This is a genomic window from Bacterioplanoides pacificum, assembly GCF_042648445.1.
GTDB classification, from domain to species: Bacteria; Pseudomonadota; Gammaproteobacteria; order Pseudomonadales; family Oceanobacteraceae; genus Bacterioplanoides; species Bacterioplanoides pacificum.
This window is the reverse complement of the sequence record NZ_JBHRYB010000025.1, coordinates 1-57,671: the sequence shown is the minus strand read 5'-3', so window position 1 is coordinate 57,671 and position 57,671 is coordinate 1. Positions and strand designations below refer to the sequence as shown.

Here is a 57,671-nt window from a genome sequence, read left to right as displayed (position 1 = left end):
GTTTGACCTGCAGGCTGATACTACCCGGGCCGGGCTGTTTGTTGCGTCGGCGCTGGCATTAATACTGGGTTATTTAATCAGTCGCTTTATTGTCGATTCGAAACTCGGCCGGGTGCTGGTAGCTGTGCGTGATGCCGAAGCCCGTACGCGTTTTATTGGCTATCGGGTTGAGCACTACAAGCTGTTCGTTTTTGTTGTTTCGGCCATGCTGGCGGGCGTTGCAGGTGCACTTTATGTTCCCCAGGTTGGCATTATTAACCCGGGCGAATTTGCGCCTATTTTTTCCATCGAAATGATTATCTGGGTGGCTGTGGGTGGTCGTGGCACTCTCTACGGTGCGGTGATTGGTGCTTTTCTGGTGAACTATGCAAAAACCTATTTTACCGGCGCTTTTGCAGAGTTATGGCTGTTCCTGTTGGGTGGTTTGTTTGTATTAACCACCCTGTATCTGCCAAAAGGTGTGGTGGGCTTATGGAACCAGGTTAAGGAAAAGCGTGCAGCAAAAGCGATGAGCGACGCAGGTGATGATGGTGTGACGGAATTAGCCAACGGAGGAAAAGCATGAGCATTGCATCCCAGCATATCGAAAATCCATCGGTGTTATATCTGGATGGTGTCAGTGTCAGCTTTGATGGCTTTAAAGCGTTAAATTCTTTATCGCTGTGCATTGAGCCAGGCGAGATGCGCGCCATTATTGGTCCGAATGGTGCCGGTAAAACCACCATGATGGATGTGATAACCGGAAAAACCAAAGCCGACAGCGGAACCTTGTTATTTAAAGATGAATTTGATTTAAGCCAATACGATGAAGCTGCTGTGGCTAATATCGGCATTGGCCGAAAATTCCAGAAGCCCAGTGTGATTGAAAGCCTGACGATATTTGAAAATCTGGAAATGTCGCTGAAAGGTGGTCGTTCGGTCTGGCAGGCATTGCGCCACAAACTATCGGCGAGTCAACAGGACAAGCTGGATGAAATCCTGACTATGATTGATTTGCAGGATCATCAAAATAATCTGGCAGGCAATCTTTCTCATGGTCAGAAGCAGTGGCTGGAAATTGGCATGTTGTTGGGGCAGGAACCTGAATTATTGTTAATTGATGAACCCGCCGCCGGTATGACGGATGAAGAAACCATGAAGACCGCAGAGCTATTTAAACAGTTGGCGAAAAGCCATTCGTTAATGGTAGTGGAGCATGATATGGACTTTATTGAGGCGCTCGATTGTCGCGTCACGGTATTGTGCGAGGGCAGTGTACTGGCAGAAGGGTCGCTGGCGACCGTGAAAGCGAATGAAGACGTGATCGAAAAATACTTAGGCCGGTAGCAATAAAGCGATTTGCATTGCTGATACAGCGTTAAAAATTGAGAAATAAAGCTATGTTACGAGTAAATAAACTAAACGTCGCCTACGGTGCCAGTCAGGCGTTATACGATGTTTGCATGCAGGCCGAAATTGGTAAGGTAACCTGTGTGTTAGGCCGTAATGGCGTGGGTAAAACCACATTGATGAAAGCGTTGTCGGGGCAGCTGGCCGAGCTGAATGGTCAGGTTCGCTGGCTGGATTCGACACTGAGTGGATTGTCGCCGGCTGACCGGGCGCGCCAGGGCATTGCTTATGTGCCTCAGGGACGTGATATTTTTCCTCAGCTGACGGTGGAGGAGAATCTGCAGACAGCGTTTTCGGCGCTGCCGCGTAATTTGCGTTTTATCGATCCGGAGATTTACGCGTTATTCCCGGTATTACAGCAGATGTTAAAACGCCGTGGTGGTGATTTATCCGGAGGGCAGCAGCAACAGCTGGCGATTGCCCGGGCATTGTTGTTACGTCCGAAATTACTGATTCTGGATGAACCTACCGAAGGCATTCAGCCATCCATTATTAAAGACATTCAGCGGGTGATTGAGCTGTTGCGCGATCGTGGCGAAATGGCCATTGTGCTGGTAGAACAGTATCTGGATTTTGCGGCCGAGCTGGCGGATGACTTTATCATTCTGGAGCGCGGGCGGGTGGTGGCCAGTGGCGCCGGCCATGAGCTGAAAACCTCAGAGCAGGCGCGTGAGCTGTTAGCTATTTAAATAAGCTGAATGATTCGTTCGGTGGTAGGAGGGAGCTTGTCCCCGACTCCGGTTTTACCGTTCAGGTTTGCTATTAATGTCGCGGACAAGGTCCGCTGCTACTCTTGCTCTAACTTTTCTAAGCGTTGCTCCAGCTCAGCCAGCTGAGCCTGGGTGCGACGTAACACTTCCAGCTGGACTTCAAACTCTTCCCGGGTAACCAGATTGGCGCTGGTCAGCAATGCCTGTAGCTGGCCCTGCAGTGCCAGACGGATGTCGGATGATAAGGCCGCAAACGGACTTTGTTGCAACAGGCTTTCAACCCGGCTTTTGATGTGTTCTGCGTTCATAACGGTTCACTTAGCGATGTCTGTATGCCGGTCATGATACCACGCCCTGTCTTTGTACGTGATTGAATGCCGTGCTTTAAAGTGGTGCATTCTGTTGCCACTCAGTGCAATAAATCGGTGCCCTTCCATGCTGATTGCACCAGCGTGAAATCAATTTTATGTCTCCTGTCGTTTGTTTTCCTGCTAAGTGGCTGAAATCACGGGGTTTTAAAAAGTTGGCACACCGGCTGCTAAGACTTAATCACAGAATTAAAACGGTGCGTCAGGCACTGAGAGAAAGAAAGTTCCTATTTAACTGTGAAGGAAATGAACCATGAAAAAACTGTCTCAAGCGATTGCTCTGGCTGGTGTGATGACTGCGGTGGCTGTACCTGCGGTACAGGCAGAAGTTGAAGTATCGGCATCGGCGGCGGTAGCCAATATGTATCTGTGGCGTGGCCAGGATCTGGGTCAGGGCGTACCGGCTGTATCCGGTGATCTGAAGGTTTCTGCCGGCGGTGCGTACGGTGGAGTCTGGACTTCAAGTGGTGATACCACTGCGGGACAGGAGTATGACCTGTTCGTTGGTTATGGCGGTGAGTCTGGTGACTTCAGCTACGACGTCAGTGCCTGGACGTATGTTTATTCCGGCGATGATGAGGAAAATGGCCGTGGCAATACCTTTGGCCTGACAGACCTGATCGTATCTGCTGGCTATGGCCCTGTGTCGGCTTCCTATTATTACGTATTGGCCGGTGATGAAGACTATAGCTATGTGACCTTAACCGGAGAATACGACAAATTCTCTGCCACTCTGGGTATGGCCAGCGGTATCGAGAACATTGGTGAAACAACCAAAACCGTTTATGACGATAGCGATTACACCCATCTGGATGTGTCTTACGCCTATAACGACAACATCTCTTTCACGCTGAGTAAAGTGATTGCACAGAGCCTGAAGGCTGAGGATGCAGCAACCAGTGAAGAAGACGAAAGTTATGTTGATGAAGATCTGAAAGTGGTTGTTTCTTACAGCCTGCCTATCGAGCTGTAAAAAGCATACAATAGCCCGTGCCCCCGCACGGGCTGTTAACAAACTGAATATTTTCAAGCCTTAAATAAGGAGTTTTCTATGAAACTCATTACTGCTGTTGTAAAGCCGTTCAAGCTCGACGATGTGCGCGAAGCACTGTCTGAGATCGGTGTTCAGGGCATCACCGTAACTGAAGTCAAAGGTTTTGGCCGTCAGAAAGGTCATACCGAACTGTACCGTGGTGCTGAATACGTGGTGGATTTCCTGCCCAAAGTAAAAATTGAAGTCGCGGTCGATGAAGACCTGGCTGAAAAAGTCATTGAAGCCATCACAAAAGCAGCAAACACCGGCAAGATCGGTGACGGCAAAATTTTTGTGACTTCTCTGGAACAAGTGATTCGTATCCGTACCGGTGAAACCGGCGCAGACGCTATCTGATTTTTGGTCTTGGCATCGGTCAATAAAACCGGTGACGGTAAAGACATCGAATAACATTAAAGCCTAATGCGGGGGGCTTGTTATGGAAAATAACGTATTTGAACTTCAATACGCCATGGACACCTTTTATTTTCTGGTGTGTGGCGCTTTAGTTATGTGGATGGCGGCTGGTTTCGCCATGTTGGAAGCGGGCCTGGTCCGCTCTAAAAACACCACTGAAATTCTGACCAAAAACGTCGCACTGTTTGCGATCTCATGCACCATGTACCTGGTCTGTGGTTACGCCATTATGTACGACGGTGGTTATTTCTTATCCGGTATTACCGAGGTGGATTCGGCTGCAGTGTTATCTGACTTCGCTGCGCGTGAAGACGGCTTCCAGGGTGGTTCTATCTATTCCGGCGCATCGGATTTCTTCTTCCAGGTGGTATTCGTAGCAACGGCAATGTCGATTGTATCCGGTGCTGTGGCTGAACGTATGAAACTGTGGGCTTTCCTGGCATTTGCTGTGGTGATGACAGCTGTTATTTATCCGATGGAAGGTGGCTGGACCTGGGGTGGTAACGATGTCTTTGGTCTGTACAACCTGGGTGACTTAGGTTTCTCTGACTTCGCCGGTTCCGGTATTGTTCACATGGCGGGTGCTGCGGCAGCTCTGGCGGGTGTATTACTGCTGGGAGCACGTAAAGGTAAATACGGTCCTAACGGTGAAGTGCGTGCGATTCCTGGCGCCAACCTGCCGCTGGCGACACTGGGTACCTTCATCCTGTGGATGGGTTGGTTCGGCTTTAACGGTGGTTCGGTACTGAAACTGGGCGATATCGCTAATGCACATTCTGTAGCCGTGGTATTTACCAACACCAACGCGGCAGCAGCCGGTGGTCTGATTGGTGCTCTGTTACTGGCCTTTATCCTGTTCCGTAAAGCGGATCTGACCATGGCGCTGAACGGTGCTCTGGCGGGTCTGGTAGCGATCACAGCGGAACCTTCTACGCCAACGCCATTCGAAGCAACTCTGATTGGAGCTGTGGGTGGTCTGATCGTTGTGATGTCTATCCTGACTCTGGATAAACTGAAGATTGATGATCCGGTGGGTGCGATCTCAGTACACGGTGTTGTTGGTCTGTTTGGTCTGCTGGTCGTACCTCTGACTAACAGTGATGTGAGCTTCTCTGGTCAGCTGATCGGTGCTGTAACCATCTTCACCTGGGTGTTCGTTGCCTCTCTGGTTGTGTGGAGCATCATCAAGGTAGTGATGGGTCTGCGGGTGACCGAAGAAGAAGAATACGAAGGTGTGGATCTGTCTGAATGTGGGATGGAAGCGTACCCGGAATTCACAGCCTCTAAGTGATATATCAATAAGCTGTTAATATAAAGCACTATTGACAAGCCGCCCTTTAGAAAGGGCGGCTTTTTTTATATTTTTAATTATTGTGATTGGCTGCACAAACTGGTTCTAATTCACTAAATCAAACTCAGGATATGTTCGTATTTTTAGTGTTTTTGGTCGCCGCCGGTTTTGTTCATTTGCGATTATTCGGCCGCTTAAAGTGCACAGGGACGTGCTGGCATTCCACCTTATTCGTCCTCTGTGTCTTTCAATGGATTAACTTTTTTTAAGTTGGACGGACATATGGCTCTTCAAAAAGCAAAACTGGCCCTGGCAATTGCTACGGTATCCAGTTCTCTGGCAATGACTGGTTGTCTGGTTGATGGTGACAAGGCGAACTCGACCAGCACCACTATTTCAAATGCGGAAACCGGCAATAACTCGGATCGTGTATCTACTCCGGTTGGTACCGTTATGGGTACCGTGATCGACACTAACGGCAACCCGGTAGCGGGTGCCCGCGTTTATGTTGGCGGTCGTTCAGTGACTACCGGTCAGGGTGGTAGCTACGAGATTAACAATGTACCGGTTAGCAATTTGGTCGTCACTGACGATAACAACTATGTTGGCGGCGATATCCGTCTGAGCATTGTTCCGCCAGAAGGTTTCCTGGGCGCAATCGTAACGGTTGAACCTACCGCTGTTATTGACGATGGCCGTAGCGATCAGGGGACATCAGAAGAAACCGGTTCCGGCAGCACTAACCGCTTTATCGATGGATTTACTGCGGTAGCAGGCGATGCGGTACTGCCAGCAATCGGCGCAAATGGCGCAACGGTTACTGGTGTATTGCGGGATACGGTAACTAAAGAGCCGATTGGCAATCAGACCATTAATCTGGAACTGCAAGACGTCAATGGTGGTGATCACACTGCACTAAGCGGCGCTATTTCCTACACGACTGTATCTTATCCGGCAGTAACTGCAGCAGACGGCTCTTTCACCATTGAAGGTGTGGCGAATGACGCCGACCTGAACTTTATTATTGCTGGCCACTCCGTCACTGGTGTACAGGACAACAGTTCAGGTTCTCAGGGTGTAACTACAAACGATGAAGTAGAAACCATCCACGTTGGTAATGTTTATGCGACTGCTATTCCAAATATTGACGATGCGCGTCCGTTCGTAACGGCTATTGAAGAAGTCGCAATGAATGGTGGTCGTGGTAAGTTGCATGACGATACCACCAACGTTCTGACGGTTCACTTCAGTGAGCAGCTGGCCCTTACGGATTCCAACGGTGATCCTATGGTTGATACCAACTCTGTTATCGTACGTGACCTGGATAGCAATGCGTATCTGACAGTAACTGCTGCTATGGCTGCGGATGGTCGTTCTCTGACTTTGACCGCTGATACCGATTTTGTGGCCGGCCACGAGATTGATATCTACCTGCTGAAAGTGGATTTCCGTGATACGTCTGCCAATATGCTGGATGAAGACAGCAATGTTACTACCGACAATATCTTATACGATGAGGATGACGTAAATGGTAAAGACGATTACGTTAATCTGAAGGTTGAAGTATATCGTGAGCTGAATACCAATGCGGCTGTGGTTACTAACCTGACCCAGGCTACGGTTGATGACAGCCCACTGCGTATGCCAAATTTGCTGGATAACGCCAGTTCTGCTTTTGCCGATGTTGATATGGAAGTCTACAACGGGGGAAGTACTCCTGCGTTGGGTGTTCAACAATTAAACAGTGCTGATGACGATAATGGCAACAGCGCCAGTGATGTGGCCGGACGTCTGGCGAGCTTAGTTGGAGCGTTGGATCAGGCAGGAATCGTTGATGGTTCTTCTGTTATTCAGTTGAATGACGATGGTACACCGATTCTGACCGACCTGGACTTTACTGCTAATTTTGCGGTTGATGTTGCACGGTTAAGCTTTACCCCAAGTAATGCAGCAACCTATCGCTACTGGATTCAAAGCAACGGTACTGCAGTGTCTACGAATATTTCGATTGACCCGCAAAGCAGCCCGGATGCAAAAACCACCAACACTGCTTCGGACTTTACGACTGTTGCCAACAACCAGGGTTACGGCACAATTGAGCCAGAGGCTGGCAGCTCTTATGCTGACTTCGCTGGTACCGATATCGCCTTCCTGGTTTCTGGTGTTCAACCTGGTGACGTAATTTACATCCAGTCTATGGATGATTTTGGTAATACCGGTTCTGTTACTTCTATTACACTGGTTGATAATGTACCGGTGACTACCGGTCTGCAGGATTCTTACCAGGAGCAGGATCTGACATCCAGTACTACTGTATTTGGTGAAGAATACGGTAACGGTGGTGAGTTGGCGAACCCGGATGCTCAGGCACTGATCGGCTCTCCGCTGCTGAACATCAACTCCGGCATGCTGGCAGATCAGGATATCGTGACTGATAACACGCCATCTCTGGATAACCTGTACGAAGGTAACCGCGTTGATACTGCGGGTTCAGGCGATCCGTTCATCGATCCAGCTCTGGAAATCTACGATGCCACGGCATACGCTGCGTGGAGCACAGATATGAGCCGTACCATTGCGGTTTCATTTACTGAAGATCTGGCCTGGGTTGCTCCACAAGCTGGTGACCAACGCAAACCAGACACAAATAGTGTACCTGATACTAGTGTTGCTATTACGACGGGGCTGACTGACTGGACCATTATGAACGATGTTACAGTCACTTCAGATGATCAGAGCATTAATGCAGATCTGGTTGCCTTCAGTGTGAATAACATCTTCACTCTGGCAAATACCGATGGTCAGAATGCTGGTGTGATTGATTTCTCCGACCGCATTCAGGATCAGGCTGGCAATGTCGCAACGGCGGCAGCGAATGCCAAAGTGGTTATTAATGATGCAATGCCTCCGATGGTTAGCAAAGCCGTTTATTCGGGTAAGGAGTTAACACTGACCTTCAACGAGCCGGTTAAGGTAAGTGAAGATACAAGTATTGCGGTTGTGACTCTGGGTGGTGTTGATATCTTCCTGAACGAAGACACAATTGCACTTCATAACGCTCAGCCAGCTGCCAGCCGTACCGAACTGGTGATTCCATTCACCACTAACGGTGCTGATGACATGCTGCCGGTTGATCGTGTGACTGCTTTCGGTCTGGGTAAATACGATGAGCCAGCTACTAATGTGAATCTGTCTTCTGCAGCAGCAGATGCGGAAGGTCACGCGGCTCTGAGTTTTGTTAATGTTCAGGATGACTTCGGTAATACCTGGGCTGATGACGATACCAACCTGACGGCTCCTACATTTGCAGCGTTCGATAACCTGGGTGATATGCAGGTAACCGCGCCAAATGCACTGGCTACCGGTGTAACGACTCAGAACCTGACTTATACCTTCACTCACGCTGTGGATATCGACGCTCTGCTGGGTGCTCAGTCTGCTGGTGTTGTTAACCTGGATGGTGCCGATGTGGCTACTCTGTTGACTTACACAGGTGGTACAAGCATCAATACTAACTCTACAGGTACAGTGTCTGCTGACCGTCGTACTATCAGCTTCACTCTGAACACAGTTGCAGCGACTGCCTCCGGTGATACGGTGGACTTCAATGCAAACGTTGAGAGCTTATGGGACTTAGTGGATGACGTGAACGTTCCTGTGATTACTGCACCTTAATTTTAAGGTCTGGTATTAAGGGAGGGGGTCTCCCCTCCCTTTTTTCTCAGAGCTATTTTGAATGCTGGCAAGCATTCACAATAGCTTTGCCCTCTTTAATAAGGACATAACACTCATGAAACGATTTTTAATGGGGTTTGCGCTGGCAGCAGCCGTTCTGAATGCCTATGCATTTCAGAGTGCCATCGATGACGGTGGTTATTATTATCTGGATTCCGATGAAGCCGGGTTCGATTACGACTTTGAAGATATCAGCGGTGATGTCAGTAGTACACGGGTTCCGCTAGGAGGGGATGATAGTGAAGAAATAACTATCGGTTTCCCTTTTGAATTTTATGGAACAACTTACAATAAGTTCTACTTGTCTTCTAAGACTGTTATTTCCTTTACTAAGGATAATTATAACTACAACCCAGAATCAATTCCTTCGCCAAGCGCATTTAATAAACTTGGCTCTTCTGTTCTGGGTTGGTGGGGTGACCTTAATCCAAATCTCACAGGTGGCGAAGTTCATTATCAAATAAAAGGAAGCGCACCTGATCGCAGGTTAATTGTCCAGTTTACTAATACTCAGGTTTGGGGTGGTGGAGGAAATATCACGCTGCAGTTTAAACTGTTTGAATCTACCAATATTATCGAGGTTCACTATAAAAGGATATATGGAGAAAGTGGCGAACCTTATGTAGTTGGTATTATGAAAGATGCGACAGTAGGTCTTCAGCAATTCTTCGGCACAGGAAACAGTGTTCAGGATAGCCCTCCTGCATTTAATACGCCGTTCGCTATTCGCTACCAGCGCACAGCTGTGGGTTACAAATACCAGGGAGGAGAACCTGTCGAGTTAGTTGAGCCCGGTACGCAGCGCATTATGGATATTGATTTAACCAGCTTGATCAATAACGAGGTTAATCTCAGTTTCAGTTATCAGGGCAGTGCCGGGGTATCGGTTAGCGGCCCTGCGTCCATGCAGTTGGCAGCTGGTGGAACACAAGCGTTAGCGCTTGAACTGTCCGCTTTAACGTCTGCTGAAGGTTTTTATGATATTCAGGTGCTGGTAAGCAGTGATGATCCGCGAGTAAAGAGTTTTGTTATCCCGGTTCGTCTGCATACTTATCAGTTAGAGCAGATCACTCCGGCAACTAACCAGGCGGCCCGCAGGGTAAGCCTGTCTTCGGATGGCCAATATGCTGCGCTGATCTCTAACTCTGATCTTGCCGGCACCGGCAAGACAGGTTCAATTTTTGATGTATTCCGTTACAACACGGAAGATGACAGTTATCAGCAATTAACCGTTAACCCTGTCTCTCGTCGCTGCGATCTGGCGGTTATATCCGGCAATGGCAACGTGACGGCGATGATCTGTAACAGTAACCTTGTACCCGCTGAGCCTAACTTCGGTACTTTTGAAGTGTATATCCATGATGCAGAAGAGGGCTTGATCAGCCGTATTCCGGCTACTGTTAATGCTTATTCAGTCCAGGGCATGCTGGATATCAGTTATGACGGTACTAAGGTCGCGTTTGTATCGAGCTTTAATCCGGTTGGAAAAAACAGTGATGGCAGCCGGGAAGTGTTTTTATACGACCTGAATGCAAAAGAGATGCACCAGCTGACGCGTCTGGACAACAATAATATTGGCAATATCGATCTTGATTATAATGGTGAGCGCTTTGTGGTGGTTTCCAAGGGTAATACCTTTGGTCAAAATCCATTATCTCGCTGGCAGGTATTTTCCGGAACACTGAAAAACGGATTAGAACGTCAGATTACCCTTGATAATAACGATCATAGCTGGATGGCCGCGATTGCTGCCGATGGCGAAACCATCACCTTCGCCAGCATGGCACAGCTGGCAGGAGCGAATAATCGCTATAATATCTTTACCGCAACATTCCGTGGCGACGATATAAAACAAGTGACTCGTTCTGCCAGTTATGATTCCTCATGGCCAAAATTATCTTCTGATGGTTCTCGTGTTGCCTTTTTATCCGAAGGCAGTTTTGATAGCCGCGGGCTGGTTAATAATGCGGCCAATTTTGAACCTTATATTCATGACCTTCAGCGCAACCGAACTTATATGTTAGCTGATATTAACTCCGGTGCTGATGCCGTTGAGTTAGCCATAGCGGATGATAGTAACAGCTTATTATTCCGTGGTAACGGCGACTGGCAGTTTGGTAATAACCTGGCGGGAAATTCTCAGGTTTTCCGGATCTGGGGAATGGGTGACAACAAGGTTGAAGGATATTCTGAAGAGAAAGCGGGCTTGCCTGTGATTACTCTGCCAGGGGACAAAGACCATAAACGCATTACTAAGAAGTACGAAGACGGCGGTGCTTTATGGTGGTTGCTGATGGCCATTTCACTGGCAGCGGTCACAGGCCGACGCCGGTTTAAGCAATAATAAAAAAGCGGCCAATGGCCGCTTCAGCTTGATGAAAAACCCTATTATTTAAATCCTGCTAATTTCCCCACCCGAAGGGGGGGAAATAGCTCCTAAACTTACACCTCCACCCCTCTGGGGTGGAGATACCAAGGTAAAACTCTGCTTATTTTGAGTTGTTAGTGGGGATTTCATCTGCAATGAAAGAGGCTGCTGGACTTTGTCAGCAGTCTGAAGCGGCCATTGGCCGCTTTTTTATTGCCTGGCATTAAGTCATGTTATTCGGCGGCCAGTACGTGTGAAAACTGGTTGAGTATCGTCTTGCGGGCTTTGGAATAGCTGTAAAGCTGGTCGTTGCGGGTGACGGATTCCAGTGTTAACAAGCGTGACTCCCCGGTTGCGGTAACGTACAGCCACTGGTCGTGATTAACGGGCAGCAGGAAGCTGCCCTCCAGGCTTTTGTAAACACCGCCCTGAGCGCTGTTATTCCTGTCCAGGCTGAGGTATTCGGTCTGGCAGTGGTAGTCACAGGCGGAGAGTGCCACGGATTTATTAAAACCACGATAGCTGATCGATATATGTGTTGAGGTGTAGCCATTGGCGCCGGTAAAGCTATGGCTGCTGTTATAAGTACCGGTTACCGGTTGAGCAGATACCGGCAGTGCGACCGCAAGCAGTCCTGCCAGAACATAAGGTTTGGTGATAGATTTCACTACATCGTCCCTGATCAAAAAGATTGCGGGCGCGATAGTAGGGAATGTGGTGTCAATTATCCAGCACTATCTGGCCAGAATACGACATCCGGACGAGTTAGCTTATCCTGCCTTTCGCCTGGCGGTGAAAGGCAGGGAGGTTATTACATCTCTTCGAAGTAATAATCCTCAAGTTCTGATTCCAGGCGCTTACGCTCACGGTGTGCTTCAATGGCGCGACGGGCCATCAGTTTCTTCGACATGTGGGATTCCTTATTGACCACGACATTACCTTCCTGATCGAAAGAGACAACTTCCTCGTGGGCTTCGAACTTGATTGCTGCTTCCATCGTTCTATTCCTTTTATGATCACAGTCTGTGAGGTTTGCTAACCAGGAGCCATGATTTTTCTTTTTATTGGTTGCAATAGAATGACAGCAAAAAAAAACGGTGCCAATTCAGGAAAAAGCTGATTGAATGGTCATATAGGTCTGGAGGTCAATAAATACCGGGGGTTGGTATTGTGATGGCTTAAAATGACAGATTGACTATTGTTTGTACTGATAAAAAAGACAGCGGCAAAATAAAGATGTGTCGCATTCTGTCTTATTTTGTGGGTTAATTATCCAGCCGCAGTGATTTAATACTGCGCTTAATCGCATTGAGGTGTTCGGCAAACTGTGGTCCCCGGCGTTGAGTAACCGCCACGGCGAGCATATCGATCACCATCAGGTGAGCAATGCGTGAGGTCATAGGAGTGAACTGCTCGGTGTCTTCTTCGATATTAATGTGGATTGGCAGGTCTGCTGCCAGGCTGAGGGCGGTATTCGCCGGCGCCAGGCTGACAACCTGGGCACCATGCTGCTGTGCCAGCTGGACACTGTGCAGCAGGTCTTTGGTGCGGCCACTTTGTGAAATAGCGACCACCACATCTTCTTCACCCAGAGTCACAGCAGACATAGATTGCATATGTGGATCGCTGTAAGCCGCGGTAGCCACCTGTAAGCGGAAAAATTTATGCTGGGCATCGGTTGCCACGGCACCCGACGCCCCGAAACCATAAAACTCTACACGTCGGGCGGCACTGATGGCATTCGCTGCCTGGGCTACCTGGCGAGTGTGGAGCTGGGCTTTAACCTGATGCAGGCGCTGAATGGTGGTGTCGGCGATTTTATCGCAGATGTCTTCAATGCTGTCATCTTCGACAATGGCAAACTGACCAATGTTATTGGCGACCGCCATTTCCTGGGCGATGCGGACTTTAAATTCCTGAAAGCCGTTACAACCGATACCCCGGCAAAAGCGCACAATGGTGGGTTCACTGACCTGAGCTTCCTGAGCCAGGTCGACAATGCGCATATGCATCACCTGCTCCGGCGCTTTGAGAACATACTCTGCCACCTTCACTTCTGATTTCCTCAGCTTCGGGATTGCAGCAGCAATCTCGCTCAGTATCGGGCTTTGTCTCAAATCGGTTTCTCGCAGCCAGTTTCTCTGTGATCAGGGCAGCAGCCACTGATGTCGGTAACGTCAGTATAGTGCAGGCTGACAGCGCGGATTATAAGCGAATCTGAAGTGAGCGCCAGTGACCGGACGCAACGACAACTGGCTGCAGCAGGTGGGGATATATACAGTAAAATGATCGCCCTGCGGCCCGAATCTGATAAACTGCGGCGCTATGGATATTTCATTATTGCTCGATAATCTGAATGACGGCCAGCGTAATGCGGTGGCTGCTTCGTCAAAACATCAGTTGGTACTGGCCGGCGCCGGCTCGGGTAAAACCCGGGTGCTGGTGCAACGTATTGCCTGGCTGCTGAATGTAGAGAACGTCTCGCCGTTTGCGGTGATGGCGGTTACCTTTACCAATAAGGCAGCGAAAGAAATGCGCGCGCGGCTGGAGGAGGTGCTGAATGTACCGGCTAACGGTTTGTGGGTGGGCACCTTCCATGGTCTGGCGCATCGCTTGCTGAAACAGCACTGGCGCGAAGCACGCTTGCCACAACATTTTCAGATTCTCGACAGTGATGATCAGTTACGGCTGATTAAACGGCTGATGAAAGCGCACAATATTGACGACAGCCGTTACCCGCCGAAGCAGATTCAGTGGTTTATTAATGGCCAGAAAGACGAAGGGCGACGCGCGGCGCATGTGATTCCATCGGCCGACCCGTTCCAGGAAACCCTGCGTACTGTTTATGCCCTCTATGAAGAAAACTGCCAGCAGAATGGCCTGGTGGACTTTGGTGAAATCCTGCTGCGCTCTCATGAGTTGTGGCTGGAAAACCCGGACCTGCTGCAGCATTATCAGCAGCGTTTCCGCCACATATTGGTCGACGAATTCCAGGATACCAACAACATTCAGTACGCCTGGATCCGTATCCTGGCCGGCCAGAATATTTCGGTGATGGCGGTTGGTGATGACGATCAGTCTATTTACGGCTGGCGTGGTGCCAATATCGATAATATCCGCAATTTTCAGCATGACTTCCCCGGAGCAGAACTGATCAAGCTGGAGCAGAACTACCGTTCCACTGCCAATATTCTTGCGGCGGCGAATGCGGTGATTGAAAACAATCAGGGGCGGTTGGGCAAAAACCTGATGACTCAGGGGGAAGAGGGCGAGCCCATCAGCCTGTACAGCGCCTTTAATGAGCAGGACGAAGCCCGTTACATCGCCGACCTGGTGGATGAATGGTCACGGGGTGGACGCTTGCGTGCCGAAATGGCGGTGTTGTACCGCTCTAATGCGCAATCACGCACCCTGGAAGAGGCGTTTTTACGTTCCGGTATTCCGTATCGTATTTATGGCGGGCAACGTTTCTATGAGCGGCTGGAAATTAAAAACGCCTTATCTTATTTACGCTTGTTGCTGAATCGTCAGGACGATGCTGCGATGGAGCGGGTAATTAATGTTCCTGCCCGGGCGATCGGTGAAAAAACGGTGGAGATATTACGCAGCCATGCCCGCGAGCAGGGGTGTTCGTTGTGGCAATCGGCTCATGAGGCGTTATCGCTCGGGCTGTTACCTAAACGTGCCGGGACTGCGGTTCAGGGTTTTATCGATTTAATCGATGAAATGAGTGTGGGTATTCACGAGCTCAAACTGCATGAAATTGTTGATAACAGCATTACCCAAAGTGGTCTGATCGAACACCATAAAAAAGAAAAAGGTGAAAAAGGCCAGGCGCGGCTCGATAACCTGGAAGAACTGATTAATGCCGCCCGGCAGTTTGAAAGTGGTGATTACCTGCCGGCTGATGAAGTTGATGACGAGACTGAAGAAAACAGTGGTCAGACGGATCTGGCAATATTTCTCGACAATGCAGCACTGGATGCCGGTGAAGGTCAGGCGGATGAATACGAAGATGCCGTTCAGCTGATGACGCTGCACTCCGCTAAAGGTCTGGAATTTCCACAGGTGGTTCTGGCTGGCCTGGAGGAAGGTTTATTCCCGCATAAAATGTCGATGGATGAAGCGGAAGGGCTGGAAGAAGAACGCCGCCTGGCGTACGTCGGTATTACCCGGGCGATGGAAAAACTGATTATCACCCATGCTGAAAGCCGTCGCTTACACGGCCAGGAAAATTTCAGCACGCCCTCTCGTTTTATTCGTGAAATTCCCGATGAGCTGATTCAGGAAGTACGACTGAAAAATACCGTCAGCCGGCCTCTGATGGCGAAACACAATCGTGGAGGTTACGACACACCAGCGCAGCCGGATTTTGTTAAGCAAGAGCAAAGTGCTGGAGTGCCCTATGACCTGGGCAACCGGGTTTATCATGAAATGTTTGGTGAAGGCACGGTGTTGCAGTTTGAAGGCCAGGGACCAGGGCTGCGTGTACAGGTATTTTTTGATGATGCCGGGCAGAAATGGCTGGTGGCGAATTTTGCCAAGCTGGAAAAGATTTAGGCTGGTTTATCAAAAGAGCCACATTGTTTTTCTTTCGTCGCCCCGAAGGGCCATCCATGGCCCTGCCGGGCGATCGCAACATCCTGTTGCTGCTTTCGAAAAACAACATGGCTCTTTATGCCGCGACATTGTTCATTGATATGGCGGCTTGTCGCCGTTTCTGGTTCGGTTGAGAACGGGAAAGATATTATAAAAAACTGACACAGAGGAATATCGTGTGAAAATTAAAACCCTTATTCAATCATTGGGTCTGGCAGTGATGGCCAGTGCGGCCTTATTGCTCAGTGGCTGCAATACGGAATGTGAAAAAGAGAACGTTGCTCAGACAGCTGCTGAACAGCAAAATTTTAAATGGAAACTGGTCACTTCCTGGCCCAAAAACTTCCCCGGTTTAGGCACGGCACCAGAACGCTTTGCCGAGATAGTGAAAACAATGTCTGGCGGGCGGTTAACGATCAAAGTATATGGGGCCGGTGAATTGGTTCCGGCATTGCAGGTGTTTGATGCGGTATCTCAGGGAACCGCGGAGATGGGTCACAGCGGTGCCTATTACTGGAAAGGAAAAACACCGGCGTCACAGTTTTTCACCTCTGTGCCTTTTGGTTTAACCGCACAGGAAATGCATGGCTGGATCCAGTATGGCGGCGGTCAGCAGTTGTGGGAGGAAGTGTACGCTCCATTTAATATTCTGCCGATGGCCGGTGGTAATACCGGTGTACAAATGGGTGGTTGGTTCAATAAGGAAATCAACAGCGTTGATGATCTGAAAGGTCTGAAAATGCGTATTCCGGGAATTGGCGGCGAAGTATTAAAACGTGCGGGTGGTACACCGGTAACGCTGCCGGGTGGGGAAATCTTTACCTCCTTACAAACCGGTGCTATCGACGCAACTGAGTGGGTTGGCCCTTATAACGATCTGGCATTTGGTTTATATAAAGTGGCGAAACATTATTATTATCCGGGCTGGCACGAGCCGGGTTCTATGATGGAATTTACCATTAATAAATCTGCTTTTGAGAAACTGCCGGAGGATTTACAAACCATTGTGCGGGTGGCTGCCCAGGCGATTAATCAGGATATGCTGAACGAATACACCAGCCGTAATCAGGCCGCACTGATTGAACTGAAAGAAAAGCATGGTGTTGATGTACGTCCGTTCCCACAGGACGTGTTAACCAAACTGAAAGCCTTGTCGGATGATGTGGTGGCAGAAGTTGCTGCCAGCGATGAACTGAGTCAGAAGGTTTACCAGTCTTTTAAAACCTATCGTGACCAGGTTAAGGCCTATCACGCCGTCAGTGAGCAGGCTTATATAAACGCCCGCTGATTTGTCCGGCGGCCTGCTATGGCCGTCGGCTGTATCTGTTGCCAGAGTGGGCTGCGCGGCACAGTCGACAACAGATCCCCGATTGCGCATCCAGGATATCAATATCACCCGTCGAGTTCATGACAAATACCCAGGGATATCTTTGGAAAGTGTTGCTGCCGGGTGGTAGGCACAGATTGTTGCAGTGGTTCTCCCCACTCTGTTGGTGGGGAGCTAGTGATTTAATTATCTTTAGTTTTGGTTAGTTATACCGCGCTGGCCAGGTTTTCCAGCAGAATCGCCTGAGCTTTGATGGCTTCTTCGCCTTCAGCAGGCTGGCTGCGCACATAGCTGCCATCACTTTGCAGGACCCAGGCCTGGCAGTTATCTTCCATGTACACTTCCAGCTCGCGTTTCATGCGGTCTTTCAGTTTATTACTTTCGATCGGAAAACAGGTTTCAACCCGGTTCAGCAGATTGCGTTCCATCAGATCTGCGCTGGCGGCGTAGATTTCATCTTTACCGCCGTTTTGGAAGTAATACACCCGGGTATGTTCAAGGAAGCGTCCGATAATGGAGCGCACTTCAATATTTTCTGATACTCCGGTGATGCCCGGACGTAAACAACACATACCACGAATAATCAGTTCAACTTTCACTCCGGCCTGTGATGCTTTATATAACGCCCGGATGATTTTAGGTTCGGTCAGGCCGTTAGCTTTCATACGGATAAGCGCTGGTTTACCCGCTTCTGCATGTGCGCGTTCCCGGTCGATCAGTTCAATGATTTTTTTATGTAGCGTAAAGGGAGCGTGGAATAATTTTTTAATCCGTAAGGCTTCGCCCATCCCCGTGAGTTGCATAAACACTTTATGAACATCTTCACCGATGGAGTCATCGCAGGTCATAAAGCTGTAGTCGGTATAAACACGGGCGTTACCTGCGTGATAATTACCGGTCCCCATGTGCACGTAACGCTTAAAGTTTTCCCCTTCTTTGCGTACAACCAGCATCAGCTTAGCGTGGGTTTTATAACCAACAACACCATAAACCACCACGGCACCGGCTTCCTGCAGGCGGTTTGCCAGGTAGAGGTTGTCTTCTTCGTCAAAGCGGGCGCGTAATTCGATCACCACCGTGACTTCTTTACCGTTACGGGCAGCATCGACCAGCGCATTCACAATTTCGGATTTAGCGCCGGTACGATACAGGGTTTGTTTGATCGCCCGGACCGACGGATCTTTTGCGGCTTCGCGCAGCATATCAACCACCGGTGTAAAGGACTCAAACGGATGTAACATCAGCGCATCTTTTGCCTGAATGCTTTCAAAAATACTTTTCTTAAAATTAATATTTTTCGGCAGGCCGGGCGTAAAAGGTGCGTATTGCAGATCCGGGCGGTTAATCTGACCAATCGCTTCCATCAGCCGGGATAAGTTGACCGGGCCATTGACGCGAAACAGGTCGTTTTCATCCAGGCTGAATTTAGTCAGCAGAAAATTCACCAGCGAATCCGGGCAGTTATCCGCTACTTCGAGGCGCATTTCTTCGCCGAAATTACGCGAGTGTAATTCGTCTTCCAGTGCTGATGCCAGATCGGCGGTGTCGTCGTGGTCGATCTCCAGGTCCGCATTCCGGGTAACCCGGAACTGGTAACAACCTTTAATCGTCATTCCCGGGAATAACTCATCGGCGTATTCATGAATCACAGACGACAGAAAAATAAAGTTATCACCTTTGGCTGAACCATTCGGGCACAGTTCGTCGGGGATGCGGATGATGCGGGGTAACGAGCGCGGAGCCGGGATAATCGCCAGACCGGTCTCCCGGCCAAACGCATCTTTTCCTTCCAGGGCAACAATAAAGTTCAGACTTTTGTTAACCAGTCGCGGGAAAGGGTGAGAAGGGTCCAGTCCGATCGGGCTGATCAGTGGCTGGACACTTTTTTCGAAATAATCACGAATCCAGTCGCGCTGTAAATCGTTCCAGTCACCACGACGAAGAAAGCGGATATTTTCTTTTTCCAGCGCCGGGAGCAGAGTATCGTTAAGAATGCTGTACTGACGCTCAACAGTATGACTGCAGATTTCGTGGATCTCATCCAGCACCTGCTGAGGGTGTAAACCATCAGCACCGGCCTGCTCCCGGCTGAAGGCTAATTGCTGGGTCAGGTTAGCAACCCGGACTTCATAAAACTCATCCAGATTTTTACTGAAAATACACAGGAAAAAAAGCCGGTCGAGTAACGGATGACTTTCGTCGAGCGCCTGCTCCAGAACGCGGATATTAAACTGCAAATGGCTCAGCTCACGATTAAGATAATATTCGCTGCTTTGCAGATCGATGGGGGTTTCCGTTACGACTGTTTCGCTCATCTTCTATTTCCTTACGATCAAATAAAACACCGCATTAACTTTAAGCCGCCGGATCGGACAGTACGCACTCAGTACATCCATGTACTTCGCCCTTCAGGCAGCTGCGCTGTGCAAAATTTGCTTCCTGCAATTTTTCCCTGTACTGGCGATCCTAACGCAACATCCTGTTGCTGCTATTTAAAGTTAACCCGGCATTTTATTCTTGTATTCGAACTTGTATCCCTACTACAGAATGCTCGATTGCCTGGTATGTTTTTCTTAGCAGGGGCAGGATGCCCCGGTAGCATCAAGCGACAGGGATGTTGCACTGATGCGGCGGCTGAAAAATATCCAGGTGAGCGAGCATGGTGGAGTGGAGGACTACTTATTAAGCCATTCCGCATACTGCTTAGCGTAATACGTCAGGATGCCATCAGCGCCTGCGCGCTTCATACACAGCAGCGATTCATGCATCACCGCATCATCATCCAGCCAGCCATTCTGAGCGGCGGCTTTATGCATGGCGTATTCGCCACTGACCTGATACACAAAGGTTGGCGCTTTTAATTCATCTTTAATACGGCGCACGATATCCAGATAAGGCATACCCGGTTTGACCATCACCATGTCGGCACCTTCTGCCAGATCAAGCGCGACTTCGTGCAGCGCTTCATCACTGTTGGCCGGATCCATCTGGTAGGTTTTTTTATCGGCTTTGCCAAGGTTGGCTGCGGAACCAACGGCATCGCGGAACGGTCCGTAATAGGCCGAAGCGTATTTGGCCGAGTACGCCATAATGCGGGTATTCACAAAGGCTTCTTCTTCCAGCGCATCGCGGATATCACCTATGCGCCCATCCATCATGTCTGACGGGGCGACAATATCGGCACCGGCATCAGCGTGCGACAGCGCCTGCTGCACCAGCGTATCGACGGTGCGGTCGTTTAATACATAACCATCGGCATCAATAATGCCGTCCTGTCCGTGGGTGGTGAACGGGTCCAGAGCGACATCGGTCATCACGCCCATCTCCGGCACGGCATCTTTGATCGCACGTACCGCCCGCTGTGCCAGACCGTTAGGGTTGAATGCCTCTTCCGCCAGCTCCGATTTTGCTTCCAGCGGTGTCACCGGGAACAGGGCTACCGCCGGAATACCCAGTTTGTATAAATGGCGAACCTCATCAACCAGCAGATCGATGGATAATCGCTCGACACCGGGCATGGAGACGATGGCTTCGCGTTCCTGATGACCTTCCAGCACAAACATCGGGTAAATCAGGCTATCCACGGTCAGCTGGTTTTCGCGCATTAAGCGGCGCGAAAAGTCGTCGCGGCGCATGCGGCGCAGACGGGTTTCGGGAAACATGCGTTGAGCATCGCTAAAAGCCATGGGGATCTCCAGTATAAGCAGGGCCGCAGAAAGCGGGCCCGGATGAGTCTTCGTTCAGTATGCCGATTGTAGCCTGCTTTGTAGCTGATTTATCGCAAAGTTTCGTCGAGGCGGCACTTTATGGGGCAATTGTTACGGTTTTATGCCAAAGCCGGCGATCGGCCTGAGCACAATGATCAGGGCCGGGCGTCGGATCGGCAATTTACTCACACGGTGGTAAGCCGCAGAATGAAGCCGCCAGCGGCTCTGGCGGTAATGATTAACCGGGTCGCTGTGACAATAATGATAAGAGAAATCAACATGACACAAGAGACACACAACCCGGAGCTGGTTGCCGAAGGTTTCAGCAAAACCGAACTGAATCTGACGATGAATTTTCTCGATCAGATTCCGTTTAACAAGTTATTAGGGTTAAAGCCCAGGCTGCTGAGCGATAACCGCTGTGAATTTACCATGAGCATGCGCGACGACCTGGTGGGTAACTGGCTGCAGGGTATTCTTCATGGTGGCGCGATTTCCACAGCGCTGGATGTCACCGGTGGTGCCATGGCGCTGATTGCGGCCTGGCAACGGATGCACAAAAAAGACGTGCCGAAGGAAGAACGACCGAAGCAGTTGTCGAAGCTGGGCACCATCGATATGCGGGTCGACTTTTTACATCCGGGTAAAGGCAAAGAGTTTGTTGCCAGTGCCAGCCTGTTGCGTATCGGCAATAAAGTGGCGGTGACGCGGATGGAATTTCACAACGAAGAGGGCACGTTAATCGCCGTCGGCACCGGCACCTATTTATGCGGTTAATGCAAACGGCCCACCTCGATCCAGCGTGAACGGCTGCGGCCATGATCATCACTGACGGTCAGCTGATAACGGCCACTCTGTTTTGGCGTCCAGTAGAGAATTTCTCCCGGCCGGGAATGCCCTAATAAACGGTTTTCGATCAGCCAGTATAAGCGTTTAACCCCGGCTGCTGCATCGGCCTGCAGCGGCAGCTGGGCTGATACCCCGGTGCCTTCGGCATCCAGCATAAAACGCATTCCTTCATACGGTGAGCGGATACGCGGGCCGTTACTTTCGCTGATGTGCATATCCTGGCTGCAATCCGCCTCCGGTGGTTTACGCCGCGCCAGCCCGGCACGGGCAAACAACTGCGCCATTTCGGTCGACCAGAATTCATACAGACGTTGTTCGTGTTGTGCCGTATAGGGCGGACAAACCGCCTGGCCAGTGTTTTTATCGACCCACACCCAGCGGTGTAAATCGCTTACCCGGATTGGTGATACGCCGGGAATAAACCAGCTTTGCAGGCGTTGCGGACAGGCGCTATTGGGCAGATCACCGGAGGCGGCACAAATTTCGACTTTACGCACGCCTGAGGGTTGTGGCCGCTGGCGCTGACTGTGCTCCGGCTGCTTGCCGACGACATTGGGCAGGGCTTCGGCAATACGCCACCACAGCGGCGCGGCGGTTTTAATGCCCACCAGTGCCGGGTTGGCAGAGCCATCAAAATTACCATTCCAGACCACTAAAACGTAAGGGCCCACTACTCCTGCTGTCCAGGCATCACGGAAGCTCCAGCTGGTGCCGGTTTTCCAGGCAGTAAACCAGGGATGGGGCCGGGCCTGGCTGGAAACGCCGGGGCGCGGTTTTTGCGCCAGCATTTCCAGCGCCAGCCAGCTGGCCTGTGGCGATAGCAGTGCCCGGGGCTGTTCGCTGGTGTTGTGCTGCAGTGTCAGTGGTGCATCAAGGCCGTTATTGGCCAGTGCGCTATACAGCCGTGCCAGCTCCTGCATCGTCACTTCACCGGCTCCCAGCACCAGTGCCAGACCATAATATTCGCGGCTCTGTAAGCGGCTCACTCCGGCACGTTTTAATAAGTCGTGCAGGTCATGGCCGGGAGGCATTTTGGATGCCAGCGCCACGGCCGGAATATTGCGGCTGCGGTTTAAGGCAGCGGTGGCATTGATGGGCCCGGCAAAGCGGCGGTCGTAATTTTCCGGGGTATAAGGGCCAAACGCCTGGGGAGCGTCTTTTAACATGGAGCGCGGATGAATCATGCCCTGTTCCAGCGCCAGCGCAAATAACAGCGGTTTCAGGGTGGAGCCGGGGGAGCGTTTGGCCTGGCTGCCGTTTACCTGGCCGGCGATATTGGCATCAAAATAATCCGCTGAACCCACCATGGCGACTATCTCCCGGCTGGGCCAGTGCACCAGCATGGCGCTGGCGTTTTCGACCCCGCGGGCCTGCAGTTGTGGATAACCGAGGCGAATCTGACGTTCCAGTGCGCGTTGCAGCACCGGATTAATGCTGCTGTGAATCGCTCCCCGGGTTGTTCCCAGTTTGCCCTGGCGCTGTTGTTGCAGTAACAGGTCGGTTGCGTGGGGCGCGCGGAACGGCGCTACCGGACGATAGCTGATGGCTGCCACACTGGCGTTCAGCCCCAGTCGTTGTGGCTGTTGTTCGCGCCAGCGCAGCAGCAAACGTTCCACCGCAGCGCGGGTGTCTTCTGCCGCGCGCGGCCGGCGTGCCGGTTGTTGTGGCACTACCGCCAGGGTAGCGGCTTCCAGCGCACTCAGCTGCGCCGCAGGTTTATTAAAATACAGCCAGGATGCCGCGCCGACGCCCTGAATATTGCCGCCATAAGGGGCAAAATTCAGGTAGGCCTCAAGGATTTCCCGTTTGCTGTAACGCGCCTCCAGCCACAGGGCCTGGCCAATCTGCTGCAGCTTGGCCAGCGGTGTGCGGGTTGATTCACGTTGCAGCAGGCGCGCCAGCTGCATGGTAATGGTGGAGCCGCCCTGACGATTGCCGCCACTGTAGGTACGCAGCGCGCCGCGGATCAGGCTGAACGGGTTCACCCCCGGGTGTTGCCAGAACCACTGATCTTCCTGCATCAGCATGGCTTCCTGCATCAGTTCTCCGGTCTGCTCCAGCGGCAACCAATAGCGGTATTGCTGATCGGCGGCGGTGGTCAGCCGTAACAGGCTGCCGTCGCTGGCAAACACGGCACTGGAATGCGGAAACTGATCCCGCAGTGGTGCATGCGGCCACAGACGGATCAGTGGCAGACTGAAGAGCAGAATAAAAAGCAGGCCGAAGCCTGCTTTGATCAGTTGCTGACGTGGCATCATTTACGGTTGACTGGCCGGGTTGCCGGATTTATCAGAGTTGCCGGGCTTACCTGAGTTGCCGGGCTTACCTGAGTTGTTGGATTTGTCGATCTGCAGCTCACCCGCTGCGGTAATCGAGAACACCTCCGGCTGATACAGTGCCCGGGTAAAGGCGACCGGTACGGTGAAACGTCCGGCGCTGACGGCGCGCACTTTATAGCTCAGCGTGACCGTCCCGTCGCCGTACAGGCTGCCGTATAACATCAGCCGGTCGTCACGCAGGTTGTCGTAATCAAGCGACCAGGGGCCGTCGATATCGGTTAATACCCGTGAGCTGTGTTCGCTGTCTTCCTGTTGCACCGGATTGATCACCGGCACCGGTTCGATACCACCCGGTAACAGGTCAACAATTGCCAACTGCTGGTAATGGTTATCGTCCAGTGTCCGTAACCGCAGCCGTACCAGGAACTCATCCCCCACGCTGAACTGGTTTTTTAACTTGCCGTCTAGGTCGGTGAAATCGCGCTGAATTTCCACTCCGTGGCTGCTGGCCGGGCTGGCTGTGCGGTCGTAACCCGTGTGGCGCAGGGCGTAGAACAGCGGCAGGTCATTGGCGTTATCCAGTCGCAGGGTGCGGCTGTTGAGCGGTAACCCGGCGTGTTGACCAAAGCTATTGCGGCTTAACGCCAGCGGGCTTGGTTCACCGGTGTTGGTCTGGCTGATAAAGGCCAGGGCATCGCTGTCACGCTGGCTGGCGCGCTGGTGGTAAGCATCCAGTGCCAGCATCATCCAGGCTGCTGAATGGCTGTGGTAGCGTTGTTGCGAGATGGCGTCGGCCATATCCAGCAGTACCGTTTGTGGCAGGGTGTCAAACAACTGCGGGAAGTGGCGCATCAGCAGGTACAGATGGATCGCGTTTTCGCTTAACTCATCCTGGAATAAGATCACCCGCGACGCCTTGCCCGGCTTGCCGGTGTGCCAGTTTAACCGCCGCATCATGGCCGATGCCTGAGCCTCCTGACGCTGCAGCTGTAAGGCTGCGGCCAGGTATGCAGCGGCCAGATCCTGCTGCCATTGTTGCGGGAAATATTTCTCCAGATCCGACTGCACCGCCGTTAACCGGTTGCCCGGCGTCTGACCGCTGCGGGCAATCAGGTACACGCCGTAGGCGGCCATCCGCAACTCACGCAGATCACTGTGTGGCCGGCTGACAAAGTCCTGCACAAAACTCAGCGACTGGTTCAGCATATCATCGGGTACGGCCTGATTACGGTCTTTGGCTTCCAGCATAAAGTTCAGCGCAAACAGGGTGTAATACGGATTGGCGTTTAACGTGGCGCGCCACATACCAAACCCGCCTTCGTCGTTCTGACGGCCCCGCAACATGCTCAGCGCCGCCGGAACATCGAAGGTTTTGTTGTTGTCGGTCAGCGCCGGATAAGCCTGTAATAACAGCGCCGGTACCGCCCGGCTGGTGAGCTGTTCGGTACACATATGGCTGTAGTTATTCAGGTAAGACGCCAGACCGCGGGCCCACAATAACGGTGAGGCACCAACATCCACTTCCGCTTCTGCAAAGGCGTTGTGTAACTGGCGCAGGTCGTTAAACGCTTGTTGTTCTCCGCCTTCAATGACCCCGGCCTGCAACACGGTACGGTATGGCGAGGCCGGACGTACTGACACACTTTCGCGGTAACGGGCCTGGTAATCGCCACTGCTGGCGCGGAACTGCAGGGTTTTTTCGCCCGGTTCATCGCCCAGCCGGACACGGAATTCAACCAGCTGATCCTGGCCCTGGTTGAGTGTCAGCTGACGCTTGGCATCACCGATCACGCGGGCGCCGGCGGGCAGTTGCAGCTCAACATCGATGGTATTGCTGCTGGCCGCCGAGGCCTGTTGTGGTTTGATGTTGTTATACACCGCCAGCGACAGATTGACTTCGTCGCCCGGTGATACCGCTACCGGTACGTTCGGTGTCAGAATCAGATCGCCCTGAACCAAGCTGCTTTGTTCCAGCACCTGCATGCGGTTTTCGTTGGCTAATACCGCATAGATGCGTACCCGGCCGTTAAAATAATCCGGCGCGCGGAAGTTGAATTCATGCTCACCGGCCTGAATATCCCGCACTCCGGACCACCATACCACCGGTGGATTACGTTTTTTCTTAAACGGGTTGAGGTTCTGCGCCAGTGCTACTTCTTCGGCCATACCACCGCCCGGCGCCGATGCCATAATCTGCGAATATTCCGGCAGAATCAGATCCAGCATCTGCCGGGTGCTGACCTGTAAGCGGCGTTTTTGCAGGAAGTGCGACAGTGGATCCGGGGTACGGAACTTCGCCACCTGCAGAATACCTTCGTCGACCGCCACCAGAATCAGCCGCGACGATTCCGGAGTGTTGACCGTCATGCGGATATCATCACCCGGACGCACCCGTTCGCTGCTGTTCATTTTGGCGTCGATAATGCGCGCTGAGCGGTTGATATTAAACGGCACCACCGCTACTGACAGCGGGCTCATATAAATCTCCGGCGAATCAGCTTCGCGGATAAACTGCACATTGATATAGGCGTTGCCTTCCAGTTCACGCGGTACCCGAATGGTTTGTACCGAGCTGGTGGTGGACGTTTTAAACCACTGGCTGGCGTACACTTTGTCGCGTTCGATGGTGATTAAACCGGTGCCGGTATAAGGCGCAATAATGCTGATTTCGATACTGTCGCCATTGCGGTATTCGTCGTTATCCAGGCTGACCTGTAACTCGGCATTACGTTCCAGCGAGCGGGTCAGGTTGGCGGTACCCGCCACCTGATAATTCAGGGTGGCGAGAATTTCGTCGTTATCGTTGCGTAACCGCAGCCGGTATTCTCCCGGTGAGCTGGTATCCAGCCTTTGTTGCAGGCCGTTTTTGCCGATGCTGACCGCTTCGCTGTTAAGGGTGAATTCACGCTGGCGTGAGACGTAGCGATAACTGCCGTTTGGCTGACGTGCCAGCACGGAGACGTAGCGGATTTCACTTTTCTCCAGTCGTAAAGTGTTGGCTTCAACCTGCTGTAACTGCGAATCGACGGCGATAAACTGCACGTTACGTTCGCTGTTATGTTTCACGTTTAAACGGCCATCGGCTTTAAAACCAATCATATAAGGTGCGTCGGATACCAGCAGGCTGGTGTTGGCATTAACGCCGCGGCCGGAGCCTTTTTCGTACGACGTGGTATTAAAATGCAGCCGGTAAGTGGCCCGTTCGAAGCGCGATAAATCCAGTTCGAACAGGGTATCGCCCTGGTCGTCGGTAAATTGTTCGCCGAGGTATTCATAGCTGTCGGACAAGCGGCCATCGGCACTGCTGCGGTCGAAGAAGCGGTAATCCGGATACTGAGCAAACTGTGGCCAGGCCTGACGGATGTTCATTTCACCCACTACCCGGGCGCCGGCAGCCGGTGTGCCAAACAGGTGTTGCACGTTTACCCGGCCTGCGACCTCGTTCGGACGTAACCAGCCGCGTACGGTGTCGTCGCTTAAACGGGCTTTGACTTTCAGCCGGTCGGGCTCAAATTCACGCACGTTAAACCGCACCGATCCCAGTTCACGTACGTATTCATAACGGCCGTTATGTACGCGGCTGACCTTGAAGCGGTAATCACCGGTTAATGCGGCGGCGGATAAATCGAATTCCAGTGCATCAAAACCACTGCGGTGTAAACGGCGGCGTTGTTTATAGATGCTCATGCCACGCGGATCATAAATTTCCAGTTGTACCGGCATTCCTTCGTAAGCCGGACGCCAGTCGCCGGCGCGGACAATGTACATCAGCCGGGCACTTTCACCGGGGCGATACAGTTCGCGGTCGGAGAAGGCAAAAGCACTCAGTTCATCACCATCACTGTCGTTCACGCCACCGATATCAAAGCGCGAATAATTAATTTCGCGGTTGCCGCCGCTGTAAGGGATAAACGCGCTGTCGCCGTTTTTGCTGACCACAAACGCCAGTGGCCGTTTTTCGCTGCCGCGGTAACGCGGCGCACGGAAGTGGGCGCGGCCCTGGTAATCCGTGGTGACGGTTTGCAGGCTCTGGCCATTCAGTGAGATCAGTTTTGCCTGGGCATTGGCCACCGGCCGCCCGCTGCTGAGCGACACCACAAACACATCGTGTTCGCCGTCTTTATTGCGTTTAACCATCAGCCCCATATCGGTGATGGCAATTAACCGCCGGGTGTGTGGCAGGGCACCGAACTCGTAATCGGGTGCTTCTTCGCGGGGAGATAAGTTCACCACAAATAAGCCGCGCGACAAGCCTTTGTTATTCAGATAACGGCCCAGGTTCAGCGAGCTGGTACTGGAGGTTTTCGGATTCTTGTTGCGGACCCGCTGCTGACCGGTAAACCGTTCGATAATTTTACTCATATCGAAATTCGAGACAGTCGGGGACGAAGGATCACTGCCGTTATCGGCAATAAAGTGGTGTAACTGATCGGGCAGAATACGTTGCACTTCGTAGCTGAAGTGTTGATGGCCACGACTGACCACCGCCACTTTTTTCTCGCCGTGTAACGACAATAAATTGCCCTGCGACATAAATTTCAGAATTTTCGGATAGGATGGTACCTGAACCACCTGGCTGTACCGTTTTACCAGCTCATAACCGCCGACGGCGGTCAGTCCGGGTTCCATTTTGAGCAGCAGATAACGGTCTTGTGGCACGTCCAGTTTCAGCTGGTGCAGCTGGCTGTTTTCAAATTCGCCCTGAATGTATTGCGCATGAATGCGTTCGGCACGGGCCAGCACAGCGCTGGTGACATTGTCGTTATGCCAGTAGTGCAGATACTCTTTGTCTTTCTGATCGGCGGCGTATTTCGGTAATAACCATAGTTGTAGTTGTTCGGCGAAGTGTTTTTCCGCTACTGGTGCACTGGTGTGTACCATCAGCACCTGTTCCGGAGTGCTGCCGTTTTCAACAATTTCAATGCCAGGATTACGCAGTGCCAGTTTGCCGCGGCCGGGAATTTTCTGCTTCCAGTGCAGGCTGTTGTCACTGCTGTCGCCACCGGCCAGTGGTTCGATACCACTATCGATTTCAATAGTCAGCTGCCGGTCGAGGCGTGGTACCGCCAGTGCCGCAGTGTGAATATGGGCACTCAGTTTGTCGTCGCTGTAAATCACGCTGAAGTTTTTATCTTCGCTGCGGATAAACTCCAGCCCGGATTCCGGCTTAATACGAATATTGCGTTCCAGTGTTACGGCATCCACCGGGTGGGAAAAGCGCAGACTGGCGATGACTTTTTTCTGGTTCGGATCAACCGGGTCCTGATAAAACTCAACGTCGCGTTTGTACACCTCAAATCCGGCGGTGGTAAAACTGTCTTCGGTTTTTTCCAGCAGGATCTGTTCGGCTACCAGACCTTGTTCGGCGATGGTGACGGTATAGCGGCTGTTAATTTTCCAGTCCTGTTGTGGCTCGAAGATTAACGTGTAGTCGTCCTGCCAGCGCCATTCCCCGGCGGTTTGTGGCGATAAACGTACGCCGTCAGTCAGCGCTTCTTCGCTGCGCTTGAGTGGCGCCGCGGATTTGGTGAAGCGTACATACAGCGGCTGAATATTGGGCTGGTCACCGTCCCAGGTGGTTTTTGCCGGTGCCCGGGCGGTAAAGCTGGTGGTTACCGGCTGAGGCAAAGACTGGTACCAGACATACCCCAGTACACTGCCAACCAATAACAGTGGCGGTAATATCACGTGTAACACGGCTAACCAGCGATGACGGCCAAGAAAACGGAAATAACGGCCAACCTGATCGATGATCAGCTGTAACCAGGGGGGTGGTGTCCACTGGCCAAACACAAAGCCAAATACCCAGGCAATAATGGACCACAGCAGCTTAAACACGCTGGCGATGGCAGAAAAAACAAAGCGGAAAGGGGCAAATAACATGCGCATTCCTTGTGCTGGTTGGGGAACGGACGGTAATAGACACCGCACCAGAAACAGAACCGCAGATAATAACGGATGCACCAGAGTGAAGAAAGTTATTGAGAGGCCGCTTAGTTGAACTGTGTCCCGCTTTCGCCTAAATGGCCGGCTTTCACCAACAGCAGGGTATCCTGCTCGACGTAAGGGCAATGCTGACTCATATGAGGGCTGCGAATCCAGCTGCCCGCCGGGTAGCGGCCATGCTTATCCATCAGCTCGCCGGAAATCACCAGAATTTCTTCACCCGCAAAATGTGTGTGTGGCTGGCCGCGTTCTCCTGCCGGCCAGAATACCAGCGTGGTGGATTCTCCCTGATAGTCGTGCAGCGGTAATACGCTTAAGCCTCCGGGACCGGGGCGTAATCCGGCGTTACTGGTATTGACCCGAATGTGTTGCTGGTCGCCGGGCTGAAACTGATGCAGCTTAACAAACAGCACACAGCCTTCGTTACTGAACGGCGCGTGTTCAAAACCTTCCGGGTTGCGGATATAACTGCCCGCCGGGTAATCGCCACTTTCGTCAGAAAATACCCCTTCCAGCACAAATATCTCTTCCCCTTGCGGGTGTGGATGAGAACGGAAACGCGAGCCGGGCAGGTATTTAACGATGCTGGTGGCGTGGCCACGTTCGGCGTCTTCACGGGCCAGGCGTTTGCGTAACACACCCGGCATCGGGCTTTGTGACCATTGCAGATCGTTGCTGTTGATGACCACCCGCTGGCTGAAGTCGAGATTAAGCATGTTGTTCGCTCTATGGTTCTGTAGTGACATTGGGCCAGCCTGGAGGAGGAATGTTCCAGCCCGATGAGCGGATCACATCGTTGCTCTGATTAAACAATCCACCGGGTGTCTGGTGAGCGTAAAAAGCCGCGTGATGCGGCTTACACCCGAAAGCGCGACAGGTTGCCGGCGATGGTGGTGCTCAGGCTGTGCAACTGACCGGACTGATTCATAGCCTCAGCGACGTTGCCGGCCAGATCATCGGAAGCCGACTGAATGGCGGTGGCAATACGGCTGATTTCTTCAGTTGCGGCGTGTTGCTCGCGCGAGGCATTGGCAATGTTTTGTGAACGTTCGGAAATATCCCCCAGCGCTCCGGCAATCACCGCCAGGCTCTGGCTGACTTCGGCAGCACTGTCGGCGGTTTCATCGGTCAGGTTTTTACTGGTCTGCATGATATTCACCGCACTCTGGCTGTGTTGCTTCAGGTTGTCGATCATCTCCTGAATCTCGCCGGTCGCTTCGTGAGTGCGTTGCGACAGGGTGCGGACCTCATCGGCAACCACCGCAAACCCACGGCCCTGTTCACCGGCGCGGGCGGCTTCGATGGCGGCATTCAGTGCCAGCAGGTTGGTTTGTTCAGCAATGCCCTGAATGGTGGCTAAAATGCCGGTGATTTGTTGTGCCTGTTCATCCAGCTGGGTGATGACGCCGGTGGCATCATCAATCTGGCTGGTGAGGCGGCCCATACGGCGTTTATTTTCTTCGGCATTGGTAATGCCCGACTGACCTTCTTCGGTGGCGTTCTGGGCGGCACCCGCGGTATCGGAAGCGTTGGAAGCCACTTCTGATGAGGTGGATGATAATTCGTTGACGGCCACGGCCACCTGGCTGATTTCGCTCTGTTGCAATTGTACCGCCTGATTATTTTCTTCGGCATTATTACGCGCCGAGCTGGATAACGTATCCAGTTCCCGTGATGAATCCATACTCTGCGATACCAGCTCATGAATGGAGCCCACAAAGACGTTAAACGAATGGCTCAGAGCGCCAATTTCATCGTTTTGTTCCACTTCCAGCCGTTTGGTCAGATCGGCTTCACCCTGGGCGATATCTGACATCACCACGCCGAGGTTAGCCAGCGGTTTCAGTAAGCGGGAAATAATCACACCACTGATCAGGGTGACAATCACAATGGTCAGGATACCGGTGACCCAGCTGGACCAGCGCAATGCCGCCAGGCTGGCATAGGCTTCTTTTTCCGGCGTTACTAATAAAACCTGCCAGTCGCTGCCGGCGATCGGATACAGGCCGAGCAGGCTGTGGTGCTGATTAAAATCGGCGGTCACGATAGCACCGGGCTGCAGCTGGGCAGCGGACAAAAACTGGCTGATGGGTTTGCCGATCAGCGCTTTATCCGGGTGCACCATAAATTGTTGTTTGGCATCGAGCAGGGCGGCATAACCGTGTTCGCCGAGGTCGATATCCAGTACCTGATTGACTACCGCCGTCAATGCCACATCGCCGGCTAACACACCGTTATCGGTGGGCTGGGCAAAGGTAATCACCAGTTCACCAGTGCTGGCGTCAACATACGGCGCGGTCACAATCTGTTTGCCCTGTTGGCGTGCCTGTTTATACCAGGGCCGGATGCGCGGGTCATAATCGGCGGGCAGTTCCTCGTCCGGGCGCATGGTCATCTCGCCTTGCTGGGTACCCAGGTACAGGAATAAAAAATTACCGCCGCGCTGACCCTGAGTAACGATATCACCCGCCGACAGATTGGTGTTCAGCGAGTTGACAGCGGCGGCAACCACAGTGCTTTTGGTTTTCAGCCAGTGGCTGACAAAGGTAGCGGTTTTTTCACCGGTGACGCGGATACGTTCACTGATTTCGCCCGCCAGGCTGGCGCGCGCCTGCTGATAACTGAAAGCACTGCTGAGTGCTAATAAAACAAGAATGGTGCCGCCAACTGCCAGCATCAGCTTTTTGCGAATACTCAGATTTTTCATACATTTTCTCACAACATTTCCGGCCGTTTTTTCAGCTTAGTCTGTTTTTAACGACACGAAGTGTTAATACGTGAATACACGATAGTGGGAAGAGGAAAGGGAAAGCAGAGTCTGAAATAACAGAGCTTTAAATCTAAACATTCAGTTATAAAAAAACCGCCATGGCATGGCTGGCCTGGCGGTTTTTTTACACAGGTTACATAACCTGTGGGTCAGTCTGTTAACAAAGAGTAACGATTAAACTTTGGTTAACCAGCCGAATTTATCTTCCGCTTTGCCCCACTGAATATCGTTCAGCATCTGGCGCAGCTTCTGGGTGGTTTCACCGGCTTCACCAGAACCGACGGTAAATTCCTGACCCTGGTGAATCAGAGTGCCAACCGACGTTAATACCGCTGCGGTACCCGACAGTGCCGCTTCAGTACCCGGCTTTTTAGCCCGTTCGATCAGTTCATCAACGCTGAAATCACGTTCGCTGACGGTCATGCCGGCATCGCGGGCGATGGTTAAAATCGAATCGCGGGTAACGCCGTGCAGGAACGTGCTGTCTAACGCTTTGGTGATGATTTCGTTACCGTCGATCAGGATAAAGTTTGCGGCACCGGTTTCCTGGACGTCGCCGTTCGGGCAGAACAGAATCTGGTCGGCGTCGTGTTCTTTACGGGCCTGCAGAATCGGGCCCAGAGCACTGGCGTAATTGCCCCCGCTTTTAATCATGCCCATGTGTGGGGCACAACGCATGCCGTCTTCTTCCAGCAGCAGGCGTAACGGCTTGGCTCCGCTGGCAAAATAATCACCCACTGGCGACAACAATACATATAACAACGATGATTCGGTCGGCGCCGCGGCTTTACCGATCGCCGGCTCAGTGCCGATATGAGTCGGGCGGATATACATAGAGCCGGGTGGCAGCGGCACATCGTCGGCGTACAGCGCGACCACGTCTTTAATCATCTGACCCAGCTGATCTTTATCGATGGCGGGCAGATTTAATAATTCACTGCTCTGCGCCATGCGATTAATGTTGGCATCCATACGGAAAACATTGACGCTGCCATCGGCGTGTTTAAACGCTTTTAAGCCTTCAAAACAGGTGCTTGAGTAATGTAAGACATGAGCACCCGGATGGAATTCTAACTTATCGGACGGGACGATACCTGAAGCTGTCCAGGAGTTGTTTTCAAAAGTTGCCAGTGCCATTTTCGGCATGAAAACTGTTCCAAATGCGGCCATTGCTATTCCTAACCTTTGGTATGGAAGCCTGAGCCCGGCTTCCGACTCACTGATAGTTCTCAGCGTTATACTGTTGCTCGTTCCGCAGGCGGGTGACGTACATGTGTGAAAAATCTGAGCCGGATCAAACCTGCCGGTTTGGCGACGGCTGTTATTTTATAGTGCGCGCCGGTGGTTGCAGCGCTGACAGGCCAGGTCGGTTTCCTGGAGGGCTGTTGGTCTTGTGAACGGATCAGCCCGGCTTGAGTGATGGCTCCCGGCAACCTGAGTGGCGGCTGCCTGAGTCTGCTCATCAGACGGCTGTGGCGAAAGCAACAGCTCGTCGTGCACCATAAATTCGATATCTACACGGTCACCGGCGTCTGTCGAGACGGAAACGCTGGTTGTCTGAATTTCTGGAGCCGGGATTATCGCTCATTTTTTGCCGCTTGGCTTGTACTTCTTTAGGCGCAGGCCGGATTTTGTACTTTTCGGTCAGATTCCGACAGCACCGGGCCGGTATTTGGTAAGCGTTTTGGCCGGATTATTCCAGCCACTGTTGCCATAACCGTACTACCTCGGCTTTTTGCCGGTCGATATCCAGTTGTTGCCGGGCCTCGCTGTTGAGCACCAGTTTTTCTTTCTGTAACGCCCGGCGATGCGATTCAGCACGGTAATTCAGATAGGTTGTCTGTAGCTGTTCCACATCCGCCTGCGACATCAGGCCGCTGGTGGCAAAGCTGTCGAGAATGCGCATGTTATCGGTATAGGTCAGCAGCTCCGGTCGTTGTCTGGCATTGGCCAGCACACCGTACTGCACCAGAAATTCAATATCGACGATGCCACCCTGATCCTGTTTGAGGTGGTAACTGCCGGCATTTTTATGATCTTCACCCAGGTGTTCACGCATTTTCTGGCGCATATCCCGCACCTCTTGTTGCAGCGTTTGCTGCTCGCGCGGGCGGGCGAGAATATCGGCGCGGATATGACTGAATTCATCGATGGTATGGGCGGCACCACAAATTGCGCGGGCCCGCACCAGTGCCTGATGTTCCCAGGTCCAGGCGTGTTTTTGCTGGTATTCGGCAAAGGCTTTCATCGACGCGACAATCATGCCGGAGTTGCCTGAAGGCCGCAGCCGCATATCCACTTCGTATAAATCGCCAGAGCGGGTCTGGGTGGTCATGATGTGAATCATGCGTTGTCCCATGCGGGTATAAAATACGCCGTTGTCCTGGCTGCGTTCGCCGTTGGTGTAACGATTACTGCAGGCGTTATGTAAAAACACCAGGTCGAGGTCTGAGCTGTAACTCAGTTCCAGGCCACCGACTTTGCCATAACCAATGACGGCAAATTCCGGCTCAGTAACGGCTTCTTTTTCGGCGTTCGTCGGGTAACCGTATTTGGCCACCATTTGTTGCCAGGATAACCACATCACTTTATTCACCACCACTTCGGCCAGGTAGGTGAGGTAATCGCTGACCTTCATCAGCGGCAAGGCTTCCATTACTTCGCAGGCCGCTGCGCGTAATTTATGCGCCCGGGCAAACTGGCGCAGCTGCTCCATTTGTTGTTCCAGATCGTCTTCGTCGATGCGTAACAAACGTAAATCGAGTTCTTCGGCCAGTTCACTTTTTTGTGGCAAACGGTAGAGGCTTTCCGGGACTAATAATTCGTCCAGTAATAATGGCGTCTGGGTAATATATTCTGCTACCCAAACCGAGGCGCCACACAATTTAATCAGCTGGGTTAACGCCTGAGGGTTTTCTTTTAATAACACCAGGTAGGCGGTACGGCGTAACACCGCTTCCAGCAGCGGAATAATACGCTCCAGGGTGTCGACCGGATTATTATGTTGCCATAATTCTTTCAGTAATAACGGCATTAAGGCGTCGAGCCGTTCGCGGCCAATCTGTTGCATCATGGCCACGGCTTTGGAGTCGCGGAATTTTTCCAGCCGCTGCTGTACCGCATCCGAGCGGCTGCAGGGGTATTGATTTAAAAATTCCTGTTCTGCCTGGCCGTGTAATTCGCCGTGCCATAAATCGATCCAGGCGTGTTCTTCCTGTTCGTTGCCGGGTTCATCGTCATCGCCGGCGACTATCTGGGCAAAGTGGTATTTTACGTTGTCGCGGTGTTGTTCCAGTAAGGTCAGATACTCATGCCAGTGATCACAGCCCATGGCCCAGGCGATGCGTGCCTGATCCACCGCATCGTCCGGCAGTTGCTGGGTTTGTTCGTCATTGAGTGCCTGGATGGCGTGTTCGCTGTTACGCAGAAATAAATACGCCTGTTTTAATTCATCGCAGGCGCCGGCCGGTAAATAACCGTCGCCGGCGAGAATATCCAGCACTTTTACCAGTTCGCGGGTTTGTAATTGTTCGTCCTGGCCACCACGGATTAACTGGAACGCCTGCACGATAAACTCGACTTCGCGGATACCGCCCTGACCGAGTTTAACGTTCATTTCCAGCCCGCGGCGACGCACCTCGGCATTGATCATGGCTTTCATGGAGCGTAACGATTCAAAGGCGCTAAAGTCGATATAGGCGCGATAGGTAAAGGGCCGTAATATTTTTAACAGTTCCTGTGCCGCCGGATTGTCTTCGCCGGTCATCACCCGCGCTTTGACCATGGCGTAACGTTCCCAGTCGCGGCCCTGGTCCTGATAATATTCTTCCAGCGAGGCAAAATTCATTACCAGCGGGCCACTCTGGCCGTAAGGGCGCAACCGCATATCGGTGCGGAAAACAAAACCGTCAATGGTGGTTTTATCCAGCGCCAGAATCAGCTTCTGGCCAAGCTTAATAAAATATTCCTGATTACTGATCACTTTCGGGCCGCTGGTGTCGCCACTTTCCGGGTAGCTGAAAATCAGGTCGATATCGGAGCTGAGGTTCAGTTCGTAAGCGCCCAGTTTGCCCATGCCTAATACATGCAGCTGTTGTTCCTGTTGCGACTGACGGCCGATAGGGCGGCCATGACGCTGCTGCAGCACGGTGCTGAGAAAGGTAATGGAGCGCGCTACACATTCGTCGGCCAGATCGGATAACGCCCGGGTGGTTTCCAGCGTCGACGCCAGGCGTAACAGATCACGCCAGATAATATGCACCATGGCACGGCGGCGCAGTTTACGTAATGCCGCGTGCCAGTCGTCTTCGCTGCTGGCCTGCTGGCTCAACTCATCCAGCCAGGCGCTGATGGTGCTGCGTGGCAGTGGCTGGCAAATGGCGTCGCTGCTCAGGTGGTGCTGAAAAAACGTCGCCTCTTTTGGCAGGGCGTCGACCACAAACGAACTTAACGTCAGTACTTTTTGTGCCTGTTGTTGTTGTGTCGGCGACAGCTGTTGCCATAACGCCGGCCAGTCGAGGCCAAAGCGCTCACCGATATCGGTCAGCTGGGATTGCTGGTTTTGCCATAAATCAGATAACACAGAAGGCAACATAACGCAGGGTCACTCGGTTGGAAATTTGCCTTCTATTTAAACGGTTAGCCGCGCTTTTGCATAGATGCGGATCAGGGATGGGGCGATTGTCGCTGGCGGCGGTACAACAACAGCCCGGTGATCAGTACGGCCAACGCTACCAGCAGAATAATAATGCTGGCCAGGGCGTTGATCTGTGGGCTGATGCCTAACCGCACGCTGGAATAGATCACCATCGGCAAGGTGGTGGCACCGGGGCCGGAAACAAAACTGGCGACCACCAGATCGTCCATCGACAGGGTAAAGGCCAGCAACCAGCCGGCTGCCAGTGCCGGGGCAATCATCGGCAGGGTGATGGTGAAAAACACCGTTACCGGCCGGGCTCCGAGGTCGAGGGCGGCTTCTTCCAGTGAGCGGTCCATATGGTTTAAACGGCTTTGTACAATCACGGTGACATAGGCCATGGAAAAGGTGACATGGGCCAGCAATATGGTCAGCTGGCCACGGCCGGCGGGCCAGCCGATTAACCGTTCCATGCTGACGAATAACAATAACAGCGACAGGCCGATCATAATTTCCGGAATCACCAGCGGTGCGGCCGACATGATAGCCAGTGATTTGTGCCCGCGGCGGCCGCTGAAACGTACCAGCGCCAGTGCCGCCAGGGTGCCCAGCAGCACCGCCAGGCAGGCGTTAAGCGCGGCGATTTTAATACTCAGCCAGGCGGCGCTGAGCAGTGGTTTGTTATCCAGCAGGGCGCTGTACCATTTGCTGCTGAAGCCACCCCAGACGGTCACCAGCCGGCTTTCGTTAAAGGAATACACCACCAGGCTGATAATCGGCAGGTATAAAAAAGCCAGTCCCAACAGCAGGCCGGTGGTGGCAAACGGATGACGTTTAAACATGTTACGACTCCTGCGCCTGGCGGCTGGCTTTTTGTTCGTAATGGCGCATCAGCACAAACGGCAGAATCAGCACCAGCAATAACACCGATGCCAGCGCAGACGCCAGTGGCCAGTCTTTATTACTGAAAAACTCGGTCCACATCAGTTTGCCAATCATCAGGGTATCCGGGCCGCCCAATAAATCGGGAATCACAAACTCGCCCATCACCGGAATAAAAACCAGCATGCCGCCGGCAATCACGCCGGGCAGTGATTGTGGCAGGGTGATGGTTAAAAACTGTTTCCACGGCCGGGCGCCCAGGTCGGCGGCGGCCTGTAATAAAGTGGTATCGAGCCGGGTCAGTGTGGCGTACAGCGGTAACACAAAAAACGGCAGGTAGCTGTATACCACACCGATATAAACGGCGACGGGGGTGTGCAGCAGGGTCAGTGGCTGGTCAATAATGCCCAGCGTTAATAACAGCTGGTTAACCAGGCCGTTATTTTTCAGAATGCCGATCCAGGCGTATACCCGTAATAAAAAAGAGGTCCAGAACGGCAGAATCACCAGCATCAGCAACGGCAGACGCCAGTGTTGCGGCGCCCGGGCGATGGCGTAGGCCATCGGGTAACCCAGCAGGATACACAGCAGGGTGGAGATCACGGCAATTTCAAATGAGCCCCAGAACGCTGCCAGATACAGGTCGTCTTCGATTAACAATAAATAGTTGCCGAAATTCAGCTGGATGGTAACCAGGCCATCCTCAACCTCCTGAATCCAGTCGAGAAACGGCGGCTGTGCCAGCGCCGCTTCCGACAGGCTGATTTTCAGCACAAATAAAAACGGCAATAAAAAAAACAGCGCCAGCCAGAACCAGGGAATGGCGGTGATCAGGTTGTGGCCGGCAACGCCTGGCAATAAACGACGCAGCCGGCTCATTGGGTTAATACACCGCAGGAAAAGGCGCTCCAGTGGATCGCCACCTGTTGCCCCCAGGTGAGCGGTTGTTCTGCCAGCGCCTGAATATTCGGCTGGGTAAACTGCAATCGCTGACCGCTGGCCAGCTCGACGTGATAAATCGACACGTCGCCTAAATAGGCAATTTCCTGAATAATCCCCTGCGTGCTGTTGGCTTCGTTCTGGTGTTGCTGGCGCACGGTGATTTTTTCCGGCCGGATTGCGACGGTGACGTCCATCCCCGGTGTCAGTGGCTGGCTGTGGTGAACCTGTAATTCACAGCCGGCCTGTTCGCACTGGATCTGTACCAGGTCGTCATCGTGGCTGATGACCTGGCCGTTAAATAAATTGACCGAACCAATAAAACCGGCGGCGTAACGGCTGGCCGGGAATTCGTACATACGGCGCGGATTATCGACCTGCTCAATGCGGCCATCACGCATCAGTGCAATGCGCGATGACATGGTCATGGCTTCTTCCTGATCGTGGGTGACCACGATAAAGGTGATGCCGAGGCGCTCCTGAATATTCACCAGTTCAAACTGGGTCTGTTCGCGCAGTTTTTTATCCAGTGCTCCGAGTGGTTCGTCGAGCAGCAGAATTTTCGGGTGTTTGGCCAGTGCCCGGGCCAGAGCAACCCGCTGGCGCTGACCACCGGACAGCTGGTCGGGTTTGCGGCTGGCTAATGCCTCAATCTGCACCAGTGCCAGCATTTCCTGCACCCGTTCGCGGATGGCTGCGCGCGGCATTTTTTCCTGCTTTAAACCGTAAGCAATGTTCTGCGCCACGCTCATATGGGGAAATAATGCGTAGTTCTGGAACATCATATTCACCGGCCGCAGATAAGGCGGCACGGCGGTAACGTCCTGACCATCGATCAGGATGCGGCCGCTGCTGGGGGTTTCAAAGCCGGCCAACATACGCAGCAGAGTGGATTTACCACAACCGGATGCGCCCAGCAGGGAAAAGAACTCACCCTTGTTGATCGTCAGGCTGATGTCATCCACGGCGTAGGTGGTGCCAAAGGTTTTCGTCAGCTTGTCGATCCGGACAATCGGCTGTTCCTCCGGCAGCGTTAGCGCTGCCGCTGAAGGGGTGGTGGTCATAACTCGTTGGGCTCAGACAGAGGTGAAGATTATTTGCCGGTTTTAACCCGGGTCCAGCTGCGCGTCATATTACGCGCTTCACGGTGTGACGGTGCTTTTAATACCACCAGTCGTTGCTGGGTTGTGGCCGGCGGGTAGATACCCGGATGGTTACGGATGGCATCGTCGACCAGAGGCGTGGCCGCCTGGTTGGCGTTGGCGTAGGCGACATAATTACTGATATCGGCAATCACCTGCGGCTGCAGCAGGTAATTAACAAACTGATGGGCGGCCTGTGGATTGGGGGCATCGGCCGGAATGACTGCCACATCGGTCCACAGCACCGCACCTTCGCGCGGAATCACGTATTGCACCTTAACGCCGTTGCCGGATTCCTGCGCCCGGGCCTGGGCCTGCAACATATCGCCGGAATAACCGTGGGCAACACAAATATCGCCGTTGGCGATGTCGTTAATGGTTTGTGAACTGTGGAAATAACGGATGTCGTCGCGCACCTGGCTGACCACGGCGGCGGCTTCTTTGATGGCTGTTTTGCTGAAATCATTGGTGTCTTTACCCAGATACAAGCGGGCGGCGACAAACACTTCGGTGGCTTCGTCGATCAGCGCGATACCACAACCGGCCAGCCGTGCGGTGATTTCCGGATCAAACACTAAGCGCCAGCTGTCGAGTGGCATATCGTCGCCTAAAATGGCTTTGACCTTGTCGACGTTATAGGCGATACCGGAGGTGCCCCACATATAAGGCACCATAAACTGATTGCCGGGGTCGAGGTCTGCGAGTGATTTCAGGATGACCGGATTCAGATTGTGGTAGCCAGGCAGCTGGCTTTTATCGTACGCCTGATACAGTTTTGCCTGCACCCCCCGGGCGGCAAACGGCCGCGCAGTGGGAAATACCAGATCGTAGCCGGTGCGGCCGGTGAGCATTTTGGCTTCCAGCACTTCGTCGGAATCATAGACGTCGTAAGTCACTTTAATGCCGCTGGCTTTTTCAAAGTTGGCCAGGGTATCTTCGGCAATATAATCCGACCAGTTATAAATATGCAGTTCCTGCTGTGCTGCAGACACACCGCTGAACATCAGAGCGCTGGCCAGGACGGCGCGCAATACACGGTTTTTCATCGGACCTTTTCTCCTGCTGATTAAGCGAATGACTGGCGTGACTGACCCTTTACCTTAGCCGCCAGAATCGGGCGCGCAATATTGGCGATTTTCCCTGAAAAATACAATTGATCCGGTGTTATGATTCCGGACTTTCAGACAATCAGGAATCCAGCACCGGCTATGGCCAAACCCGGCACCCGAAAGGGTAACAAACGCAACCGTAAAACGTCAGCCAGACAACCGTCCAAAGCGGCCGCTTCCCGCCCGCGTGGCGCCTTATGGCGCTGGTTCTGGCGCCTGAGTTTACTCGGGCTGGTGGGATTGTCGGTGTACCTGGTGTATCTCGATGCTCAGGTACGGCAGCAGTTTGATGGCAAAAAATGGAAATTGCCGGCCAAGGTGTATGCCCGGCCACTGGTGTTGTATCCGGGGCTGCAGCTGAATGCCGGGCAATTGCAGGCGGAGCTGAGCTGGGCTGACTATAAAGAATCGCGCCATGCCGAGGTGCCGGGCAGTTATGCCCGCCGGGGTGACGACTGGCTGGTGTATCGCCGTTCTTTCCCGTTCTGGGATAACGCCGAAGCGGCGCGTTTTATTCGCGTCGATATTGACGACGGCCGGGTGCAACGTATCCGTGACCGCCAGGGTCAGGAGATTCCTCTGATCCGGCTGGAGCCACAATACGTCGGCGGAATTTTTCCGGCCCACAACGAAGACCGCGAACTGGTGTCGCTGGAACAGGTGCCACCGATGCTGGTGGCGGCGCTGGTGGTGACCGAAGACAAAGCCTTTTTTGAGCACTGGGGGGTGTCGTTCCGCGGTATCGCCCGGGCGATGGTGGCCAATATTCAGGCCGGTGGTTTTGTTCAGGGGGGGTCCACATTAACCCAGCAGCTGATTAAAAACTTTTTCCTGACCAGCGAACGTACCCTGTCGCGTAAGGCGCAGGAAGCGTTAATGGCGTTGTTGCTGGAGCTGCATTATTCCAAAGAAGAAATTCTCGGGGCTTATCTGAACGAGGTCTACCTGGGCCAGGCCGGACGCCGGGCGATTCATGGCTTTGGTCTGGCGGCGCGTTTTTATTTTGGTAAAAGTGTCAGTGAGCTGACCCTGGATGAAGTCGCCACGCTGGTCGGACTGGTGAAAGGCGCTTCTTATTACAACCCGAAACGTAATCCGCAGCGCGCCAAACAACGGCGCGACCTGATTCTCGGGCTGATGGCCGAGCACGATATTATTTCCGATGAGCAGCGGATTCAGGCCCAGGGCCGTCCGATTAAGGTCGCTAATTCACGCCGGGCCGGGCAGCGGGAATATCCGGCGTTTCTGGAGCTGGCGAAAAAACAGCTGCAACGTGATTACCGGCTGGAAGACCTGCAGAACGAAGGGCTGCGTATCTTCACCACGCTCGATCCCTGGATTCAGCATTCGCTGGAAAAATCGGCGCTGCGGCATATCGCCAATCTGGAGCGCTGGCAGCCGGCACAAAAGGATAAGCTGGAAACCGCGGCGGTGGTCACCAGTGTTGATGGTGGCGAAATCCGGGCGTTATTAGGATCGCGTCAGACCGAATTTTTTGGCTACAACCGTGCCATCAGTATGCAGCGCTCGATTGGTTCACTGGCGAAACCGGCGGTGTATCTGACGGCGCTGAATTCCGGCCGCTTTCACTGGGGCAGCCCGGTCAGCGATGCGCCGGTCACCGTCAGTGGCCCGGCCGACAGCTTATGGCAGCCGAAGAATTACGACCGCAAAAGTCATGGCATTGTGCCTATGGTGGACGCCATGGCGCGTTCCCTTAACCAGGCCACCGCCCGTTTGGGGATGACGGTGGGGCTGGAAAAAGTAGTACATACCTTCCGCCAGCTGGGGCTGAAAAAAGATATTCCGCCCTATCCGTCGATATTGCTGGGTGCCATTGATGCCTCTCCGCTGGAAGTGGCGGGCATGTACCAGACCATCGCAACTCAGGGCTTTTATACGCCGTTGCGTACCATCGAAGCGGTGACCACCGCCACTGGTAGTACCTTGTCATCGTATGCCATCGAAGGGGAACAACGTTTCCCGGCGGAACAGATGCAGTGGTTGCGTTATGGTCTGGAGCAGGTGGCAGAACGCGGTACCGCACGCCGTCTGACGGCTAATCTGGAGGGCCCGCTGGCGGCCAAAACCGGCACCAGTGACGATCAGCGTGATGCCTGGCTGGCCGCTTTTGATGATCGTTATCTCGGCGTCATCTGGGTCGGCCGTGACGATAACAAAGCCATGCCGTTTGCCGGCAGCAGTGCGGCATTACCGATCTGGATGAATGCCTTCCGTGATATTGGTGTACAACCACTGAAAGCCGCGCATCGGCTGCAATGGCGTGCGGTGGATGAACAGGGGAGGCAATTACAGCCACACTGTGACGGCAAGAGTTATCCCTTTATTGCCAGCCGGCTGGAAGCGACGCCACACGGCTGTGAGCAGGCCAGCCAGCCGCAACCGGAAGAACAATCCGGCTGGCTCGACTGGCTGTTTTAAGCCGCGGGCGGTTATTCCGCCGCTGGCTGGCGTGTGGATAAGCCCTGCAGCCAGTACTGCACCATCTGTTGGCGGGCCTGAGCCAGGCCGTGCATGGCGGCTTTTAAATACAGCTGGGTGACCGGCTGTTGCAGGAAGTGTTCGTAGGCCTGCAGTTCGGCAGCAGAGAAGTCACGTAAGGCAAAGCCCAGCGACATCGACACCAGCTGTTCGGCATTAAAGACCATGTGTTTGCGTTGTTGCTGCATCTGCTGGCGGAACTCCGGCAGCGCAAACGGTTCGCCGTTAATGCCGCTTAAGGTGGAATATTTCGCCAGTTGCTGGTGTTCCTGCATATCCACCATAAATTCCACCAGACCCAGTTGTTTATCCAGTAATGCGGCCAGCTGTAATAATTCCGGGCTGGTTAATACCTGGTTGGCCTGGCTCATCATTTCGGCAAAGCCCTGCTCGCTGGCGGCATATATCTGCGCCTGATTAATTTTGCGTCCGGTGTCTGACTGGTACCAGCGCAGAATGCTGAGCAACTCGTCTTGATTGAGTGCCTTGCTGACGGCCAGCGCCATCTGTTGCTGAGTGTCACTGTTCTCCAGACTGCGCCGTGCCAGGGTTTGCAGTTGTGCTTGTTGCTGAGGTTGACCCGCCAGCGCGACACCGTGTTCTATGCCGGCTTCAAAGTGGCTGGGTAACTGGCTGATCAGGCTGTGAAAGCCGGAGGCACGGATCACCGCGGTGGCTTGTGGCAAGGCCCCGGTGGTGGTGTCCGCCAGGCTGTTCAGTGACAGCAACAGCAGTCCCAGTAAGCCGCTTGTGGCCAGCCGGAACTGAGAAAAAAGTGAATAAAACGTCATAACTGCATTCCTGTGCTTTATTTTTCTGTTCAACAATTCATGATTACCCGGCAACGGCTGGGTCATATTTGATTCAGATCAATATATAACCACTCTGTGAATAAGGTTATGACAAGGTTTTTCCCGATGATCAACAACATGCGACTCTGTCCGCCATTGGCTCTTTGTGCCGTGGCTGTATTCCTGTCGGCCTGTAGCCCGCAACCACCCAAACCGCAGGACTATGAGCTGTCGGTACATACCTTGCCGCAACAACAACGGGCTGAGCAGCCGGATGCTGACGGCCAGTATGCGCTGACTCTGGCTTCGCTGGAGCAGGGCCAGCATCATCCGGCGATTGCGGCGTTATTTGCCAAGGCGGAACAGGCCAGGCTGCAGCAACGCTGGCATATGGCGTTAAAATACCTCGATCAGGCGCGTCAGATTCAGCCGCGTAACCCGGCGGTGTTGTATCGTCAGGCCTGGGTCAATCTGCAACTCGGGCGGGCGGCGCAGGCCGAGCAGTTATTACAGCGGGCAAAAGTGTTTTCCTCGGGCGATGAAGCTCTGGAACGGCGTCTCGACTGGTTGTTAGCCGATGCTCTGGATGCACAGGGAAAAAGCAGCGGTGCGCAGGCGGCCCGTCAGCGGGCAACCCGCTGACGGCAGTGGCTGTCAGCCGCGCAGCGATAACCATCGGTTGCTACAGATAAGATAGGGGATTAAGGTCAGGCCGAGCCAGCTCCAGACGGCCGGGGTATGATTCAGGTTGCTGCGTAAATCCAGCCCCAGGTAGCCAGCCGATAACGCCAGCCAGAATAACAATACGGCGATAAAGCTGAACTCGCGCCGGCGAATCACGGGCAGGGCAAAGGTCAGTGCGCCGGCCAGTAACACCAGCAGCATCCAGTAGTCCAGCCATTCGCTGTTGCGGGTCAGGGCAAAAACGGCACAAATCCCCAGCAGGATCCGGCCCCAGACCATACGGCTCCAGTCCTGATCCAGCGCCCGTGCCAGGCCGCTGAACACCAGCAGCGGTAACGCCGCAAATAACGCCAGTTGCTGAAACAGGCCAGCGGTCTGATTGATATCCGCATTGTTTTGCCAGGCTGGCACCAGGCTCAGCGTCACGGTAGCCAGGCCGGCCAGCAGTAACAGCAGAGCACTGGCAAACCGGGCAGCCCGGTCGCCGCTGCCGGGAGCGTTGCCTTCGGGCTGATTGCCCTCGCTCAGTAATGACCGGTTTTGCCAGACTAAAACGGCGGCGCTGAGCAGCAGAATAACGGCGTGCAGGTTCACGTGATTATCCTTTCAGGCTGGCCATCACGATGCTGGCGGCATCGATGGTGTGCTGAATGTCTTCTTCTGTGTGAGCAATCGACATAAAGCCAGCTTCAAAAGCGCTGGGCGCGAGGTAGACGCCTTGCTCCAGCATGCCGTGGAAAAACCGGTTAAAGCGCTCACCATCACACTGTTCGGCCACGTCTTTAAAGCAACTCACCTGGTCTAACTCGGTGAAGAAAATACCAAACATCGAACCGGCACTGTTGTGGGTAAAGGCAATACCGTGCTGATCGGCGGCGGCCTGTAAACCATTCAGCAGTTGTTGCACCCGGTCGTTCAGCTGCTGGTAAAAGCCGGGTTGCTGAATCGCTTTTAACATCGCCAGACCGGCTGCCATCGCCAGTGGATTACCGGATAAGGTACCGGCCTGATACACAGGACCCAGCGGCGCCAGGTGTTCCATAATTTCACGTTTACCACCAAAGGCACCAACTGGCAGACCACCACCAATGACTTTGCCTAAGCAGGTCATGTCCGGGGTGATGCCATAATATTGCTGCGCACCACCCAGTGCGGCGCGGAAACCACTCATGACTTCGTCAAAAATCAGCACGATGCCGTGTACGGTGCACAGTTCGCGCAGACCCTGGAGGAAGGATTTGCTCGGTGGGATGCAGTTCATGTTGCCGGCCACCGGCTCGATAATGACACAGGCGATCTGATCACCGATCTGAGCGAAACATTCTTTCACCGAATCCAGGTCGTTGTAGTTCAGTGTCACTGTGTGTTCGGCAACCGACGCCGGAACGCCCGGAGATGTCGGCACACCCAGTGTCAGCATGCCGGAACCGGCTTTCACCAGTAGTGAGTCGGAGTGACCGTGGTAACAGCCTTCAAATTTCACCAGTTTGTCGCGCCCGGTAAAACCACGGGCCAGACGAATGGCACTCATGGTGGCTTCGGTGCCGGAGTTGGCCATGCGTACCATGTCGATGGAGGGGAATAACTTACACACCTCGTTGGCCATCTCGGTTTCGATACCGGTTGGTGCACCAAAGCTCAGGCCGTTTTCCATCTGGGCTCTGACGGCATCAAGAATTTCCGGCGCGCTGTGGCCCAGAATCATTGGCCCCCAGGAACCGACGTAATCGATGTAGCGGTTGCCATCCACATCGTAGGCGTAAGCGCCTTTGGCGTGATCAAAAAAGATCGGGGTACCACCAACACCCTTAAAGGCACGCACCGGAGAGTTCACGCCACCCGGAATGTGTTGCTGAGCCTGTGCAAAAAGTTGTTCAGATTTTGAGATGGAGTAGGACATAAATTTCTCGGTTCTGTTTTCAGATAACGTTTGGAGCCGGATAAAAGATAATTTTTCTGCTGCCGCGCCGAAGGGCCATCCATGGCCCTGCCGCGCTACCGCGACATCCTGTCGCTGCCTTCGAAAAACAATCTGTACCCGACTCCTTAAAAATTTTGACAGCGATCTAATAATTTATCGGTGCGCTGCGGGGCATATTGTCTGAAGTTTGTTGATGACCGTCTGCCGCAGGGATGCGGCAGTCGAGACTACAGGGATGTATTCACGTCGTGTCAGCAATAAATTTCAGACAAATGTGCCCTTTGAAATCTCTAGCGGCTAAAACGGCCTCACCACCACCATGATGACAATAAATACCAGCAAAAATACCGGCGCTTCGTTAAACCAGCGGTAAAACACATGGGAACGCTGGTTTAAATCATCACGGAAGACTTTCACCAGATGGCCACAATAAAAGTGGTAAACCAGCAATAACAGCACGGCGGTCAGTTTGCCGTGCATCCAGCCACTGCTGATGTAATACGACCAGTTGGTGCTGAGCAAGCCAATGCCCAGCAGCAGCACCACTACCATCGACGGTGTCATAATACCGCGGTACAACTTGCGCTCCATGATTTTAAAGCGCTCGCGTGATACCTCATCGTCGGCAGCGGCATGGTAAACAAACAGCCGTGGCAGATAAAAAATGGCCGCAAACCAGGTCACCACCGCAATAATATGAAAGGCTTTCAGCCACAGAAACATGTTGGCTCCGTTAGCCCGGCTCACTGACCGGTGCTGGGTTGATAACGATAAAAAAGTTCGATCTGTTCGCGCGACACCAGGCCAATACAATGGTTTTTCTGTTCGTCGCGGTAAACCGCCAGCCATTGTAATTGACCCGACTGCATCAGGTCTAAGGCATCCTGCAAATTGGCCTTCAGAGATATCTGGCCCACCTCATGGCGCTGGGCCGGCATGGCGATCAGATCCAGCGGCGGTTGTTGTGCGTGTTCATCTTCGTGGCCGGCATCCGTTTGCTGTTCTGCCCGTTGTTCGGCGTCGTGTGCCATGACGTTGACCAGGTCGGCGGTCGATAACAACGCCTGTTCGTGTTCCAGTAACAACCAGTCGGGCTGGTCCTGCAGAATCAGTTCGGCGCTGTCGCGTGAGATATGGCGGTCGACACAGACAAAACGACGGGTCATGGCCTGGGCAACCCAGGTGTTGCGTAACATCTGTTGCACCGGAGTGGGGGTCTGGGCCAGCGGGTTTTTCCCTAATAACACCTGAAACACCGATGGCAGATTAAAAATTTCGCTGGCAATCAGGCTGGCCACCACAATCGCCAGCATGCCCGGCATAATAATGTTGGGGTTGGCGGTCAGTTCCAGCATGGCAACCAGTGCCGCCAGTGGTGCCCGTAATGTCGCCCCCATCACCGCACACATGCCCAGCATGGCGTAAAAACCAACCGATACCGGATACTGTGGTAACCACCAGGCGGATAATTGCCCCATGATGCCGCCCAGCGCGGCACCAACAAATAAGCTTGGGCCAATCAGACCACCGGGGAAACCAGCAGCTGCTGCCCAGGCCGCCAGCCAGAGCTTACCGATCAATAATGCGAATAAGGTGAATACCACCACCTTGCCGGCCAGTGCGTCGTTAACCGTGTCGTAACCGATGCCGAGCAGTTGCGGCAGCCACAAACTGATGATAGCGGTGGTCAGGCTCAGGCCGCCCCATTTCAGCCAGAGTGGCCAGTGGCTGAAGTGCTGAAATTGCCGCACCGCCATCACAAAGCCACTGGCCGTCAGCCCGGCCATTACCCCGAGGGCAAAAATATAAGGAATTTCCAGCAAGGAGTGCATGTCCACGCCGGGTACCACAAACGCCGTTTCCGCACCAAACACAGCTTCAGTGACGATGGCGCCGGCAACGGATGCAAGAATAATGGGAATAAAACCGCGGATGCTGTATTCCAGCAGCACCACTTCCATGGCAAAAATCACGCCGGCCATCGGTGTGTTAAACGACGCTGAAATTGCACTGGCAACACCACAGCCGGCGAGAATCCGCAACCGATGGTGGGCCAGGCCAAAGCGCTGGCCAATCTGGCTGGCAGTGCCGGCGCCGAGGTGTACTGCCGGCCCTTCCCGGCCAACGCTGTGGCCGCTGAGCAGGGCGATAACAGCCGCCAGCCATTGCAACATCAGGTTGGGCAGCGGCAGGTAACCCTGATGACGCTCCATTCGTATTAATACGTGGCCAACCCCGACCGAGCGTTGTTCTTTGCTCAGTGGCTGGAAAATCGCAATCAGTAATACGCCACCGGCTAACAGCAAAGCGGCCCGTAACCAGGGGGCCAGCGCTTCGTAATCTTCTTCGCTGCTCATCGGTAATAACTCGACCAGCGGAATTTCGATGGCGAAGCGGAACAGGGTGATCACCCCGGCGCTGGCCAGGCCAACCAATAATGCCAGCAGCGCCATGCCAATCTGATTATTCGACAGCGTAACGTGGGTCAGCCAGTGTTGTTGCAGCCACTGTTTGAGAGAAGTCACAGAAGTTTCCGTTAGCGATAGAAAACGAATTATATCAACGATTACCGGATGGCGGGTGTCAGCGCCAGCAAGAATCAGTATTATAAGCTCCTTTTGTTGCTGCGGCTGCGCCTTACGAACGGCAGTCGTGGACGATAACCAAACTGCTGTGAGGTTTCTTTGTGATTAAAGTCGGTATTGTTGGCGGCACGGGTTACACCGGTGTCGAACTGCTCAGAATTCTGGTTAACCATCCGGACGTCGAACTCAGCGTCATTACTTCCCGCAGTGAGGAAGGTATGCCGGTGGCGGATATGTTCCCGAATCTGCGTGGCCATACCGACCTGCGTTTTTCCGTGCCCAGCGCCGACACACTGGGCGCCTGTGATGTGGTGTTTTTTGCCACACCACATGGTGTTGCTCATGCTCTGGCTCAGGAAGTGCTGGACGCCGGTGCCAGGGTCATCGACTTATCCGCAGATTTCCGGCTGCAGGACGCGCAGGAATGGGAGAAGTGGTACAACCAGCCTCACGGTGCGGTGAATCTGTTACCGGAAGCGGTCTACGGTTTGCCGGAAGTCAACCGCGAACAGATTCGTCAGGCACGCCTGATTGCGGTTCCGGGTTGTTACCCGACCTCTGTGCAGCTGGGGCTGTTACCTTTGCTGGAAAAAGGTTTATTGCCACAGCAGATGCTGATTGCCGACTGTAAATCCGGTGTCAGTGGTGCTGGCCGCGGTGCTAAAGTCGGTTCGCTGCTGTGCGAAAGCTCGGAATCGATGATGGCTTATGGCGTTGCCGGTCATCGTCATTTGCCGGAAATCCGTCAGGGTCTGAGCCGGGCAGCAGGTTATGCAGTGGATCTGACCTTTGTGCCACATCTGACGCCGATGATTCGTGGAATTCATTCTACACTGTATGCCCAAGCCCCTGATTTAAAAGACGATTTGCAGGCATTGTACGAGCAGCGTTTCGCTGACGAGCCGTTTGTTGATGTGATGCCGGCAGGCAGTCATCCGGCGACCCGCAGTGTGAAAGGCAGCAATATGTGCCGTATCGCGGTGCATCAGCACGCCGAAACCGGCCAGATCATTGTGTTATCGGTGATTGATAATCTGGTGAAAGGTGCTTCTGGTCAGGCGGTGCAGAATATGAACATTATGTTTGGCCTGGAAGAGCAGGCCGGTCTGCGTCAGGTGGCTTTGCTTCCGTAATCTGAAATCACTGACACTAAGGATTCAACTATGGCCGTGGTCAAAGGCAGTCAGCAGGATCGACTGATCATTCGTCACTACAAACCGGGGCAACGGTTTCGCCGGTTTTTGTTCACACTGATACTGATCGCCGCTGTTGGTGTTGGCGGCTATTTTGCCGGTGTCTACGACAGTATGTCGAGCATTCGCCAGCTGACCTCGGAACGCGATTCGTTGCAGACCGAGCTGCTGCAGGGAGAGCGGGAAATCACCCGTCTGACTCAGCGGGTCGGGGTGCTGGAGAAAGGTGGTGAAGTGGATCGCAAAGCCACCGAAGGCATTCGCCAGACCGTTAAAGAGCTGAAAGCGCACGTCGCCACACTGGAAGAAGAAGTGGCCTTTTATAAAGGCATTATGGCACCAAGCAGCAATGATAAAGGCCTGCGCATCAGCAAAATTAATATTCAGCCGGGTGACGCTGCCGGCCAATACAGCTATTCCATCATGCTGACTCAGGTGGCGGATAACAGCAGTTATATCACCGGCCTGGCGGCGGTGAATTTTGTTGGCACTCAGGCCGGTGAAAAAGTTATCCTGCCGCTGCGCGATCTGGACGGTGATATCGCCGATCTCGGCGTGAAGTTCCGCTTCCGTTATTTCCAGGAAGTTAAAGGCACCCTCAGTCTGCCGGCGCAGTTTGTTCCGGAGCAGGTGCAGGTGGTATTACAGTCGACCGGCAATAAAGCACAGCGGGTAGAAGAATCGATCGAATGGCCTGGAACAGGAGAGGCATAGTTCATGTTCAGCAGTAAAGATAAGGGTGCCAACACCCATTACGACACCTTAATTTCGGCCAAAACAGAAATTGTGGGTGATGTGAAATTCACCGGCGGATTACATGTCGATGGCCTGATTAAAGGGAATCTGCTGGCTGAGCCTGACGGCGATGCGGTGGTGCGCATCAGTGATAAAGGCCGGGTGGAAGGTCAGATTCACGCCCCGAATGTGGTGGTCAACGGCAACGTGACCGGCGATGTACACGCGGGTAAATACATCGAACTGGCGAAAAAAGCACATGTAAACGGTGACGTGTATTACCACGCCATGGAAATGGTGCTGGGCGCCCAGGTGAACGGCAAACTGAACCACCAGGCTAAAGGCGCACCGGGTAAAAAAGCACCGGAAGCGGTGAAAGAACAGTCCGGTGCTGACGCCAAAGTTGACTGAAATAGTCGGGTAAGCGGATAATTTCAGCCATCATTATTACTATTGCGGAGCCTTCATGAGCGCAGTGCAACAAGCAACCCCGTTTGATCTGACCCCAGCCGCGGAAGAAAAAATCCGCGAACTGCTGTTGGAAGAGGCGGATGACGAGCTGTGTTTACGGGTGTTTGTCACCGGTGGTGGCTGTTCCGGCTTTCAGTACGGCTTTACCTTTGATGATGATCGTGCGGAAGACGATTTTGCCATCAGCAACAACGGTGTACGGGTGCTGGTGGATTCACTCAGTTACGGTTATCTGGTGGGCTCGGTTCTGGATTACCAGGAGGGCCTGGAGGGGTCACGCTTTACGGTTAATAACCCTTCTGCAACCTCAACCTGTGGTTGTGGTTCATCCTTTTCGATCTGATCAGCGGAGAATATTTATGAAGTCGTGCGGTTATTCTGTTGTTGTTATTGCCGTCCGGCTGCTGTTACTGCTGCTGCCAGTCGGACTGGTGGTGGCCGAACACCCACCACAGACCAATCAGGCACCGGCGATTCAGAATGCCGCGCCTCAGCTGGCCGCACCGCAGAAACTTCAGGCGCTGGTTAAGTTACACACCGCCGATGAATTACGCGCCCTGTTAGCCCGGGCAGAACAGATCGCCAGTGGCAAAGACGAATACAACACCGACGAGCCAATCGCTCTGGTGTTACACGGCGCCGAGATTGAAATTTTCAAACGCAGTAATTACCGCAGCAATAAAGAGCTGGTGGATCTGGCTGCGCGGCTGGATGCTTTTAACGTCGTCGATTTAAAAGTCTGCCGGCGCTGGATGGGGCAACATGATCTGGAGCTGGGTGACCTGCCACCGTTTCTCGATCCGGTTCCTTTTGGTGGCGACGAAGTCAAACGCCTGCAAGGTGATGGTTACGCCTACTTCTGAGTTGTCTCAGGCCGGGTAGATGCCGCCCAGAATCCGTTCTCCCCGGGCGCCGGTAACCGCAGGTGCATTGCCGTTCAGGCCGTTCAGGGTACGGTATGCCAGCCAGGCAAATGCCATGGCTTCCATCCAGTCCGGATCAATACCGGCGCTTGCTGTGCTGAGCAGCTGATGAGCCGGTAACGCCTGCTGCAGTCGCTGCACCAGGTCCCGGTTATGGATACCACCACCACACAACAGAATTTCGCCATCGGCGTGGCCATGTTGCTGTACTGCGTCAGCGATACAGTCACAGCTGAATTGTGCCAGGCTTGCCTGAATATCTTCCGCCGGACAGGCCGGTAAATCGCCCAATAATTGCAGATTAAACAATTCCCGCCCGGTGCTTTTCGGAGGTGGTTGCTGCAGGTAATCTTGTATGGCGCTGAGTTGCTGCCATTGTTGTAACAGAGCGGGCTGCACCTGGCCACAGGCGGCGTATCGGCCTTCGGCATCATAATTTTGTTGCCAGTGCTGCTGACACCATTCGTCCATTAAGGCGTTCCCCGGGCCACAATCAAAGCCCAGTAAGCGTTCACCAAGTACCGTCAGATTGGCAATACCACCGATATTCAGCACCATTCGTGGCCGGCTGCTGTTGCCCAGACAGGCCTGGTGAAAAGCTGGCACCAGCGGGGCACCCTGGCCGCCGGCGGCAATATCCCGGCGGCGGAAATCAGCAATGCAGCTGATGCCGCTGTGTTCAGCAATCCAGCCCGGATCACCAATCTGCCAGCTGCTGCCGCTGAGTTGCTGATCGTTGGCAATATGGCGCAGGGTATGGCCGTGGCTGCCAATAGCGCTGACTGCCGTGGCCGGGGTGTTACTTTGCTGTAACAGCTGATTGATGGCTTCGACGCTGATTTCGGCGATTCTGCGATCCAGTTGCATAACCTGCGCGGCCGGCAATTGCGGCGCAACGGCGGCCTGACGCAGCTGTTGCGCAAACGCTGCCGGGTAGCTGATGCCACAGGCATGTCGCAGCTTAGGCGCTGACCCGTCGCGGAATTCCACCAGGGCCGCGTCCATACCATCGGCACTGGTGCCTGACATCAGGCCGATAAACAGCGTCATGCCTGCGGCGTTCCGTTGTTGCCTTCGGCCAGTACCTGCTCGTCGTGGCTGCTCAGCCATTCCACCAGTGAGTTGGATTTTTTCAGGAAATCCGCTTTCTGGCTTTTTGAGATGGATTTGGCTTTTGGCAGTTTGACTCTTAATGAATCGCGATGGACGCCATCCACCCGGAACTCATAATGCAAATGTGGGCCGGTAGCCAGGCCGGTACTGCCGACGTAACCGATAATTTGTCCTTGTTTTACCTGGCGGCCACGACGCACGCTGCGGCCGAACTTGCTCAGGTGAGCGTACAGGGTCTGATAGCGGGAGCCGTGCTGAATAATCACACAGTTACCAAATCCGCCTTTACGCCCGGCAAAGGTAACCTTGCCATCACCGGCGGCCTTAATTGGTGTACCACGAGCGGCGGCGTAATCGGTGCCGCGGTGCGCGCGAAAACGGTTTAAAACCGGATGTTTTCGTTTCAGGTTAAAGCGTGAACTGATACGGGCGAAATCAATCGGGTTACGCAGAAACTCTTTGCGCATGCTTAACCCTTCCGGAGTGTAATAACTGGCGTTGCCTTTGTTATCTTCATAACGCACCGCGGTCAGTTCCCGGCCACGATTGTTAAAGCGGGCAATCAGGATGTCGCCGTTGCCGATTTTTTCACCGTCGAGAAAGATTTCTTCATAGATCAGGCTGAAGGAATCGCCCTGGCGGATATCCAGTGCAAAGTCGATGTCCCAGCCAAAGATGCCGGCCAGTTCAATCAGAACCTGTTCAGGAACACCGGCCCGGCCGCCATCCAGAAATAACGAGTTATTGATTACCGTGCTGGCAAAACGCGGCCGATAATCGGCATCACGTTCCAGCAACTGATAATTCAGGTTGCCTTCGGCGTCGCGGACAAAACTGTGGCGTGCCAGCGGCGAAATAATCATATCGAGTTTCTGCACCCGGTTGTCTGCGGATGCCAGCCAGCGCAGTTTCTGTTGCGGTTGCAGACGGATGGCATCTTTGGGGGCAACCGCTGCTATTTCCAGCACGTCCACCGCACTCAGATTATGGCGATCGAATAATAACGACAGATTTTCACCGGAACGCACTTCCGCTTCCTGCCAGTTTTCGTCGGCCTTGGCAGTGACTGCGGATTTCTGTGGGATATCAATGACGATACGGGTTTGTTCAGTATTATGTGGCGCAGGTGTTGGCCAGAGGGAAATCATCAGCAGAATGAATAATAAGCTCATCGCCCCTAAGAGATGGCTAACGGGGAAATACTGCAAGCGTCCGGGCAGAGCCATAGGGTATTTTGTCCTGTCTTATTTTAACGCGGGCTAAGTGTACCCAATCACTTCCGGACTGTCCTCAGGAGAAGTGTATAGACTTGATTTTGCACCTTGTTCAGGTATGTTCAGCTCCCTTCCGATAATCAATGTGTGAATAGCCACCATGACTGCAGCATTAATAGCCGATCTTAAAGAACGTGGCCTGCTAAATCAGGTCACTGCCGATGATGAGTTTATCGAACACCTGGAATCCGGGGCCCGTACTTTATATTGCGGCTTTGATCCAACGGCTGACAGCTTGCATCTGGGGCACCTGGTTCCGTTATTGGTACTGACACGGTTTCAGCAGGCGGGTCATAACCCTATTGCCCTGGTCGGCGGGGCAACCGGTCTGATTGGTGATCCGAGCTTTAAAGCTGCTGAGCGCCAGCTGAATACGCCGGATATCGTGGCGGGCTGGGCTGACAAAATCCGCAACCAGGTCAGCCAGTTTATTAAGTTTGAAGGTGTTGATAATCCGGCCCAGGTGGTTAATAACCTGGATTGGGCCGGGCAGATGAATGTTCTCGATTTCCTGCGGGACGTTGGTAAACATTTCTCCGTCAACGCCATGATCAATAAAGAATCGGTACAGCAACGGCTGAATCGTGATGGTGCCGGCATTTCCTTCACCGAGTTCTCCTATGCGCTGTTGCAGGGCATGGACTTTGCGGAGCTGAATCGTCGTTATAACTGCACCTTACAGATTGGTGGTTCTGATCAGTGGGGTAATATCGTTGGTGGTATTGATCTGGCGCGGCGTGAAAATGGTGCGCAGACTTTTGGTCTGACGGTGCCTCTGGTTACCAAAGCGGATGGCACTAAATTTGGTAAAACCGAATCCGGTGCGGTATGGCTGGATCCGGCGAAAACATCACCGTATGCCTTTTATCAGTTCTGGATGAACACCGCGGACGCAGACGTTTATAAGTTCCTGCGCTATTTTACCTTCCTGCCGGTTGAGAAGATTGCCGAAATTGAAGCGCAGGACGCTGAGATTCAGGGGCGTAAGACGGCCCAGCCAATCCTGGCCGATGAAGTTACCCGTATGGTGCACGGCGAAGAAGCGCTGGAATCGGCTAAGCGGATTACAGAAGCTCTGTTCTCCGGTGACGTTACTCAGTTGTCTGAACGGGAGCTGGAGCAAATCAAGCAGGACGGCCTGCCATCCAGCGATCTGAACACCGCAGAGCTGGCGGATAAACCACTGACGTCGTTGTTGTCGGATGCCGGGCTGGGACAAGGTAAGCAGATTAAAGATGCGCTGGGGCGTAATGCTGTGATCGTCAACGGTACCGCCTATGGTATGGATGATCTGATGAAAGGTGAGCAGATTTTTTCTGCACAGCAGGCGATGTTTGGTCGTTTCTTCCTGGTGAAGCTGGGTAAGAAAAAATACCATCTGTTTGAAATCTGATTCTGTTAATAAAAAAGTATTGACGGCGCATTTTATCTCCCTATAATGCGCCGCTCCTGATTGCTGAGGCGCTCGGGAAGCATCTTAAAGATGTTGTTTTTCACTAAGTTGGTGTGGCAGGAAGAGCTCCTGAGATGCTGAGAAAAACAAAACAAAATAAGGTATTGACGGCGGCATTAAGCTCTATATAATGCGCCGCTCCTGAAGTGAAGGGCATCGGAAGATGTTTAAAACATCAGGAAAAATAAGGGGTTGACACAGTGTTTTAACACTATATAATGCGCCCCGCTCTGAACGATAAGGCTCTGGCCAAAACGATCAGAAAGAAAAAATGGTTGACATTGAGATTCAGGTCTTTATAATGCGCAGCCCGCTTCGAGAGAAACGCGAAGCGAAGTTCTTTAACAAAGTATTTAGACAATTCGTGTGGGTACTTACTGAGATGTTGTGAAGACACGCCGACTTGCAGTTCGCTGCAATAGGCACACAAGATCATCAAGTAAGAACTCGTCGATAATTCATTTAGATTTATTGTCAGTTTTATTCTTGAGCAAGATTTAGATTGGATATTCCACCAATCGAAACTTTTT

Annotated in this window: 43 protein-coding genes (1 of these 43 running past the window's edge); 20 read left to right on the top strand and 23 right to left on the bottom strand. The window is 53.1% G+C overall.

The window, feature by feature from the left end; genetic code table 11:
• The 3 genes in view from urtC to urtE are tightly spaced (at most 53 nt apart) and all read left to right on the top strand, a layout consistent with a single transcriptional unit that may run on beyond the window.
• A protein-coding gene (urtC, locus tag ACFOMG_RS17185) for an urea ABC transporter permease subunit UrtC (protein WP_376868473.1) crosses the window boundary here: on the top strand, positions 1-565 show its final stretch. Its footprint begins 608 nt before the window's first position; the window shows 565 of its 1,173 coding nt (coding positions 609-1,173); its start codon lies off the left edge, out of view; its stop codon occupies positions 563-565.
• Complete coding sequence (gene urtD / locus ACFOMG_RS17180; protein WP_376868471.1) at positions 562-1,326, top strand: urea ABC transporter ATP-binding protein UrtD; 765 nt, start codon at positions 562-564, stop codon at positions 1,324-1,326. Before urtC ends, urtD begins: the two co-directional genes overlap by 4 nt.
• 53 nt (positions 1,327-1,379) lie before the next feature.
• Positions 1,380-2,078 (top strand): urea ABC transporter ATP-binding subunit UrtE, encoded by a 699-nt coding sequence (urtE, locus tag ACFOMG_RS17175; RefSeq protein ID WP_376868469.1) that lies wholly within the window; start codon positions 1,380-1,382, stop codon positions 2,076-2,078.
• A 98-nt stretch (positions 2,079-2,176) separates the two neighbouring features.
• Here urtE and ACFOMG_RS17170 read toward each other — a convergent pair whose 3' ends face one another.
• Positions 2,177-2,407: an accessory factor UbiK family protein gene (locus ACFOMG_RS17170; protein WP_376868467.1), complete on the bottom strand. Its 231-nt coding sequence runs from the start codon at positions 2,405-2,407 to the stop codon at positions 2,177-2,179.
• Positions 2,408-2,720: 313 nt separating this feature from the next.
• Here ACFOMG_RS17170 and ACFOMG_RS17165 point away from each other — a divergent pair, with 313 nt between their 5' ends.
• The 5 genes from ACFOMG_RS17165 (at position 2,721) to ACFOMG_RS17145 (ending at position 11,287) form a co-directional block, all read left to right on the top strand.
• Entirely contained in the window at positions 2,721-3,440 is a 720-nt protein-coding gene (locus ACFOMG_RS17165; RefSeq protein ID WP_376868465.1) for a TorF family putative porin, read from the top strand.
• 78 nt (positions 3,441-3,518) lie between these two features.
• A complete protein-coding gene (glnK, locus tag ACFOMG_RS17160; RefSeq protein ID WP_376868463.1) occupies positions 3,519-3,857 on the top strand; it encodes a P-II family nitrogen regulator in 339 nt (112 codons plus the stop codon).
• A gap of 82 nt (positions 3,858-3,939) precedes the next feature.
• The gene (locus ACFOMG_RS17155) at positions 3,940-5,208 is read left to right on the top strand and encodes an ammonium transporter (RefSeq protein WP_376868462.1); all 1,269 of its coding nucleotides are present in this window, start codon (positions 3,940-3,942) and stop codon (positions 5,206-5,208) included.
• A 282-nt stretch (positions 5,209-5,490) separates the two neighbouring features.
• A complete protein-coding gene (locus ACFOMG_RS17150) occupies positions 5,491-8,883 on the top strand; it encodes a hypothetical protein (protein ID WP_376868460.1) in 3,393 nt (1,130 codons plus the stop codon).
• A 115-nt stretch (positions 8,884-8,998) separates the two neighbouring features.
• Complete coding sequence (locus ACFOMG_RS17145; protein ID WP_376868458.1) at positions 8,999-11,287, top strand: TolB family protein; 2,289 nt, start codon at positions 8,999-9,001, stop codon at positions 11,285-11,287.
• A gap of 257 nt (positions 11,288-11,544) precedes the next feature.
• On the opposite strand, the gene ACFOMG_RS17140 is transcribed toward ACFOMG_RS17145, so the two are convergent.
• The 3 genes from ACFOMG_RS17140 to ACFOMG_RS17130 all read right to left on the bottom strand — a co-directional run bounded on the left by ACFOMG_RS17140 (position 11,545) and on the right by ACFOMG_RS17130 (position 13,428).
• Positions 11,545-11,979 (bottom strand): hypothetical protein, encoded by a 435-nt coding sequence (locus ACFOMG_RS17140; protein WP_376868457.1) that lies wholly within the window; start codon positions 11,977-11,979, stop codon positions 11,545-11,547.
• Between the two features lie 143 nt (positions 11,980-12,122).
• A complete protein-coding gene (locus ACFOMG_RS17135) occupies positions 12,123-12,308 on the bottom strand; it encodes a PA3496 family putative envelope integrity protein (RefSeq protein WP_376868455.1) in 186 nt (61 codons plus the stop codon).
• Between the two features lie 268 nt (positions 12,309-12,576).
• Positions 12,577-13,428, bottom strand: coding sequence for an SIS domain-containing protein (locus ACFOMG_RS17130; protein ID WP_376868453.1), 852 nt, complete (start codon positions 13,426-13,428; stop codon positions 12,577-12,579).
• A 208-nt stretch (positions 13,429-13,636) separates the two neighbouring features.
• On the opposite strand from ACFOMG_RS17130, the gene uvrD reads away from it, so the two are divergent.
• From uvrD to ACFOMG_RS17115, 3 genes are all read left to right on the top strand, one after another.
• On the top strand, positions 13,637-15,871 hold the full coding sequence (gene uvrD, locus ACFOMG_RS17125) for a DNA helicase II (protein WP_376868452.1): 2,235 nt from the start codon (positions 13,637-13,639) through the stop codon (positions 15,869-15,871).
• The gene (locus ACFOMG_RS17120) at positions 15,832-16,044 is read left to right on the top strand and encodes a hypothetical protein (protein ID WP_376868450.1); all 213 of its coding nucleotides are present in this window, start codon (positions 15,832-15,834) and stop codon (positions 16,042-16,044) included. Before uvrD ends, ACFOMG_RS17120 begins: the two co-directional genes overlap by 40 nt.
• An 86-nt stretch (positions 16,045-16,130) precedes the next feature.
• Positions 16,131-17,198: a TRAP transporter substrate-binding protein gene (locus ACFOMG_RS17115; RefSeq protein WP_376868695.1), complete on the top strand. Its 1,068-nt coding sequence runs from the start codon at positions 16,131-16,133 to the stop codon at positions 17,196-17,198.
• Positions 17,199-17,443: 245 nt separating this feature from the next.
• Here ACFOMG_RS17115 and ppk1 read toward each other — a convergent pair whose 3' ends face one another.
• A complete protein-coding gene (gene ppk1 / locus ACFOMG_RS17110) occupies positions 17,444-19,552 on the bottom strand; it encodes a polyphosphate kinase 1 (protein WP_376868449.1) in 2,109 nt (702 codons plus the stop codon).
• A gap of 360 nt (positions 19,553-19,912) precedes the next feature.
• Complete coding sequence (hemB, locus tag ACFOMG_RS17105; RefSeq protein WP_376868448.1) at positions 19,913-20,923, bottom strand: porphobilinogen synthase; 1,011 nt, start codon at positions 20,921-20,923, stop codon at positions 19,913-19,915.
• Between the two features lie 300 nt (positions 20,924-21,223).
• On the opposite strand from hemB, the gene ACFOMG_RS17100 reads away from it, so the two are divergent.
• Positions 21,224-21,721 (top strand): thioesterase family protein, encoded by a 498-nt coding sequence (locus ACFOMG_RS17100; RefSeq protein ID WP_376868447.1) that lies wholly within the window; start codon positions 21,224-21,226, stop codon positions 21,719-21,721.
• Here ACFOMG_RS17100 and pbpC read toward each other — a convergent pair.
• The 10 genes from pbpC to ACFOMG_RS17050 form a co-directional block, all read right to left on the bottom strand.
• On the bottom strand, positions 21,718-24,051 hold the full coding sequence (gene pbpC / locus ACFOMG_RS17095) for a penicillin-binding protein 1C (RefSeq protein WP_376868446.1): 2,334 nt from the start codon (positions 24,049-24,051) through the stop codon (positions 21,718-21,720). The genes ACFOMG_RS17100 and pbpC overlap by 4 nt on opposite strands.
• Positions 24,052-29,955 carry an alpha-2-macroglobulin gene (locus ACFOMG_RS17090; RefSeq protein WP_376868445.1) on the bottom strand — a complete coding sequence of 1,968 codons (5,904 nt, stop codon included), beginning with the start codon at positions 29,953-29,955 and terminating at the stop codon, positions 24,052-24,054.
• 110 nt (positions 29,956-30,065) lie between these two features.
• Positions 30,066-30,764 (bottom strand): cupin domain-containing protein, encoded by a 699-nt coding sequence (locus tag ACFOMG_RS17085; RefSeq protein ID WP_376868444.1) that lies wholly within the window; start codon positions 30,762-30,764, stop codon positions 30,066-30,068.
• A 110-nt stretch (positions 30,765-30,874) separates the two neighbouring features.
• Complete coding sequence (locus ACFOMG_RS17080; protein WP_376868442.1) at positions 30,875-32,725, bottom strand: methyl-accepting chemotaxis protein; 1,851 nt, start codon at positions 32,723-32,725, stop codon at positions 30,875-30,877.
• Between the two features lie 237 nt (positions 32,726-32,962).
• Complete coding sequence (locus tag ACFOMG_RS17075) at positions 32,963-33,958, bottom strand: branched-chain amino acid aminotransferase (RefSeq protein WP_376868440.1); 996 nt, start codon at positions 33,956-33,958, stop codon at positions 32,963-32,965.
• A 523-nt stretch (positions 33,959-34,481) separates the two neighbouring features.
• The gene (glnE, locus tag ACFOMG_RS17070) at positions 34,482-37,382 is read right to left on the bottom strand and encodes a bifunctional [glutamate--ammonia ligase]-adenylyl-L-tyrosine phosphorylase/[glutamate--ammonia-ligase] adenylyltransferase (RefSeq protein WP_376868438.1); all 2,901 of its coding nucleotides are present in this window, start codon (positions 37,380-37,382) and stop codon (positions 34,482-34,484) included.
• Positions 37,383-37,453: 71 nt separating this feature from the next.
• Positions 37,454-38,266, bottom strand: coding sequence for an ABC transporter permease subunit (locus ACFOMG_RS17065; RefSeq protein ID WP_376868437.1), 813 nt, complete (start codon positions 38,264-38,266; stop codon positions 37,454-37,456).
• 1 nt (position 38,267) lies between these two features.
• Positions 38,268-39,185, bottom strand: a complete 918-nt coding sequence (locus ACFOMG_RS17060) for an ABC transporter permease subunit (protein ID WP_376868435.1) — start codon at positions 39,183-39,185, stop codon at positions 38,268-38,270.
• Positions 39,182-40,309 carry an ABC transporter ATP-binding protein gene (locus tag ACFOMG_RS17055; protein WP_376868433.1) on the bottom strand — a complete coding sequence of 376 codons (1,128 nt, stop codon included), beginning with the start codon at positions 40,307-40,309 and terminating at the stop codon, positions 39,182-39,184. Before ACFOMG_RS17055 ends, ACFOMG_RS17060 begins: the two co-directional genes overlap by 4 nt.
• A 29-nt stretch (positions 40,310-40,338) precedes the next feature.
• Positions 40,339-41,433 (bottom strand): polyamine ABC transporter substrate-binding protein, encoded by a 1,095-nt coding sequence (locus ACFOMG_RS17050; RefSeq protein ID WP_376868432.1) that lies wholly within the window; start codon positions 41,431-41,433, stop codon positions 40,339-40,341.
• A 162-nt stretch (positions 41,434-41,595) separates the two neighbouring features.
• Between ACFOMG_RS17050 and mrcB the strand changes: the two genes are divergently transcribed.
• Positions 41,596-43,938 carry a penicillin-binding protein 1B gene (mrcB, locus tag ACFOMG_RS17045; RefSeq protein WP_376868431.1) on the top strand — a complete coding sequence of 781 codons (2,343 nt, stop codon included), beginning with the start codon at positions 41,596-41,598 and terminating at the stop codon, positions 43,936-43,938.
• 11 nt (positions 43,939-43,949) lie between these two features.
• Here the strand turns inward: mrcB and ACFOMG_RS17040 are convergent, their stop codons facing one another.
• Positions 43,950-44,789, bottom strand: coding sequence for a DUF2059 domain-containing protein (locus tag ACFOMG_RS17040; RefSeq protein WP_376868430.1), 840 nt, complete (start codon positions 44,787-44,789; stop codon positions 43,950-43,952).
• A gap of 108 nt (positions 44,790-44,897) precedes the next feature.
• On the opposite strand from ACFOMG_RS17040, the gene ACFOMG_RS17035 reads away from it, so the two are divergent.
• Positions 44,898-45,431, top strand: a complete 534-nt coding sequence (locus ACFOMG_RS17035; protein WP_376868429.1) for a tetratricopeptide repeat protein — start codon at positions 44,898-44,900, stop codon at positions 45,429-45,431.
• A 12-nt stretch (positions 45,432-45,443) separates the two neighbouring features.
• Here the strand turns inward: ACFOMG_RS17035 and ACFOMG_RS17030 are convergent, their stop codons facing one another.
• The 4 genes from ACFOMG_RS17030 to ACFOMG_RS17015 all read right to left on the bottom strand — a co-directional run bounded on the left by ACFOMG_RS17030 (position 45,444) and on the right by ACFOMG_RS17015 (position 49,919).
• The gene (locus tag ACFOMG_RS17030) at positions 45,444-46,067 is read right to left on the bottom strand and encodes a hypothetical protein (protein WP_376868428.1); all 624 of its coding nucleotides are present in this window, start codon (positions 46,065-46,067) and stop codon (positions 45,444-45,446) included.
• Between the two features lie 4 nt (positions 46,068-46,071).
• Positions 46,072-47,361: a glutamate-1-semialdehyde 2,1-aminomutase gene (hemL, locus tag ACFOMG_RS17025; protein ID WP_376868692.1), complete on the bottom strand. Its 1,290-nt coding sequence runs from the start codon at positions 47,359-47,361 to the stop codon at positions 46,072-46,074.
• A 330-nt stretch (positions 47,362-47,691) separates the two neighbouring features.
• Complete coding sequence (hemJ, locus tag ACFOMG_RS17020) at positions 47,692-48,117, bottom strand: protoporphyrinogen oxidase HemJ (RefSeq protein ID WP_376868426.1); 426 nt, start codon at positions 48,115-48,117, stop codon at positions 47,692-47,694.
• 20 nt (positions 48,118-48,137) lie between these two features.
• Positions 48,138-49,919: a chloride channel protein gene (locus tag ACFOMG_RS17015; RefSeq protein ID WP_376868424.1), complete on the bottom strand. Its 1,782-nt coding sequence runs from the start codon at positions 49,917-49,919 to the stop codon at positions 48,138-48,140.
• Between the two features lie 161 nt (positions 49,920-50,080).
• Here ACFOMG_RS17015 and argC point away from each other — a divergent pair, with 161 nt between their 5' ends.
• The 5 genes from argC to ACFOMG_RS16990 are packed head-to-tail and all read left to right on the top strand — an operon-like array spanning position 50,081 to position 53,241.
• Positions 50,081-51,112, top strand: a complete 1,032-nt coding sequence (argC, locus tag ACFOMG_RS17010) for an N-acetyl-gamma-glutamyl-phosphate reductase (protein WP_376868423.1) — start codon at positions 50,081-50,083, stop codon at positions 51,110-51,112.
• 30 nt (positions 51,113-51,142) lie between these two features.
• Positions 51,143-51,886, top strand: coding sequence for a DUF6776 family protein (locus tag ACFOMG_RS17005; protein WP_376868422.1), 744 nt, complete (start codon positions 51,143-51,145; stop codon positions 51,884-51,886).
• Between the two features lie 3 nt (positions 51,887-51,889).
• Positions 51,890-52,318 (top strand): bactofilin family protein, encoded by a 429-nt coding sequence (locus tag ACFOMG_RS17000; RefSeq protein ID WP_376868421.1) that lies wholly within the window; start codon positions 51,890-51,892, stop codon positions 52,316-52,318.
• A 55-nt stretch (positions 52,319-52,373) separates the two neighbouring features.
• On the top strand, positions 52,374-52,721 hold the full coding sequence (gene erpA, locus ACFOMG_RS16995) for an iron-sulfur cluster insertion protein ErpA (protein WP_376868419.1): 348 nt from the start codon (positions 52,374-52,376) through the stop codon (positions 52,719-52,721).
• Positions 52,722-52,737: 16 nt separating this feature from the next.
• The gene (locus ACFOMG_RS16990) at positions 52,738-53,241 is read left to right on the top strand and encodes a DsrE family protein (protein ID WP_376868418.1); all 504 of its coding nucleotides are present in this window, start codon (positions 52,738-52,740) and stop codon (positions 53,239-53,241) included.
• A 6-nt stretch (positions 53,242-53,247) separates the two neighbouring features.
• On the opposite strand, the gene ACFOMG_RS16985 is transcribed toward ACFOMG_RS16990, so the two are convergent.
• Positions 53,248-54,351 (bottom strand): anhydro-N-acetylmuramic acid kinase, encoded by a 1,104-nt coding sequence (locus tag ACFOMG_RS16985; RefSeq protein ID WP_376868417.1) that lies wholly within the window; start codon positions 54,349-54,351, stop codon positions 53,248-53,250.
• On the bottom strand, positions 54,348-55,586 hold the full coding sequence (locus tag ACFOMG_RS16980; protein ID WP_376868415.1) for a M23 family metallopeptidase: 1,239 nt from the start codon (positions 55,584-55,586) through the stop codon (positions 54,348-54,350). The genes ACFOMG_RS16985 and ACFOMG_RS16980 overlap by 4 nt, the downstream gene beginning before the upstream one ends.
• Before the next feature lie 202 nt (positions 55,587-55,788).
• Here ACFOMG_RS16980 and tyrS point away from each other — a divergent pair, with 202 nt between their 5' ends.
• Entirely contained in the window at positions 55,789-57,081 is a 1,293-nt protein-coding gene (tyrS, locus tag ACFOMG_RS16975; RefSeq protein ID WP_376868413.1) for a tyrosine--tRNA ligase, read from the top strand.
• The last annotated feature ends 590 nt before the right edge of the window (positions 57,082-57,671 follow it).

Coding starts and splice junctions, on each gene's coding strand:
- urtE (WP_376868469.1), top strand. CDS start 1,380: ATGTTACGAGTAAATAAACTAAACGTCGCCTACGGTGCCAGTCAGGCG.
- ACFOMG_RS17150 (WP_376868460.1), top strand. CDS start 5,491: ATGGCTCTTCAAAAAGCAAAACTGGCCCTGGCAATTGCTACGGTATCC.
- ACFOMG_RS17120 (WP_376868450.1), top strand. CDS start 15,832: ATGGCTGGTGGCGAATTTTGCCAAGCTGGAAAAGATTTAGGCTGGTTT.
- ACFOMG_RS17145 (WP_376868458.1), top strand. CDS start 8,999: ATGAAACGATTTTTAATGGGGTTTGCGCTGGCAGCAGCCGTTCTGAAT.
- erpA (WP_376868419.1), top strand. CDS start 52,374: ATGAGCGCAGTGCAACAAGCAACCCCGTTTGATCTGACCCCAGCCGCG.
- ppk1 (WP_376868449.1), bottom strand. CDS start 19,552: ATGAGCGAAACAGTCGTAACGGAAACCCCCATCGATCTGCAAAGCAGC.
- ACFOMG_RS17080 (WP_376868442.1), bottom strand. CDS start 32,725: ATGAAAAATCTGAGTATTCGCAAAAAGCTGATGCTGGCAGTTGGCGGC.
- ACFOMG_RS16985 (WP_376868417.1), bottom strand. CDS start 54,351: ATGACGCTGTTTATCGGCCTGATGTCAGGCACCAGTGCCGATGGTATG.
- ACFOMG_RS17170 (WP_376868467.1), bottom strand. CDS start 2,407: ATGAACGCAGAACACATCAAAAGCCGGGTTGAAAGCCTGTTGCAACAA.
- ACFOMG_RS17050 (WP_376868432.1), bottom strand. CDS start 41,433: ATGAAAAACCGTGTATTGCGCGCCGTCCTGGCCAGCGCTCTGATGTTC.
- tyrS (WP_376868413.1), top strand. CDS start 55,789: ATGACTGCAGCATTAATAGCCGATCTTAAAGAACGTGGCCTGCTAAAT.
- ACFOMG_RS17005 (WP_376868422.1), top strand. CDS start 51,143: ATGGCCGTGGTCAAAGGCAGTCAGCAGGATCGACTGATCATTCGTCAC.
- ACFOMG_RS17085 (WP_376868444.1), bottom strand. CDS start 30,764: ATGTCACTACAGAACCATAGAGCGAACAACATGCTTAATCTCGACTTC.
- ACFOMG_RS17065 (WP_376868437.1), bottom strand. CDS start 38,266: ATGTTTAAACGTCATCCGTTTGCCACCACCGGCCTGCTGTTGGGACTG.
- ACFOMG_RS17165 (WP_376868465.1), top strand. CDS start 2,721: ATGAAAAAACTGTCTCAAGCGATTGCTCTGGCTGGTGTGATGACTGCG.
- ACFOMG_RS16990 (WP_376868418.1), top strand. CDS start 52,738: ATGAAGTCGTGCGGTTATTCTGTTGTTGTTATTGCCGTCCGGCTGCTG.
- glnE (WP_376868438.1), bottom strand. CDS start 37,382: ATGTTGCCTTCTGTGTTATCTGATTTATGGCAAAACCAGCAATCCCAG.
- ACFOMG_RS17055 (WP_376868433.1), bottom strand. CDS start 40,309: ATGACCACCACCCCTTCAGCGGCAGCGCTAACGCTGCCGGAGGAACAG.
- hemJ (WP_376868426.1), bottom strand. CDS start 48,117: ATGTTTCTGTGGCTGAAAGCCTTTCATATTATTGCGGTGGTGACCTGG.
- pbpC (WP_376868446.1), bottom strand. CDS start 24,051: ATGATGCCACGTCAGCAACTGATCAAAGCAGGCTTCGGCCTGCTTTTT.
- ACFOMG_RS17060 (WP_376868435.1), bottom strand. CDS start 39,185: ATGAGCCGGCTGCGTCGTTTATTGCCAGGCGTTGCCGGCCACAACCTG.
- mrcB (WP_376868431.1), top strand. CDS start 41,596: ATGGCCAAACCCGGCACCCGAAAGGGTAACAAACGCAACCGTAAAACG.
- ACFOMG_RS17090 (WP_376868445.1), bottom strand. CDS start 29,955: ATGTTATTTGCCCCTTTCCGCTTTGTTTTTTCTGCCATCGCCAGCGTG.
- uvrD (WP_376868452.1), top strand. CDS start 13,637: ATGGATATTTCATTATTGCTCGATAATCTGAATGACGGCCAGCGTAAT.
- ACFOMG_RS17075 (WP_376868440.1), bottom strand. CDS start 33,958: ATGGCCGCATTTGGAACAGTTTTCATGCCGAAAATGGCACTGGCAACT.
- ACFOMG_RS17040 (WP_376868430.1), bottom strand. CDS start 44,789: ATGACGTTTTATTCACTTTTTTCTCAGTTCCGGCTGGCCACAAGCGGC.
- ACFOMG_RS17100 (WP_376868447.1), top strand. CDS start 21,224: ATGACACAAGAGACACACAACCCGGAGCTGGTTGCCGAAGGTTTCAGC.
- ACFOMG_RS17155 (WP_376868462.1), top strand. CDS start 3,940: ATGGAAAATAACGTATTTGAACTTCAATACGCCATGGACACCTTTTAT.
- hemB (WP_376868448.1), bottom strand. CDS start 20,923: ATGGCTTTTAGCGATGCTCAACGCATGTTTCCCGAAACCCGTCTGCGC.
- urtD (WP_376868471.1), top strand. CDS start 562: ATGAGCATTGCATCCCAGCATATCGAAAATCCATCGGTGTTATATCTG.
- ACFOMG_RS17000 (WP_376868421.1), top strand. CDS start 51,890: ATGTTCAGCAGTAAAGATAAGGGTGCCAACACCCATTACGACACCTTA.
- ACFOMG_RS16980 (WP_376868415.1), bottom strand. CDS start 55,586: ATGAGCTTATTATTCATTCTGCTGATGATTTCCCTCTGGCCAACACCT.
- ACFOMG_RS17035 (WP_376868429.1), top strand. CDS start 44,898: ATGACAAGGTTTTTCCCGATGATCAACAACATGCGACTCTGTCCGCCA.
- ACFOMG_RS17115 (WP_376868695.1), top strand. CDS start 16,131: ATGGCCAGTGCGGCCTTATTGCTCAGTGGCTGCAATACGGAATGTGAA.
- ACFOMG_RS17135 (WP_376868455.1), bottom strand. CDS start 12,308: ATGGAAGCAGCAATCAAGTTCGAAGCCCACGAGGAAGTTGTCTCTTTC.
- glnK (WP_376868463.1), top strand. CDS start 3,519: ATGAAACTCATTACTGCTGTTGTAAAGCCGTTCAAGCTCGACGATGTG.